At 54.8% G+C, this 57,377-nt stretch carries 54 protein-coding genes, 1 tRNA gene and 1 riboswitch (2 of these 56 cut by a window edge); of the genes, 26 read left to right on the top strand and 29 right to left on the bottom strand.

What is annotated here, in order from left to right:
• The 4 genes from K6123_RS01720 to K6123_RS01705 form a co-directional block, all read right to left on the bottom strand.
• Positions 1–1,180, bottom strand: partial view of a TonB-dependent receptor gene (locus tag K6123_RS01720; protein WP_221793491.1) — the 5' portion only. The gene continues 974 nt to the left of window position 1, outside the view; only the first 1,180 of its 2,154 coding nucleotides appear in the window; it begins with the start codon at positions 1,178–1,180; its stop codon lies off the left edge, out of view.
• Positions 1,181–1,283: 103 nt separating this feature from the next.
• Positions 1,284–1,389, bottom strand: a riboswitch (TPP riboswitch).
• 66 nt (positions 1,390–1,455) lie between these two features.
• Positions 1,456–1,791 carry a hypothetical protein gene (locus tag K6123_RS01715; RefSeq protein ID WP_221793489.1) on the bottom strand — a complete coding sequence of 112 codons (336 nt, stop codon included), beginning with the start codon at positions 1,789–1,791 and terminating at the stop codon, positions 1,456–1,458.
• Positions 1,788–2,105, bottom strand: a complete 318-nt coding sequence (locus K6123_RS01710) for a hypothetical protein (protein WP_221793487.1) — start codon at positions 2,103–2,105, stop codon at positions 1,788–1,790. The genes K6123_RS01715 and K6123_RS01710 overlap by 4 nt, the downstream gene beginning before the upstream one ends.
• A gap of 13 nt (positions 2,106–2,118) precedes the next feature.
• The gene (locus K6123_RS01705) at positions 2,119–2,559 is read right to left on the bottom strand and encodes a hypothetical protein (protein WP_221793485.1); all 441 of its coding nucleotides are present in this window, start codon (positions 2,557–2,559) and stop codon (positions 2,119–2,121) included.
• Positions 2,560–2,729: 170 nt separating this feature from the next.
• Here K6123_RS01705 and htpX point away from each other — a divergent pair, with 170 nt between their 5' ends.
• Positions 2,730–3,611 (top strand): protease HtpX, encoded by an 882-nt coding sequence (gene htpX / locus K6123_RS01700; RefSeq protein WP_221793483.1) that lies wholly within the window; start codon positions 2,730–2,732, stop codon positions 3,609–3,611.
• Positions 3,612–3,694: 83 nt separating this feature from the next.
• Here the strand turns inward: htpX and K6123_RS01695 are convergent, their stop codons facing one another.
• The 4 genes from K6123_RS01695 to K6123_RS01680 form a co-directional block, all read right to left on the bottom strand.
• Complete coding sequence (locus K6123_RS01695; protein ID WP_221793481.1) at positions 3,695–4,960, bottom strand: malic enzyme-like NAD(P)-binding protein; 1,266 nt, start codon at positions 4,958–4,960, stop codon at positions 3,695–3,697.
• A gap of 159 nt (positions 4,961–5,119) precedes the next feature.
• A complete protein-coding gene (locus K6123_RS23110) occupies positions 5,120–6,526 on the bottom strand; it encodes a HAMP domain-containing sensor histidine kinase (protein ID WP_221793479.1) in 1,407 nt (468 codons plus the stop codon).
• Between the two features lies 1 nt (position 6,527).
• Positions 6,528–7,223, bottom strand: a complete 696-nt coding sequence (locus K6123_RS01685; protein WP_221793477.1) for a response regulator — start codon at positions 7,221–7,223, stop codon at positions 6,528–6,530.
• 100 nt (positions 7,224–7,323) lie between these two features.
• The gene (locus K6123_RS01680) at positions 7,324–8,343 is read right to left on the bottom strand and encodes an AI-2E family transporter (protein WP_221793475.1); all 1,020 of its coding nucleotides are present in this window, start codon (positions 8,341–8,343) and stop codon (positions 7,324–7,326) included.
• A 187-nt stretch (positions 8,344–8,530) separates the two neighbouring features.
• On the opposite strand from K6123_RS01680, the gene K6123_RS01675 reads away from it, so the two are divergent.
• From K6123_RS01675 to K6123_RS01665, 3 genes are all read left to right on the top strand, one after another.
• A tRNA-Leu gene (locus tag K6123_RS01675) sits at positions 8,531–8,615 on the top strand.
• Positions 8,616–8,636: 21 nt separating this feature from the next.
• Entirely contained in the window at positions 8,637–8,972 is a 336-nt protein-coding gene (locus tag K6123_RS01670; RefSeq protein ID WP_221793473.1) for a CidA/LrgA family protein, read from the top strand.
• Positions 8,969–9,649 carry an LrgB family protein gene (locus tag K6123_RS01665; RefSeq protein WP_221793471.1) on the top strand — a complete coding sequence of 227 codons (681 nt, stop codon included), beginning with the start codon at positions 8,969–8,971 and terminating at the stop codon, positions 9,647–9,649. Before K6123_RS01670 ends, K6123_RS01665 begins: the two co-directional genes overlap by 4 nt.
• Positions 9,650–9,669: 20 nt before the next feature.
• On the opposite strand, the gene K6123_RS01660 is transcribed toward K6123_RS01665, so the two are convergent.
• The gene (locus K6123_RS01660) at positions 9,670–10,173 is read right to left on the bottom strand and encodes a hypothetical protein (protein ID WP_221793469.1); all 504 of its coding nucleotides are present in this window, start codon (positions 10,171–10,173) and stop codon (positions 9,670–9,672) included.
• A gap of 15 nt (positions 10,174–10,188) precedes the next feature.
• Positions 10,189–10,755 (bottom strand): ADP compounds hydrolase NudE, encoded by a 567-nt coding sequence (gene nudE / locus K6123_RS01655; RefSeq protein ID WP_221793468.1) that lies wholly within the window; start codon positions 10,753–10,755, stop codon positions 10,189–10,191.
• A gap of 45 nt (positions 10,756–10,800) precedes the next feature.
• Here nudE and yrfG point away from each other — a divergent pair, with 45 nt between their 5' ends.
• From yrfG to K6123_RS01630, 5 genes are all read left to right on the top strand, one after another.
• Positions 10,801–11,460 (top strand): GMP/IMP nucleotidase, encoded by a 660-nt coding sequence (gene yrfG / locus K6123_RS01650; protein WP_221793466.1) that lies wholly within the window; start codon positions 10,801–10,803, stop codon positions 11,458–11,460.
• 33 nt (positions 11,461–11,493) lie between these two features.
• Positions 11,494–11,895 (top strand): ribosome-associated heat shock protein Hsp15, encoded by a 402-nt coding sequence (hslR, locus tag K6123_RS01645; protein WP_221793464.1) that lies wholly within the window; start codon positions 11,494–11,496, stop codon positions 11,893–11,895.
• A 19-nt stretch (positions 11,896–11,914) separates the two neighbouring features.
• Complete coding sequence (hslO, locus tag K6123_RS01640) at positions 11,915–12,769, top strand: Hsp33 family molecular chaperone HslO (RefSeq protein ID WP_221793462.1); 855 nt, start codon at positions 11,915–11,917, stop codon at positions 12,767–12,769.
• 206 nt (positions 12,770–12,975) lie between these two features.
• Positions 12,976–14,562 (top strand): phosphoenolpyruvate carboxykinase, encoded by a 1,587-nt coding sequence (locus K6123_RS01635; protein ID WP_221793460.1) that lies wholly within the window; start codon positions 12,976–12,978, stop codon positions 14,560–14,562.
• A 169-nt stretch (positions 14,563–14,731) separates the two neighbouring features.
• Positions 14,732–16,237 (top strand): SPFH domain-containing protein, encoded by a 1,506-nt coding sequence (locus tag K6123_RS01630; protein ID WP_246624557.1) that lies wholly within the window; start codon positions 14,732–14,734, stop codon positions 16,235–16,237.
• Positions 16,238–16,288: 51 nt separating this feature from the next.
• Here K6123_RS01630 and K6123_RS01625 read toward each other — a convergent pair whose 3' ends face one another.
• Positions 16,289–18,073, bottom strand: coding sequence for an O-antigen ligase family protein (locus K6123_RS01625; protein ID WP_221793459.1), 1,785 nt, complete (start codon positions 18,071–18,073; stop codon positions 16,289–16,291).
• Between the two features lie 202 nt (positions 18,074–18,275).
• Here K6123_RS01625 and K6123_RS01620 point away from each other — a divergent pair, with 202 nt between their 5' ends.
• Entirely contained in the window at positions 18,276–20,648 is a 2,373-nt protein-coding gene (locus K6123_RS01620) for a Tex family protein (protein ID WP_221793458.1), read from the top strand.
• Positions 20,649–20,707: 59 nt separating this feature from the next.
• Here K6123_RS01620 and K6123_RS01615 read toward each other — a convergent pair whose 3' ends face one another.
• The 3 genes from K6123_RS01615 to K6123_RS01605 are packed head-to-tail and all read right to left on the bottom strand — an operon-like array spanning position 20,708 to position 23,236.
• Complete coding sequence (locus tag K6123_RS01615; protein ID WP_221793457.1) at positions 20,708–21,196, bottom strand: tetratricopeptide repeat protein; 489 nt, start codon at positions 21,194–21,196, stop codon at positions 20,708–20,710.
• Between the two features lie 2 nt (positions 21,197–21,198).
• Positions 21,199–22,020 (bottom strand): hypothetical protein, encoded by an 822-nt coding sequence (locus K6123_RS01610; protein ID WP_221793456.1) that lies wholly within the window; start codon positions 22,018–22,020, stop codon positions 21,199–21,201.
• On the bottom strand, positions 22,013–23,236 hold the full coding sequence (locus K6123_RS01605) for a LysM peptidoglycan-binding domain-containing protein (RefSeq protein ID WP_221793455.1): 1,224 nt from the start codon (positions 23,234–23,236) through the stop codon (positions 22,013–22,015). Before K6123_RS01605 ends, K6123_RS01610 begins: the two co-directional genes overlap by 8 nt.
• Before the next feature lie 228 nt (positions 23,237–23,464).
• Here K6123_RS01605 and gshA point away from each other — a divergent pair, with 228 nt between their 5' ends.
• Entirely contained in the window at positions 23,465–25,075 is a 1,611-nt protein-coding gene (gshA, locus tag K6123_RS01600; protein WP_246624556.1) for a glutamate--cysteine ligase, read from the top strand.
• 21 nt (positions 25,076–25,096) lie between these two features.
• Here the strand turns inward: gshA and K6123_RS01595 are convergent, their stop codons facing one another.
• Positions 25,097–25,510: a flagellar basal body-associated FliL family protein gene (locus K6123_RS01595; RefSeq protein ID WP_221793453.1), complete on the bottom strand. Its 414-nt coding sequence runs from the start codon at positions 25,508–25,510 to the stop codon at positions 25,097–25,099.
• A 196-nt stretch (positions 25,511–25,706) separates the two neighbouring features.
• Between K6123_RS01595 and K6123_RS01590 the strand changes: the two genes are divergently transcribed.
• From K6123_RS01590 to K6123_RS01580, 3 genes are all read left to right on the top strand, one after another.
• Positions 25,707–26,228, top strand: a complete 522-nt coding sequence (locus tag K6123_RS01590; protein ID WP_221793452.1) for a disulfide bond formation protein B — start codon at positions 25,707–25,709, stop codon at positions 26,226–26,228.
• 178 nt (positions 26,229–26,406) lie between these two features.
• Positions 26,407–26,883 (top strand): sigma D regulator, encoded by a 477-nt coding sequence (gene rsd, locus K6123_RS01585; protein ID WP_221793451.1) that lies wholly within the window; start codon positions 26,407–26,409, stop codon positions 26,881–26,883.
• 285 nt (positions 26,884–27,168) lie between these two features.
• Positions 27,169–28,137: a WD40 repeat domain-containing protein gene (locus tag K6123_RS01580; protein ID WP_221793450.1), complete on the top strand. Its 969-nt coding sequence runs from the start codon at positions 27,169–27,171 to the stop codon at positions 28,135–28,137.
• Between the two features lie 8 nt (positions 28,138–28,145).
• Here the strand turns inward: K6123_RS01580 and K6123_RS01575 are convergent, their stop codons facing one another.
• Together K6123_RS01575 and K6123_RS01570 are read right to left on the bottom strand one after the other, a co-directional pair.
• Positions 28,146–28,583, bottom strand: a complete 438-nt coding sequence (locus tag K6123_RS01575) for a DUF4124 domain-containing protein (RefSeq protein WP_221793449.1) — start codon at positions 28,581–28,583, stop codon at positions 28,146–28,148.
• 75 nt (positions 28,584–28,658) lie between these two features.
• Positions 28,659–30,776 carry a TonB-dependent siderophore receptor gene (locus tag K6123_RS01570; protein ID WP_221793448.1) on the bottom strand — a complete coding sequence of 706 codons (2,118 nt, stop codon included), beginning with the start codon at positions 30,774–30,776 and terminating at the stop codon, positions 28,659–28,661.
• 320 nt (positions 30,777–31,096) lie between these two features.
• On the opposite strand from K6123_RS01570, the gene K6123_RS01565 reads away from it, so the two are divergent.
• Positions 31,097–31,828 carry a ParA family protein gene (locus K6123_RS01565; protein ID WP_221793447.1) on the top strand — a complete coding sequence of 244 codons (732 nt, stop codon included), beginning with the start codon at positions 31,097–31,099 and terminating at the stop codon, positions 31,826–31,828.
• Here K6123_RS01565 and K6123_RS01560 read toward each other — a convergent pair.
• On the bottom strand, positions 31,825–32,394 hold the full coding sequence (locus tag K6123_RS01560) for a TIGR02444 family protein (protein ID WP_221793446.1): 570 nt from the start codon (positions 32,392–32,394) through the stop codon (positions 31,825–31,827). The genes K6123_RS01565 and K6123_RS01560 overlap by 4 nt on opposite strands.
• A 27-nt stretch (positions 32,395–32,421) precedes the next feature.
• On the opposite strand from K6123_RS01560, the gene K6123_RS01555 reads away from it, so the two are divergent.
• Together K6123_RS01555 and K6123_RS01550 are read left to right on the top strand one after the other, a co-directional pair.
• Positions 32,422–34,329 carry an ATP-binding cassette domain-containing protein gene (locus K6123_RS01555; protein ID WP_221793445.1) on the top strand — a complete coding sequence of 636 codons (1,908 nt, stop codon included), beginning with the start codon at positions 32,422–32,424 and terminating at the stop codon, positions 34,327–34,329.
• Positions 34,330–34,416: 87 nt separating this feature from the next.
• Positions 34,417–35,595: a PepSY-associated TM helix domain-containing protein gene (locus K6123_RS01550; protein ID WP_221793444.1), complete on the top strand. Its 1,179-nt coding sequence runs from the start codon at positions 34,417–34,419 to the stop codon at positions 35,593–35,595.
• 6 nt (positions 35,596–35,601) lie between these two features.
• Here the strand turns inward: K6123_RS01550 and glmU are convergent, their stop codons facing one another.
• Together glmU and K6123_RS01540 are read right to left on the bottom strand one after the other, a co-directional pair.
• On the bottom strand, positions 35,602–37,008 hold the full coding sequence (gene glmU / locus K6123_RS01545) for a bifunctional UDP-N-acetylglucosamine diphosphorylase/glucosamine-1-phosphate N-acetyltransferase GlmU (protein ID WP_221793443.1): 1,407 nt from the start codon (positions 37,006–37,008) through the stop codon (positions 35,602–35,604).
• Positions 37,009–37,122: 114 nt separating this feature from the next.
• The gene (locus tag K6123_RS01540; protein ID WP_221793442.1) at positions 37,123–38,121 is read right to left on the bottom strand and encodes a metal ABC transporter solute-binding protein, Zn/Mn family; all 999 of its coding nucleotides are present in this window, start codon (positions 38,119–38,121) and stop codon (positions 37,123–37,125) included.
• Between the two features lie 55 nt (positions 38,122–38,176).
• Between K6123_RS01540 and K6123_RS01535 the strand changes: the two genes are divergently transcribed.
• From K6123_RS01535 to K6123_RS01525, 3 genes are read left to right on the top strand one after another with little or no spacing between them, the layout of a single operon-like run.
• Entirely contained in the window at positions 38,177–38,662 is a 486-nt protein-coding gene (locus K6123_RS01535) for a Fur family transcriptional regulator (protein WP_221793441.1), read from the top strand.
• A gap of 4 nt (positions 38,663–38,666) precedes the next feature.
• Complete coding sequence (gene znuC / locus K6123_RS01530) at positions 38,667–39,464, top strand: zinc ABC transporter ATP-binding protein ZnuC (protein WP_221793440.1); 798 nt, start codon at positions 38,667–38,669, stop codon at positions 39,462–39,464.
• Between the two features lie 26 nt (positions 39,465–39,490).
• A complete protein-coding gene (locus K6123_RS01525; RefSeq protein WP_343223945.1) occupies positions 39,491–40,276 on the top strand; it encodes a metal ABC transporter permease in 786 nt (261 codons plus the stop codon).
• 38 nt (positions 40,277–40,314) lie between these two features.
• Here K6123_RS01525 and K6123_RS01520 read toward each other — a convergent pair whose 3' ends face one another.
• The 3 genes from K6123_RS01520 to K6123_RS01510 are packed head-to-tail and all read right to left on the bottom strand — an operon-like array spanning position 40,315 to position 42,752.
• Positions 40,315–41,082 (bottom strand): hypothetical protein, encoded by a 768-nt coding sequence (locus K6123_RS01520; RefSeq protein WP_221793438.1) that lies wholly within the window; start codon positions 41,080–41,082, stop codon positions 40,315–40,317.
• Positions 41,083–41,087: 5 nt separating this feature from the next.
• Positions 41,088–42,065, bottom strand: a complete 978-nt coding sequence (locus K6123_RS01515) for an LVIVD repeat-containing protein (RefSeq protein WP_221793437.1) — start codon at positions 42,063–42,065, stop codon at positions 41,088–41,090.
• Between the two features lie 33 nt (positions 42,066–42,098).
• Positions 42,099–42,752, bottom strand: coding sequence for an SCO family protein (locus K6123_RS01510; RefSeq protein WP_221793436.1), 654 nt, complete (start codon positions 42,750–42,752; stop codon positions 42,099–42,101).
• A 29-nt stretch (positions 42,753–42,781) separates the two neighbouring features.
• Between K6123_RS01510 and K6123_RS01505 the strand changes: the two genes are divergently transcribed.
• Together K6123_RS01505 and K6123_RS01500 are read left to right on the top strand one after the other, a co-directional pair.
• Entirely contained in the window at positions 42,782–44,176 is a 1,395-nt protein-coding gene (locus tag K6123_RS01505; protein ID WP_221793435.1) for an MATE family efflux transporter, read from the top strand.
• Between the two features lie 100 nt (positions 44,177–44,276).
• Positions 44,277–44,876 (top strand): hypothetical protein, encoded by a 600-nt coding sequence (locus K6123_RS01500; protein ID WP_221793434.1) that lies wholly within the window; start codon positions 44,277–44,279, stop codon positions 44,874–44,876.
• A gap of 17 nt (positions 44,877–44,893) precedes the next feature.
• Here K6123_RS01500 and K6123_RS01495 read toward each other — a convergent pair whose 3' ends face one another.
• On the bottom strand, positions 44,894–45,802 hold the full coding sequence (locus K6123_RS01495) for a LysR family transcriptional regulator (RefSeq protein ID WP_221793433.1): 909 nt from the start codon (positions 45,800–45,802) through the stop codon (positions 44,894–44,896).
• Between the two features lie 131 nt (positions 45,803–45,933).
• Between K6123_RS01495 and K6123_RS01490 the strand changes: the two genes are divergently transcribed.
• A complete protein-coding gene (locus K6123_RS01490; protein ID WP_221793432.1) occupies positions 45,934–46,479 on the top strand; it encodes a cytochrome b in 546 nt (181 codons plus the stop codon).
• Between the two features lie 66 nt (positions 46,480–46,545).
• A complete protein-coding gene (locus K6123_RS01485; protein WP_221793431.1) occupies positions 46,546–47,115 on the top strand; it encodes a YceI family protein in 570 nt (189 codons plus the stop codon).
• Positions 47,116–47,476: 361 nt separating this feature from the next.
• Here K6123_RS01485 and K6123_RS01480 read toward each other — a convergent pair whose 3' ends face one another.
• From K6123_RS01480 to prlC, 5 genes are all read right to left on the bottom strand, one after another.
• Entirely contained in the window at positions 47,477–48,541 is a 1,065-nt protein-coding gene (locus K6123_RS01480; RefSeq protein WP_221793430.1) for an LPP20 family lipoprotein, read from the bottom strand.
• A gap of 3 nt (positions 48,542–48,544) precedes the next feature.
• The gene (locus K6123_RS01475; RefSeq protein WP_343223944.1) at positions 48,545–49,171 is read right to left on the bottom strand and encodes a penicillin-binding protein activator LpoB; all 627 of its coding nucleotides are present in this window, start codon (positions 49,169–49,171) and stop codon (positions 48,545–48,547) included.
• A gap of 87 nt (positions 49,172–49,258) precedes the next feature.
• Positions 49,259–50,956 carry a COG3014 family protein gene (locus tag K6123_RS01470; protein WP_221793429.1) on the bottom strand — a complete coding sequence of 566 codons (1,698 nt, stop codon included), beginning with the start codon at positions 50,954–50,956 and terminating at the stop codon, positions 49,259–49,261.
• Positions 50,957–51,109: 153 nt separating this feature from the next.
• The gene (locus K6123_RS01465) at positions 51,110–51,397 is read right to left on the bottom strand and encodes a YheV family putative zinc ribbon protein (protein ID WP_221793427.1); all 288 of its coding nucleotides are present in this window, start codon (positions 51,395–51,397) and stop codon (positions 51,110–51,112) included.
• Positions 51,397–53,460 carry an oligopeptidase A gene (prlC, locus tag K6123_RS01460; RefSeq protein WP_221793425.1) on the bottom strand — a complete coding sequence of 688 codons (2,064 nt, stop codon included), beginning with the start codon at positions 53,458–53,460 and terminating at the stop codon, positions 51,397–51,399. Before prlC ends, K6123_RS01465 begins: the two co-directional genes overlap by 1 nt.
• A gap of 610 nt (positions 53,461–54,070) precedes the next feature.
• Between prlC and K6123_RS01455 the strand changes: the two genes are divergently transcribed.
• Both K6123_RS01455 and K6123_RS01450 read left to right on the top strand, forming a co-directional pair.
• The gene (locus K6123_RS01455) at positions 54,071–55,474 is read left to right on the top strand and encodes a solute carrier family 23 protein (RefSeq protein ID WP_221793423.1); all 1,404 of its coding nucleotides are present in this window, start codon (positions 54,071–54,073) and stop codon (positions 55,472–55,474) included.
• A gap of 374 nt (positions 55,475–55,848) precedes the next feature.
• Positions 55,849–57,377 carry the 5' portion of a monovalent cation:proton antiporter-2 (CPA2) family protein gene (locus K6123_RS01450; RefSeq protein ID WP_343223943.1) on the top strand. 535 nt of this gene lie beyond the right edge of the window, so 1,529 of the gene's 2,064 nt are visible here — the first part of the coding sequence; it begins with the start codon at positions 55,849–55,851; the stop codon falls past the right edge of the window.

Genomic DNA, 57,377 nt, shown 5'->3' with positions numbered 1-57,377 from the left:
TATCCCAGTTGAAGAAATAGCGCAGCAGATCTTCATCACGGGACATCTGGTAATAACCCACCACCCAGTCGGCGCTGTCGTTGAACAGGCGACCGGCTTCTGCCGAGGTCAGGCGGATATCCAGTTCACGGCGACGGTAGTCACGCAGGTACTGGTCGGTGGAGCTGTAACCCCAGGCGCCTTCCTGATTGGCCAGACAGGTACCCACCACCACGCAAGTGCCAGTGGTATCGTCGTATTGACCATAACCCCAGTCTTCGTCGTAACCATAATCTGTAGTGCTGTTGCTACCCGAGACATGTACACGCAGATCAAAGGCTGCCGCCGCAGTGGAAGTCCAGGTGAGTGCCGCTGCACGGGTGTTTTGCTTGTCTTCGCCCGGATTATCGGAATAGGTGGTGCGGGTGTTATCCAGCGAGAAACCGTCGTAGCCGTTATCGACGTTGATATACAGCCAGGTGAAGTCCAGCTGGTTGTTTGGCGTTAAAGCCAGCGCGCCTTTCAGACGCAGCAATTCTTCGTCGATGCTCTGGGTATCATCACGATTCAGATAGGCATTGTGCATATAGCCATCGGAAACGTTTTGCTGGGCGGCTAAACGCAGCTGCAGGCCCGGTCCAACTTCGCCGGACAAAGCCGCACCGTAGGCGTAACTGTTGTAGTTACCCATTTTGGCAGACACCATGCCTTCGAATGCTTCGGTCGGGCCGTTACTTTCAATATTGATCATGCCCGCCAGTGCATTGGCACCAAAACGGGTGCCTTGCGGACCACGCAGCACTTCGACCTGCTGCACGTCAAACAGGCCTGCGCCACCGCCGAGACCGGTCATGTCGATGCCGTCGATGCGCAAACCCACCGATGGATTCACCGGGTCAACAAACTGGCTGCGCTCACCAATGCCACGAATCTGGAAATAACGACCACGGGAAGCACCGGAACTGAAGTTCACATTAGGCGCCAGCGCCAGCAGGCTTTCCAGATGATCAGCCGAACGCTGCTCAATAGCATCGGCACCAACCACCGTCGTCGCTTCAGGAATCGCCTGAACATCGGTTTGACGGAAGTCAGCAGTGACCACCACTTCTTCAATCACATCATTGTTGCTATCGGCAGCAAAAGCCGGTGCGGTTACAGCCGTGGCGAGCGCCAGCCAAAGTGGCGAAGGGGAAACATTCACTGGGGTCGATCCTCTTAATTACTTCCAAAAGGAGACCCGGTTCAGACGGAACTGCGTAGGTGGCTGCGAACAGCCGCAAGAAATATCGATATGCCGAAGGGAAAACCCGACACTCGCCCATTCCTACGCCGGTACTAACCGGATCAGGTTCTAGGGGTTTATGCCGTTGGCAAATCTCAGGCTCACATGAGCCACCCCCTGGGACGAGCGGGATTATAACTGTCGACAGCGCAGAAATTAAGCTCTTCTGAACTTCAGTTCTGCCGCTAGTTCTATCAGGGCTGGACTGGCTCCAGGCACAAGCCTGACAGCTCCAGACGATCCTTGTAGTAAAAGAAATGCGGCTCACGCATCAGTAAGGAGCTGACGCCGGTAATGGCTCCAGCACACTGGGCCAACAAAGCCTGCCGGGCATCCGCAACCATATCGCCATCCGAAGTGACGATCGAAAACACCAGTGTACGAGAAGCCGAGGCATTGACCGGACGGGCAGCATAGCCTTCCGGTACTGCATCCACCGGACTGGTGAAATGCTGACGCAACCAGTCTGCCTGCGCCGGAAGTGCCGTTAGCAATGCCGTCAGTGTGGCGACAGTAATCAGAGCTTTCATGAGCCAGCCCCTTCAACACAGTAACCCGTAACTTTCACAGTACGACGTGCGACCAACACATAGAGAGTGGTGTCATACTCAGTCAGAACCCCTTGCAGCTCGCCATGCGGGCACTGTTGCTGCAACTCCGCAGTAGCCCGATCAACAAAGCTGTTATTAAAGGCGATTCCCAGCAACGAGTACTGATTTCCTGTCGCCGATACTGGTGTACTGCGATCTGCAGGTACCTGGGTCAAGGACACAGAGTGCAGCGATGTGCATCCAGCCGTCAGCAGTGCTGTAGAGATAGCGGCGGTAGCCAACCAATGTTTCATAACGATTTCCTTGTCAGCTGTGAGATGCCGGAGTCAATACACAATCCGCGTGCAGATCCAGCCAGGTTTGTTTGTAGAAAGGCCACTCTCTGGTTTCAACCATCGAACGGACATTGGTCAGGCGCCCGGAAGGACAGTCTTCCAGCATCATGGCAACCCAATCGAGCTCGCCAGATAACGAGGAATTAATCACGATAGGGGCATCCGGATCACCGGTAGAGGCAACAATCCCGGCGACGACCAAGGCGGCCAGACCACCTTTGTCACCGCCGACAGCCTGACCGATTTCAGCCGCTTTGAGGGCACCATAGTCAAAACGAAAAGTGACGGGTTTGAGCCGGGTCGTATCAACGGGATAACTGCGATCAGTAAAATGCACCGAAGATACACTGGTACAGGCTTGCAGAGCAGCGCCGATAGAAACAACGGCGGCCAGTTGTGCGATTCTATTCATTGGTTCATCCATGAGTGAGGGCCTGAATGCTGGCCTGAGAGTCAGACCAGCGTGAAACTGCGAAGGTTCATGCCGTACACAAAATTCATACCTTGAATTATGCAACACGCGCCACAATTTATGGTCATACTGACACTTATTTGCGATGTGACAATCTCCGGAGGAAACCCATGTTGCGCATCATTCTGTTTCTGGCCACTAACCTGGCCGTAGTGCTGGTCGCCAGTATTACGCTGTCGTTACTGGGCTTTAACGGTTACATGACCTCACAGGGGCTGAACTTCAGCGCCCTGTTGGTCTTCTGTCTGGTCTTTGGTATGGCCGGATCGTTTGTCTCGCTGCTGCTGTCGAAATGGATGGCCAAGCGCGGTATGAACGTGCAGGTCATTGAGACTCCTCACAATGCTGGTGAGCAGTGGCTGCTGAGCACAGTGCAGGAGCTGTCCCAGAAAGCGGGTATCAAGATGCCGGAAGTGGGTATTTTTGCTTCTGCAGCACCCAATGCTTTCGCAACCGGCTGGAACCGTAACGACGCTCTGGTGGCGGTTTCGACCGGCTTGTTGCAGCGCATGGACAAGGAAGAAGTCAAAGCCGTTCTGGGCCACGAAATTGGCCACGTTGCCAACGGCGACATGGTCACGCTGGCGCTGATTCAGGGCGTGGTAAACGCCTTTGTGATGTTCTTTGCCCGTATCATCGGTAACTTCGTCGACAAGGCTATTCTGAAAAACGAAGACGGCCCGGGTATTGGCTTCTACATCGCGACGTTTGTCTCTGAAATCATTCTCGGCATTCTGGCCTCGTTTATCGTTGCCTGGTTCAGCCGTCGTCGCGAATACCGCGCCGATATTGCCGGTGCCGAACTGGTTAGCCCGGTGGCCATGATAAGCGCGCTGGCACGCCTGCAGGATGCCTACGACCAGCCATCCGAACTGAATGGTGAGCTGGTTGCCTTTGGTATTCGCGGTGAAGGCAAGCTGTCAGCATTGGCCGCATCTCACCCACCACTGCCTGAGCGTATCAATGCTCTGAAGCAGCGTTACGGCGTTTAAGCGCTTTCGCGTCTGACGAGCACAAAAAAAACCGCCACTCTTGAGAGGGGCGGTTTTTTATTGGCTGTCGTTCAGCTCACTGATCAGATATCAGCGATAGACTTCAGCGGGTAGTTGGCTGGCAGCTCTTTGGCAACCGCAACACCAGTGTCGATCGCAGCCTGTGCTACGGCAGTCGAGACTGCACCCAGCAGGCGGGAATCAACGGCTTTCGGAATGATGTACTGACGGCCGAATTCCAGAGACTCCAGACCGTAGGCATCCAGAACCTCCTGAGTTACCGGTTCTTTCGCCAGACCAGCCAGCGCCTTGGCAGCGGCCAGTTTCATTTCTTCGTTGATGCGCTTGGCACGAACGTCCAGAGCACCACGGAAAATGAACGGGAAGCCCAGAACGTTGTTGACCTGGTTCGGGTAGTCGGAACGGCCAGTTGCCATGATGGCGTCTGGACGTGCTTCAGCAACCACTTCCGGCATGATTTCAGGAACCGGGTTGGCACAGGCGAAGATGATCGGGTCTGCCGCCATCGCCTTGATCTGCTCACCAGTCACCATGTTTGGACCAGACAGACCCAGGAAGATGTCTGCGCCGTTAAGGGCATCATCAACAGTACGCTTGTCAGTTTCAACCGCGAACATGGCCTTGTACTGGTTCAGGTCGTCACGACCACTGTGGATCACGCCTTTACGGTCACACATGAAGATGTTTTCTGGCTTCATACCGGCCAGGATCATCAGCTTGGAACAGGAAATCGCAGCAGCACCGGCACCCAGTACACACATTTTGGCATCTTCGATTTTCTTGCCAACCACTTCCAGTGCGTTCAGTGCACCGGCAACGGTTACAATCGCAGTACCATGCTGGTCGTCGTGGAATACCGGAATATCACACTGTTCGATCAGGGTGCGTTCGATTTCGAAGCACTCAGGCGCCTTGATGTCTTCCAGGTTGATACCACCGAAGGTGATCGCAATACGACGTACGGTGTCGATGAAGGCCTGTGGGCTTTCGCTTTCAACTTCCAGGTCGATGGAGTCAACGCCAGCGAAACGCTTGAACAGCAGTGACTTGCCTTCCATTACCGGCTTGGAAGCCAATGGACCCAGGTCGCCCAGACCCAGAATCGCGGTACCGTCAGAGATTACGGCAACCAGATTGCCCTTGGCGGTGTACTTGTAGGCATTTTCCGGATCGGCAGCAATTTCCTTCACTGGCTCCGCCACGCCCGGGCTGTAGGCCAGCGACAGGTCACGTGAGGTAGCCGCTGGCTTGGTCAGCTCAACGCTGATCTTGCCTGGCTTTGGAAATTGGTGATAGTCCAGAGCGGCTTGCTTGAAATCTTCTGACATAGTGCTCATCCAGTCGTTTTTTTGTGTTTTGAAACCCAATGTCCGACTTATTCAACCAACGTCTAATTTCACATCGGACATTTAACGGGTCGTCTTTAATATCAAAAAGACTGCTGATTTTCCACCATCGCACCAAAATGATGAATATCATTCACAGTGTTATTGATCTGGAATCATGGTTGTTGGCGCCCCTGGCAATTGCACTGGCAGCTGCAGTTCAACCCGCAAACCCGGCTGACAGTTAGTGGCGATAACCTTGCCACCATGCAGCTCGGTCACCCGGCTGACCAGTGCCAGCCCCAGCCCATAACCCGTATCGGCAGCCCCCGGGCTACGCGCCGGGTCCACCTGGGTGAAGGGGGTAAAAATGCTTTCCAGCATGTCATCAGGCACCCCGGGGCCCTGATCCTGAATCGCGATCATCAGCATGCCGTCGCGCTGCTGCACACTGGCCAGCAGCTGGCCGCCATCCGGCGAATAACGAATGGCATTACGGATCAGGTTATCGACTGCTCGCTCTACCAGGACCCAGTCCCACTCACAGGCAGGAACTACTGGCTCAAACTGCTTTACCAGCGTCAGCTTTTTCGCTTCGATTTCCAGTTCAGCATCCAGCAACCAGTGCTCCATTTCTTCCAGCAGGTCGCTTTCTTCCAGCTGTAACTGACCCGCAGTCAGTTGTGACAAGCGCGCCAGATCGAGAATCTGGCTGATCAGACCTTCAACCTGATTAACACCACGTTCGATACGATCATGCTCCGCTGCTACAACCCCCTGGCTATCTTTCTTGCGCGCCAATCCCAGCGCAATTTGCAGGCGGGTCAGCGGCGAGCGTAATTCATGAGAGACATCCCGCAGTAATTGTTGGTGGCTCTGCAGCAGCCTCCGGGTAGCATCGGCCATGGTCGCAACCTCGGCAATCAGCACTCCCAATTCATCGTGGCGACTGACATCCTGGCTCAGGGCTGTGACATCAAAGTTACCGTCAGCCATTTGCCGCACCACTTCCTGCAAACGCCGCATCGGCCGCGTCAGACTCCAGACCAGGGCGAAACACAACAGCGTCACCACCACCAGCACCACCGCAGGGACGACCCAGCGACGGTTATCATCGAGAAAGTTAGACCAGACCTGACGCGACACACCTATGTAAAGATAGCCACCACTTTGCACGGGCCCCAGCATCAGCCAGCCGTCGCTTTGACCGTACATCAGTACACCTTCATCAGCGGCATGGTCGGCAAATTTTTCGAGGTCGTGGGGCAATTCGCTGATGCGGTCGATCTGCACCGCGACCAGATTCCAGCCGGGTCGCAGCTGACTCCAGAGCATGCGCCCTTCTGCCACAATCGGCGGCTGGCGCTCGATCAACGCCATCAACAGACGGGCGTTATCACGGTTGGCGGGTTTGATAAAATCGTCGGACAACCAGCTGCTGGTAGCCACGGCAATGCCCATGGCCAGCGCAATCGCCAGCCAGAACCAGAGGAAGACCTTGAGGTAAAGGGATTGATACCAGCGCACCCGGTGCTGGGGTGACAGCCGGGAGGAGGCTGGTGCAGTCACGTCAGGATTTCACCAGTAGATAACCACGACTGCGGACGGTTTTGATCCAGTCGCCGCCATCATCACGACGCCCCAGTTTTTTGCGCAGGTTGCTGACGTGCATGTCGATCGAACGATCGTAAGCCATCAAGGCCCTGCCCAGTGCGGCCATCGACAGGTTGTCCTTGCTGACCAGCTCACCGGCATGTTCCATCAGGCATTGCAGCACGCCGAATTCAGCACCCGTCAGAATCAGCTCTTCGCCATGAATCACCACGCTGCGATCAGTCGGCGTCAACACCAGCTCGCCCACTTTCAGCACGCCGTCCGCGGGAGCACTAGATTCTTCACCAGTCAGATCGATACGGCGGAACAAGGCACGAATGCGGGCCACCAGCTCATGGTGGTGATAAGGCTTGGCAATGTAGTCGTCAGCTCCGTGCTCCAGCCCCAGTACCCGATCAACGCTTTCACCACGGGCGGTCAGCATGATGACGGGCACAGTAGACTGCGCGCGCAGCTTGCGCAGCAATTCAAAGCCATTCAGTTTCGGCAGCATGACGTCGAGCAGTACCAGGTCGTAACGGCCGCTGAGCGCTTGCTCCAGACCGCTTTCACCGTCGTGTACCGGCGTCAGTTCAAACCCTTCCATAGAAAGGTATTCCTGCAGCAACTCGCCCAGTTCGACATCATCGTCAATAAGTAAAATAGATTTCATTTCAATCCTCCTGATCACAAGTCTAGGCAGAGTCTGACGGCGCCCCAATCGGGTTTACGATATTTTGCAAGCGACCGTCATTACTTACAAATTTTTGGCGCTAATGGTCCAAAAGAACCGCCAACCATCGGGTTTGTTGACGGGTTTCCAGCGCAATTTTGACAACCATTGTCAACGGGATGGACAACAGCATACCCACCGGCCCAAGTACCCAGCCCCAGAAAACCAACGACAAAAACACCACCAGCGTCGACAGGCCGAGCGAACGCCCCATCATTTTCGGTTCAATCACGTTACCAAACAGGGTGTTAACCACCACGTAGGTGATAATAGTAGCCAACGCCTCGGCAGGCCCCAGCTGAATCAAGGCCACTAGCACCGCTGGTACGGCTGCAATGATTGACCCGATGTTGGGGATATAATTCAGCATAAAGGCAATCAAGGCCCACACCGGCGCATAATCAACACCAATAATCCACAACACCAGGCCAATACTCAGACCAGTGCCCAGGCTCATCAGGGTTTTGATCGCCAGATAACGCTGTACCAGATCGCTGAAACGCTCAAAGTGCGCCAGCGTAGTGGTATGTTCGCCAAAGGCGCGCTTGATCTTGGCTGGCATGCCAGAGGCTTCCAACAGAATAAACACCACAGTAAACAGAATCAGGAACGCGTTGGTCAGTACGCCACCCAGACCATTAAAAATTTTCGCCACCGTACTCATGGCAACGCCGGGATTCACATATTCCTTGAGAATATTATCCGGCACTTCGATGCCGAGGCCGGTCAACCAACTGACCACATGCTCCATCAGCGCCTGCAGTTTGCCTTCGTAGACCGGAATATCGCGATAGAACGCATTGATGGTACCGCCCAAAAAAGCAGTCAGTCCGGTACCAACAACCAGAAACCCCAACATTAACAACAACACTGACAATACATCAGGAATCCCGCGCCGATGCATCCAGTGCAGAATCGGTGCACTCAGCACAGCAATAAAGACCGCCAACAAAAACGGCACCAGCATATCGGCAGCACTGCGAATACCAGCAATGACAATCATGGCTGACGCCAGGGTCAGCAACAGGTTACTGGCAAAGAAGCTTGAATTGTTCGACACTCGTCTCTCCATCGATGGGCCGTACATATGGTTGGCAACTTACCTCAGCGTCGCCACGAACGCACGTGCCTCACCCGCTTTACAAACGAGCCTGACCAGGTCAGCCCCGGAATTGCGAAACAGAACGCGGCATACGGCCCCGAGCTTGGCAAAACAAAAGTTTATCTGTAGTATTCGCGGCTCTTTTGCGGAAGTGGCGAAATTGGTAGACGCACTGGATTTAGGTTCCAGCGCCGCAAGGTGTGAGAGTTCGAGTCTCTCCTTCCGCACCATCAATTAATCAGGGGATGCCAATGGCAGGCTTTCTGATTCTGCTGACGTTCCTGATGGCAGGAACCTGGCTACAAGATCTCCTTCAACTCCCTGTTCCTGCAGCCATTTGTGGCATGTTACTGCTGCTGGTGTTTCTACTGCTGCGCGGCAAAGTCCCTCATTCGCTGGATACTACCACCCGCTTTCTGTCGCCCTGGTTGCCGATGTTTCTGGTACCGGTCAGTGTTGGCGTGACCAGCCAGGCTGAACTGCTGCAGCAAAAAGGCCCGCTGCTGCTGGTCATTCTGATTGTCAGCCTGATCCCGGGAATTATCGTCTGTGGGCTGATCATGCAGGGAGGCAAAAACAAATCATGATGCTGCTGCAAACGCCACTGTTCTGGGCCTTTCTGACCATCGCCGCCTTTATTGCCGGCCAGCAACTGTACCTGAAGCTGCACAAGCCGATTTTCCTGCCACCGATCCTGACCGCAATTTTGCTATTGGTTGGCGCCTTGGCCATTACTGCAACACCGTATGTCACCTACATGCAAGGCGGACGCTTCCTGCACGAATTGCTGGGGCCGTTAATTGTGATGCTGGCAGTACCGCTGTATCAGCAGTTCCACACGCTCAGACGCCAATGGCTGCGTATTTCGCTGGCGATCAGCGCTGGTAGCCTGACCACCATTGCTGCTGCCTGGTGGCTGACAGACTGGCTGTTGAACGATGACGTGCTGGCTACCACCATGCTGGCCAAGTCGATTACCACACCAGTGGCCGTTGCTGTGACCCAGCAGTTGGGCGGCAATACCGCACTGGCCGCCAGTTTTGTTATCGTCACTGGCATTCTGGGAGCCGTCATGATTGCGCCAATGCTGAAGTTGATGAAACTGGATCAGCCGGAAACCGTTGGCCTGACACTGGGCACCTGCGGCCATGCCATCGGCACAGCCAGAGCGCTGGAACTGGGGCCGGTGCAATCGGCCTACGCCGCCACCGCCATGACCCTCACCGCCACCCTCCACGCCATCCTGCTGCCTTGGCTGTTCTGAATCCGCAGCAATGGGCAGGTTTACGCCAGCCGCTGAATACCCGACGTGCCGTGCATATCACCAAGAATCCAGATCTGCTCAAACGGATGCCGTTCGGGAATCTGGATTTTGTTGATGAACTGCTGGATCTTGCGGGCATTCCAGGCCGGATGAGCATTACGAATCAGTAACCAGACCCGCTGGCTGCGATAGCTTTTACCGGCCTTCTGGGCAAGGATACGATTGAGGGCGTTGACCAGCCGCTGGTCGGTGTTCTGCTCCAGCGCCTGCTCAATCAGTTCACGACGAGTGTCGGCATTAAGGTGTCGACCAAGAATGGCCATCGCTTCTGCTTCACTGCCATATAAATGTGCCACTTCGATGTCGAGCTTGCTGCCTTCCAGCAGACAGGAAACATCCGGTTTACGCGGCCGGTTATGCCAGAGATGACGGATTTTATGGCCCGTCTCCTTTTCATAGGCACGCATAAACAGCTTGGCGGCCTGATGCTCCAGCTGGCGTTTTTCTTCTTCGCTGTTCGACATCAACATTGGCCGCCGTCAGGTCAGCGGCTGGCCCTCAAAACGACCATTGAGATATTCCACCGCCAGCGCCAGCGCCGCCACTGCGCGGCCTTCGGAAAAGTCATCCCGACCGTAGAGTTCAGTCAACTCGGCCAGTTTCCATGGCACCAGCTCCAGTGGCTCAGGTTCGTCACCGTCCAGCTTCGACGGGTACACATCGCGCGCCAGCACCACGTCAATGCCGCCACTCATGTAGCTGGGCGACAGGCTCAGCCGCTTGAGATAGACAAATTCCCGCGCCGCGTAACCGATTTCCTCCTGCAGTTCGCGGTTGCAGGCATCGCGCATGGTTTCCCCCATATCGACCGCGCCCTTTGGCAGCGTGAGGGTGTAATCGTTAACGCCGCCGCCGTATTCACGGATCAGCGCAACGGTTTCATCGTCCAGTAAAGCCACCATCATGACCGCCCCATGACCGCCGGATACCAGCCGCTCATAGGTACGCTCAACCCCGTTACTGAACTTCAGCTCCACCGCCTCGACCTTGAACAGGCGGCTTTGCGCCACCACCGAGCGATGCAGAATCTGCGGTTTTTTATCCATAACCAGCCTGCGTACAATAGCTACAAACCACCGGAGTATAACCCGATGACAGTGATCAACTGGCAACAGATTGAGACGGTTTTGCTGGATATGGACGGCACCCTGCTTGATCTGCATTTTGATAACCACTTCTGGCTTAACCACGTCCCAGAGGTTTACGCCCGCCACCATCAGCTATCACCGGCCGAGGCACTGGCAGAACTCAACAAGAGTTTTATTGGCCTGCGCGGCACTTTGAACTGGTATTGTCTCGACCACTGGAGCGAACTCACCGGCCTGCCCATCGCCGAACTGAAAAAAGACGTTGCCCACAAGATTGGCTACCGGCCTCATACCCGTGAATTTCTGAACAAGCTGGCCGAACTCGGCAAACGACGGGTGATCGTCACCAACGCCCATCGCGACAGTGTTGATCTGAAATTGCTGCACACCGGCCTCGACCAGTACGTCGACCGCATCATCAGCTCCCACGATTACCGCGAACCAAAAGAAAGTCAGGCATTCTGGGATCATTTACAGCGGGATGAGGGCTTTAATCCGCAACACACCTTGTTAATTGATGACAGCCTGGCTGTGCTAGAATCCGCCCAACGCTGGGGAATTGGCCAGCTGCTGGCGATCCAGCATCCCGACAGCGCCAAACCACCCACGCAACAGGATCAGTTTCCCGGTGTTCATCACTTTGACGAACTCGGGTTATTTTGAACCCCTGGCAAGCTTTGGAGGCGAATCCCGACCGTGACCGAATCCACTCAAAAACTGCGTCTCGACAAGTGGCTATGGGCTGCGCGTTTTTTCAAAACCCGCTCACTGGCCAAAACCGCCATTGAAGGCGGCAAGGTCCATTACGACGGCCAGCGCTGCAAGGTCAGCAAGATGGCTGAAATGGGTGCTGTACTGAAAATCCGTCAGGGCTTTGATGAAAAGGAAGTGGTGATCACCGGCCTGTCAGAGCAACGCCGCGGCGCACCGGAAGCCCGCTTGCTTTATGAAGAAACGCCCCAAAGCATCAAGGCCCGCATGGACAATGCCGAAGACCGTCGGGTTGCCCGCGCTTCGATGCCAGTGCCAGACCACAAGCCCAACAAGAAAGAACGTCGCGATATGCGCCGTTTTGAAAAGGTCTATCAGGACCTTTGAACACCACAGGTAAAACAGAATGACAACAACCAGTGCTGATCTGCTGCAGCGCTTCTCTTTTGATGCCGCACCGATTCGTGGCGAAATCGCCCACCTGAACGAATGCTTCAGCGAAATCATCCGCCGCCACCAGTACCCGCAGCACATCAACGTCGCGCTGGGTGAACTGCTGGCCGCCACCGCACTGATGAGCGCGACCCTGAAATTCAAGGGACGCCTGACGCTGCAAATTCGCTTGCCTGGCCATATTTCACTGCTGCAGGCCGAAGCCGATGAACAGGGCCAGCTGCGTGGTATCGCCCGTTATGACGCCGACCAGCCGGATGACCAGCTGAGTTTCGAAGACGGCCAGATGGTGATTACTCTTGAACCAGAGCAAGGCCAGCGTTATCAGGGCATTACTTCGATTCATGGTGGTAACGTCGCTGCTGCGCTGGAAGACTACTTCAGCCAATCCGAGCAGCTGCCAAGCCGTTTCTGGCTCAGCTGTGATGGCCAACAGGCGGCCGGTTTCATGCTGCAGCAATTGCCATCCGAGCAGAAAGAAATCGACCAGGATGCCTGGGACCGGGTGTCGCACCTGGCGTCAACCATCAAGGACGAAGAACTACTCGGCCTCGACAACGAAGCCCTGCTGCACCGCCTTTATCATGAAGAAACCGTGCGTCTGTACCCGGCTACCGCGCTGCGTTTCTTCTGTACCTGCTCACGTCAGCGACTGGCCACTGCGCTGCATCAGGTTGGTCATCAGGCAATCGTCGAAATGCTGCAGGAAACCGGCACCATCGACGTCAACTGCGAGTTCTGCCAGCAACACTACCAATTTGGACAAGATGACTTGCCAGAACTCTTTCCCGAGAATAATTTGCATTAAATCGGTATAATACCCGGCCTGCCGTAGCAGCTGGAAGCCGCGGCAACCCGCTCCACCACAGGCCCGGGATAGAGCGCTGTTATGCGGGTTATTAATCTGACCAATGGCCAGGTACTTAGCGCAGGCATGTTTTTCTGGCATACTTGCTCGCCTTTCAGCACAAACACTGCCCGCAAGCATACGGGTAGAAGAAGAAACGACTGGTAATGGCTCAAAAGGCCACCGCAACTGCGAGGACCCTCCTGGGTATCGATATGACCACTGTATACACGGATTTATCTACGCCTTTCCTGGTAGAACAAGCTATCGCTCGTGGCGAAGGCCAACTGCAAGACAACGGCGCTCTGGTAGTAAAAACCGGCGTACGTACTGGCCGCTCACCGATGGACAAGTTCATCGTTGAAGAGCCAAGCAGCAAAGACGCCATCGACTGGAACAACATCAACCGCCCGTTCGATGCCGACAAGTTTGATGCCCTGTGGGACCGCGTAGAAGAGTATCTGTCCCAGCATGACAGCTTTGTATCCCATGTACATGTTGGCTCTGACCCGCAGCACTACCTGCCAGTCAAAATGACCACCCAGACTGCCTGGCAGAACCTGTTTGGTCGCAACCTGTTCATCCTGCCAGAAAGCTACAACCCGTCTGACAAGGAAGAATGGCAAATTCTGAACGTGGCTGGTTTCGAATGTGTGCCTGAACGCGACGGCACCAACTCTGAAGGCTGCGTTATTGTTAACTTTGCCCAGCGCAAGGTACTGATCGCTGGTATGCGTTACGCCGGTGAGATGAAGAAAGCCATGTTCGGCGTGCAGAACTTCCTGCTGCCAGAAAAAGACGTACTGCCAATGCACTGCTCCGCCAACGTTGGCGAAGACGGTGATGTATGTCTGTTCTTCGGCCTGTCCGGTACCGGTAAAACCACCCTGTCTGCTGACCCTGAACGTTACCTGATTGGTGATGACGAGCACGGCTGGGGCAAAGGCACCGTATTCAACATCGAAGGTGGCTGCTACGCCAAAACCATCGACCTGTCACAGAAGAACGAACCGATCATCTGGGACGCGATCAAGTTCGGCGCCATCGTTGAAAACGTGGTGATCGACGAAGCCACTCGCAAAGCCGATTACACCGATACCAGCCTGACCGAAAACGGTCGTTGTGCCTACCCGCTGACGCACGTTGAGAAGCGCGTTGAAGCCAACATGGCTGGCGAACCCAAAGCCGTTATCTTCCTGACCTGTGACATGACCGGCGTACTGCCACCAGTGTCCATCCTGACCCAGGAACAGGCTGCCTACCACTTCCTGTCTGGCTACACCGCACTGGTTGGCTCGACTGAAATGGGCGGCGTGAAAGGTCTGAAGTCGACCTTCTCTACCTGTTTTGGTGCGCCATTCTTCCCACGTCCAGCAGGCGAATACGCCGAACTGCTGATCAAGCGTGTGAAAGAATTCGACTCTCAGGTTTACCTGGTCAACACTGGCTGGACCGGTGGTCCAAACGGTGCAGGCGGTGAACGTTTCAGCATTCCGGTTACCCGCGCTGTGATCGCTGCGATCCAGACCGGCAAACTGCGTGGCGTTGAAACCGAAACTGTTCCGGTATTTGGTCTGCAGGTTCCAACTACCTTGGAAGGCGTTGACAGCAAACTGCTGAACCCACGTGCGGCCTGGGCAGATCAGGACAAGTACGACACCGCAGCACAACAACTGGCCTCCCAGTTCATCGAAAACTTCAAGAAGTACGATGTCTCTGACGCCATTCTGGCTGCTGGTCCACAGCTCGGCTAATTCGCCACTGCTGTTGTGACCCGAGAAAAAACCGCCGTCCGCAAGGACCGGCGGTTTTTTTGTATCTGGAACCAGCAAATCTGTTCTGAGTCACACCGCTGACTTGATCCCCTGCGTATGATCCCGCCTCCAAAATACCAATAACTAACGACCATGCAGGGAGAAAATCATGGCCTTCTGGGGAATATTTGCCGGTATCATCTGTATTGTGGCAATCATTGGACTGGGCGTTATCCGTTCGTCACAGAAAATGAAGCTGGAGCGTATACGCAGTGAGCTGGAAAGCCAGGGGAAAAACGGCGCAGAAATTAATGAACGTCTAGACAGCATCGGCTACCACATTCCCGCTCAACTAACGCCTGTATTAATTGGTGCTGCGGTACTGTCCTTTATGTTGGGCGCTTTTAATCAGATTTTTTTCTACGCTGAACCCGGCTACATCTATCACGTTCGCACCATTACCGGTGAGGAAAAGGTGGTATCCGACGTCGGTTACAACGTCTATCTATTTGGTCGCTACAACGCCTGGAAACGCTCCATGACTGTACAGGCGTTAGCTGGTCGTTCCGAAACTCTGGATGCTGAAAGTGATCGCACCGATGCCAGTGCCACACTGCCACCACTGAACATCATGTTTCTCGATCAGGTCGATGCTGATGCCGAAGCAACCGTACGTTTTTCAATCCCCGAAGACGAAGAAAACTTCCTGCGCCTGACCCACGAATACCGCTCTCCCACCAACCTGCTGCGCACTGCACTGATGCCAGCGTTCAAGGAAACCCTGCAGGCTACCGCCTCATTGATGAGCGCCGAAGAGTATTACTCTGGCAGCCGTTCCGAATTCAACACCGAGTTTGAGAACCAGATGAACAGTGGCATTTATATCGTCCGCCGGGAAGAAGTCATGAAGCCAACCGGGCGTAAGGTCAAGTCCACCGCCAACGCTGCACTGGGCGAGCATCAGGAGGACTATGGTGACGAGACCAAGGTCACCTTCGAAGTGAACAAGGTCCGTAACGACGACGGCCAACCGCTGCGCAAGGTGCAGAAATTCACCAATTTTGGCATCGCCGTGCTGGATGCCCGCGTCACCGACATGCGCCCCAACAGCAAGTTTGTTGAACGTATGCAGCTGAAACAAAAGGCCTCCGCAGACCGCGCGATTGCCCGTGAACAACGGATTCAGGAAGAGGAGCAGCGGCTGCTGGCCATCGCCAAGGGCGAACGCGAAGTCGCCGAGCGCCAGGCCCAGGCCAAGGTTGAACAAATTCAGCGCACCACCGAAGCCGAGACCGAAAAACAGCTAGCTCTGACCAATGCCCAGAAACTCAGGGAGCAGGCAGAAATCGCCAAGGAAACGGCCCAGATCGAACTGGAAAAAGCCCGCATCGAAGCCGAAACCCAGCGCACCCTGGCAGACGCTGAGGCTTACCAGAAAGAAGTGATTCTGAAAGCGGATAACGCCCTTGCCCAGAAGCTCCAGGCCGAAATCGACATCCAGAAAACCTGGGCGGATGCCTTCGCCCGCCGCGCGGTCCCCACCAACGTCTTTGGTGGTGGCAACGGCTCCGGAGCACCGACCGGTTCCGATACCGAGGTCAAGGCCTTTATGCAGTTGCTGACGCTTGATGCCGCCAAACGCCTGAGCTACAGCCGCGAAATCAACACTAAATAAGCCAGTCAGGGCCTGGAAAGGATATCCAGGTCCGTTTTACCGCTATGACAATTAATCGGCAAAATGCACTGGATGCTGGCGAAACCATCGGCCCAGAATAATTTTATCCTCTATCGCATCCAGTTCAGCACGACACCTGTCGTCATCTTCCATAATCCCAGCCTCATTACAGAGCCGTCGTGTACTGAGATGGATGTCCAATATCGGCTTGTCTTGCCATGCTTTATCCAGCCATGTCTTAAACAAAGATTCTTGCCCCTGTTCTTTCCAATACAAAGCAACTCTGACATCAGCAAGATAGCTATAGTATTCAACATAGCGGGATAACCATATCTGAGTTTCCAGATAGTCCAAGTCAACTTTTTCCAAATTTTCTGGATTTCCACTCCACCACCAAAATCCTGATAAAGAGTAATGATTATCCATTAACCATAAAACATCGCTTTTTGATATTCCCTGACCCCTTCTCATTTTTTCGTTGATATAAAGAGCATTTCCTGCTTGAAAATTCACAAACAAAACTGATGATAAAAAAACTGCCAAAATCCATCTAAAAGGCATTTTAATGACTAGATGATCATTCAATAAATGGGAATAATTTGCACATATAACAGCCATCATAACCGTTACCATCACCATATCTAATGGTTCATAGAAAGTCGTCGCAACCAGACCGTGTAGCATAAAAACGCCATAACCTACTGCCCAGAATCCTGCTGCAGTCAGATCATATTTCTGACTTTCGTTAAAAATAATAACTAATGCTTTAAATGAGATCCATAACAATAAATAAAAAGCAACCAAACCAACTGGCCACCCCCAATCCATTACAAATTGCAGAAGAGTATTATGAGGTGTTTGTCCATATAGGAATGGGTCTTGATAAACATAAGTATCAGCACCATAGCCAACCCATGGACTGTTGAGTGATCTATCCCAAACAGCCTTCCACATAACGTTTCGACCACTACTATTAACAAACTCTCCCTCTCCAGTTGTCTGACCAAAAGCCATAAACATTCTCCAAATACCAGGCCAATGAGGGGTGCCGGGCGTACGGAACTCAGGAGCCATTGCAATAACAGTCAAAACAGCCGTGGCAATAGGTACTGACAGTCGAACCGCATAACCCGGCAATTTTCTGCACATCCAGAAAAGAACTATTACCGCCATAGTGGAAGCAATGACTGATGCCCGACCGGAACTAAACAAAAGAGCGACAGTAGAAATAAAAACGCCAACAGCTCCTGATATACGCCAACGCCAGCCAGGTCTCGCTAAAAGATAGCTCCCTAACACCAATCCAACACTTGCCATATCACCGACATGTCGAACATGCAGATAATTCCGCCACCCTTGTACCCAATCATTATCGTTTGGAGCCTCCAACATTAACCACAATGACAACTCATCTAGCATGGTAATTATAAATGCCAGCAATACCAAAATAGAAAGTCCATTCAGCAATCGATCATCTGATTTCAGACAACGGGAAAGCAGCCATACATTAATTATACTTATGAATACCTCTGCCTGTCTGAATAGAGCTCGAAATGGGAAGTCCGATGTAATAACCGAAACAAGTCCGCCAACAACAACTAAAAACACTCCAATTCCAATCATATTCCGAATTTTCAACGAAATAAGTTCCGGTTGAAAAGCGGAGAGATATAATAAAGCAATAACTGCAAGTACCGATTGAATAAATATCATCACATATCGATACTCAGGAACATAATACATATCCCAAATCATTGGGCTAATAATTGCTAGCCCAGGCAAAAAAGCCAAGATAGCTAACACAATATTTCCTAGTGTTGGTAACGAATGACTCATACATCTATCCCTGCGAAGACACAGCTGCAGATTTTGACACAGATTTTCCACTGCAAGACAAAATAATCAGGCAAAAACTAACTCCTACGTACGATATCACGTCACAGGCTTTCATTAACCGTTATACTCGGACGCAGTTATCGTCAGGCCCAGCTGCCGACACCGAGTCACCCAGAAGTTACTGAAGACGGATTCCCTTTCTATGCTGCTTGAATCGATAGGCCAACGTCTGGCCGAAGAACTGAACATTCGCCCCCAACAGGTAGCCGCTGCGGTTGCGCTGCTGGATGAAGGGGCCACGGTTCCCTTTATTTCCCGCTACCGTAAGGAAGTGACCGGCTCACTCGACGATACCCAGCTGCGTACCCTGGATGAGCGGCTGCGTTATCTACGCGAAATGGAAGACCGTCGCGACACCATTCTCAAGAGCATTGATGAGCAAGGCAAACTAACCGCCGAGCTGAAGCGTGACATTCTCACTGCCGACACCAAAACCCGTCTTGAAGACCTCTATTTGCCGTACAAGAAGAAGCGTCGTACCAAGGGCCAGATCGCTATTGAAGCGGGCCTGGAGCCATTGGCCGATCGGCTGCTGGAAAATCCGGATCTGAATCCGGAAACCGAAGCCGCTGCCTTCATCAACGCAGAAAAAGAAGTCAGCGACACCAAGGCAGCGCTCGATGGCGCCAAGTACATCCTGATGGAACGTTTTGCCGAAGATGCCAACCTGCTGGCCAAGCTGCGTCAATTCCTCAAACAGGAAGCGACCCTGTCAGTCCGAGTCGTGCCCGGCAAGGAAAACGACGGCAGCAAGTTTGCCGACTATTTTGAGCACGACGAAGCGCTCAAAAACGTCCCCAGCCACCGCGCGCTGGCGATTCTGCGAGGCCGTAACGAAGGCGTACTGTCCTTCTCGCTGCTGACCCAGGCCGAGCTGGAAGACAAGCTCGCCGGCAGCCCCTGTGAAGCCACCATCGCTGAGCATTTCCAGATCAGCAATCAGGGCCGTGGCGCTGACCGCTGGCTGGCCGAAGTGGTGAAGTGGACCTGGCGCATCAAGTTGTTGACCCATCTGGAAACCGAACTGGTTGGCAGCCTGCGGGAAACCGCCGAAGAAGACGCCATCAAGGTGTTTGCCGACAACCTCAAGGATCTGCTGCTGGCGGCGCCAGCCGGAGCCAAGGTCACCATGGGTCTCGACCCCGGTCTGCGTACCGGTGTGAAAGTTGCGGTGGTCGACACCACCGGCAAGGTGGTCGACTACAACACCATTTATTGCACCCCGCCACAGAATCGTTTTGCAGAATCCGAAGCCGTGCTGATGGCCATGATTGCCAAACACGGTGTGCAGCTGATCGCCATTGGTAACGGTACCGGTTCGCGTGAAACCGACAAGTTCGTTGGCGACATGCTGAAGAAGATCAACCCGCAGCTGGATGCCAGCCAGAAAGTCCAGAAAGTGATGGTCAACGAAGCTGGCGCGTCGGTGTATTCCGCTTCCGAGCTGGCAGCGAAAGAATTCCCGGATCTCGACGTCACCATTCGTGGTGCGGTTTCCATCGCCCGCCGTCTGCAAGACCCGCTGGCCGAGCTGGTGAAAATCGAGCCCAAATCCATTGGTGTGGGCCAATACCAGCACGATGTTAACCAGAGCCAGCTGGCGCGCTCGCTGGATGCTGTGGTGGAAGACTGTGTGAACTCGGTGGGGGTCGATCTGAATACCGCCTCGGTACCACTGCTGAGCCGCATTTCCGGTCTCAACAGCACGCTGGCCAACAATATTGTTGCCTTCCGCGATGCCAACGGCCGTTTCAACAGCCGTGATGATCTCAAGCAGGTGCCGCGTCTGGGCGCCAAAACCTTCGAACAGGCGGCTGGTTTCCTGCGCATTATGGATGGCAATAACCCGCTTGATGCCTCTGCGGTGCACCCGGAATCCTACGCCGTAGTGAAAAACATTGCGGCGGAATCCGGCCGTGACATCGCCAGCCTGGTCGGTGACCGCAACCTGCTGAAAGCGGTCAACGCGGAAAAATTTGCGACCGAGACAACCGGTGTGATCACCATCCGGGACATTCTCGCCGAGCTGGAAAAACCGGGCCGCGATCCGCGTCCGGAGTTCAAGTTCGCCGAATTCCAGGAAGGTGTGGAAAAGATCTCCGACCTCAAGCCCAACATGGTGCTGGAAGGTGTGATCACCAACGTTGCCGCCTTTGGTGCCTTCGTCGACATCGGCGTGCATCAGGATGGTCTGGTGCATATCTCGGCACTGTCCGACAGCTTTGTGAAAGACCCGCGTGATGTCGTCAAGGCCGGCGATATCGTCAAGGTCAAGGTGATGGAAGTCGATGTGCCACGCCAGCGTATCGGCCTGTCGATGCGCATGAGTGACGATGCCAATGCCCTCGCAGCCGACAAGCTCGCCGGAGGTGACAAGCGCAGCCAGTCCCGTCGTGGTAATGGCGGCAACGGCAGCCAGCGTAACCAGACGTCGTTTGGTGACAAACAGCCACAGGGCCAGGGTGCCATGGCCGGCGCGCTGGCAGCGGCTTTTGCCAACGCCAAAAAGAAGTAAATAAAGAAACCGGCGTCTGAAAACAAAGACCCCTGATTAATGCATCAGAGGTCTTTGTGTTACATTGCAGCTGAAAACGTCCGAATAGTATTCATCGTTTGTTTCGCCAGCTCGCTGTCCGGAAACTCCTGTAACGCTCGTTCGAAGGCAACAATCGCCTCCTTCCCACGCCCCATCTGAACCAAACAGCTGCCGATATTCACCAGTGCCAGCTCCCGGTAGCAGGGCTTACTACAGGAAAGCAGAAACAGATATCGCCCTTTGTCGATCCAAAGATGTCGACTGAAAAAGTCGTAGCTATCCTGAAAGTGCTGCATCGCCTGCTCAAAATTCTCGGCATGAGCCGCCGCCGACATTCCCGCCCGATGATGCCTTGCTACACCCCGCCTCAACACCAGGTACAAGGCAAAATAGGCAACAAATGACCAGGTGAAGGCGTCGCTCACCTGCAACCAGCTAAACAACACCTCAAAGCCAATCATCACGCCCAGATGGATAAACAATGTGTACCACACCACCTGTTGTGTGGTTGGCTTGCTGGAAAACATGGCTAGCCTGCGTCTATCTTGTCGAAAAAGGGTTGGAATTCCTTATCAAAATCAAGGTAGACCTGTTTGAAATACAAATACTTCTTTTTGATTTCCGGGTACTGGTTTATCAGCTCAGACATATGTTCAGGCTCAGTAAAAACCAGCCTGGCATATTCGTTGAAGTCGTTTTCAACACCAGTCGTGCCATAACCAGAGACAAGACCTTGTTGGTAATAGAACTCTGCAGATTCAGATTTGACGTTGCCAGCAATAAACTCTGATGTATAAAAAAAATCTTTCGCAGATGGGTATTCAAACCCAGAGGGCTCCAGGTTTCTCCAGACTTTCACATCAAAGTGACTTGAGTGCACAACGAATGAACTCAACTCATGATGAAATGTTCCCCGGATAAAGAGATCGCTATATAATCCCCCTTCTCCGTTTTCACTACTGATTGTTATGGATTGTTCGGATTCATCATAGGTTCCCGCGGCAATAACATCACCAGATCGAAGCACTCTGGTAAATACAATTTTCTTTAGTACAGATGCAGTAGAATCTGGCAATAACTCCAGATCCTTTCCGACCACTCGACATAATCGGTACATTCGATAATCATCAATGTCACTCTCCTTTTCATTCGATGAAAAGGAGCCTTTATTAATGAACTCGATACTTTCTTTGAATCGGCTATCACAGGGGCTTTTTTCTGATGAATAGTTCACCTTTATAACATCAATAAGACCATACCCTTTGAAAATTACAAAATATCTATCAAAAGCCCCAAGACCAATCAAAAAAAGTAATCCAAACAGCATCAAAATAAATAAATTTCTAATCATTTATCAAATCAACTTGGTCATCTGACATTGCCATAGCTGGAGTCGCTATACCGACCCCCAAACCAAGCCACTTCAATGCACTCAAAATATTTTCTCTGACAGCTATGTTGATTTTTTCGGCCTGAATAAATGCTTTGTAAAGAATTCGACCTACCGGCCCTCTTCCAAGCTTGTAGGCCAAGGTCACCAGCCTTGCTGCTGTAGCAATTGCGACGATGTCATCAGCAAACCCAAGCCCAGGTATAATGATATCTGTCAGTATTGCTACACCAATAATCGCACCAGCCTGAAGAACCAGAGTTCCAGCTTTGGCGAGATCAGCAAGTTCAGACTCCAGTTGGGCTTTCTCATCATTATGGCTCTGTGAGTTTCTATTTCTGAAGTTTTCTTTTTCTATTTCAACTGATATTGTAATTGTTTCTTCAGTTGCAACATTATTAATAAATTCCTTTCGGGTTTTGAATGATGCACTGCCTTTAATTCCTACATTCCCCCACAAATCCGTGGTAGTTTCTACCTTTATCGTAGTGTTTTCATTTACAAAATGTGTAGACAATCCATTACTCAAAGTAATTCCTTTAGGCTTTCCACTGCTATCCGTATCAATTTTAAAAGATGTATCGTTCACCAGTTTTCCAACTACGGTTTCTGCTTCTCTACTTGCTGATAATTTGATACTTCCAGAGTCGCTAATTGCAGCCTGAAAGTCTGGGGTAAAGGTAGTTCTCACCAAAACCTTACCATCAATAGTCACTTTGATAACCAAGCCACCGCGTCTTATGTCAGGATATTGTATTTTCCCCAAATCGACTTCTACAGCTGGAGCTGCCAATACTGACGCCTTCTTCCTCGCCATTGGCTCGCCACCCTTTGGTGGAGCTGGTTGGGTACAGCGCATACGATCGATCTGTCTGCTTTCCTGAACGCCTTTACCAGAATGTTCTCGACGGTTGGCGATAATTGCGTCCCGTACCTTCAGCATCTTGTTGCGATCCACCGCCTTGGCCTTATTGGCCGCCGGAATCACGAGTTTTTGGCCTACCAGAATCAGGTCCGGATCAACAATCACTGTGCCTGTCTCGCACACGACCCGAGGCTGGTTGTTGTAATTGAAGATCACCGGCCACAAGGTCGGGTCTTGGTAGAAGCGTTGGGACAAATCCCAGAGGCAGTCGCCCTTTTTAACCGTGTAATGTATGTTCTTGTCAGCTTGCATGATGCGATCCCTGCACAGTGGTTGGAAATTGCCGCAAGTCTCCAGTCGCTGTGCCGACATTTCCGGTAAGTGATCACAATTCGGCCAGTCTCGACAAGACTTTATCCCCCGATGAGACCTGTGTGGCGCTTTGGAAAAGAGATTTTCCATGCCGCGGAGTCACTGCCGTACTACCAACTGCAAGTTTCTTTTATACTCCGCCAACATTTGTCCGGAATAGAGACGATCTTGGCTACTACAGAATCCACCAAAGCGTTCAGGAATGGTGCCTATCAGCAGGCGCTGGATTTGCTCGGCAATGCAGACGTCGCCGCGGCTCTGACCCATTTGCAACGGGGTATCGAAAAGGAAGGCTTGCGCTGTTCCAACGACGGTGTGATCAGTCAGAAGCCGCACCCGAAAGGTCTGGGTTCGACCCTGACGCATCCGAGCATTACCACCGACTATTCCGAAGCCCTGCTGGAATTCATCACCCCGGTATACGGCAGTGCTCATGAAGCCATTGCCAGCCTGGAGGTCGCTCACCGGTTTGCCTTCAGTCAAATGGAAGCCGAGCTGATCTGGCCCAACTCCATGCCTTGCACCCTGCAAGGTGAGCTGAGCGTACCGATTGCGGAATACGGCAGTTCCAATGTTGGTCGTCTGAAGCACGTTTATCGCCACGGTTTGTGGCACAGATACGGCCGTATCATGCAGTGCATCGCCGGTATTCATTACAACTTCTCGGTGCCAGACGAACTGTGGCAGTCGCTGAAGCAGCTTGATGATGTGCCGGGCGAATCGATGCAGAGTTTTGTATCCCGTCGTTATTTCGGTCTGATCCGTAACTTCCGTCGCTATTCCTGGCTGTTGCTATATCTGTTTGGTGCCTCACCCGCGGTCAGCCGCAGCTTTCTGGAAGGCAAACAGCACGACCTTCAAGCCCTGCATAAAGACACCCTTTTTGCGCCTTACGCGACTTCACTGCGGATGAGTGATCTGGGTTACCAGAACAATGCCCAGTCGGATCTACGAGTGTGTTACAACAGCGTTGATGACTATGTTCGGACGCTCGGTGAAGCCATCGCGGTCAAGGTGCCGGAATACGAACAAATGGGTGTACAGGACAGCGACGGCACCTATCTGCAGCTCAACACCAACCTGCTGCAGATCGAAAACGAGTTCTACAGCGATGTTCGTCCCAAGCGGGTGGCGCGCAATGGTGAGAAACCACTGCAGGCGCTGGATCAGTTTGGTGTCGAATACATTGAAGTGCGCTGTACCGACCTCAACCCTTACATGCCGGTCGGTATCGACGTTGAACAGAGCACCTTTATGGATCTGTTCCTGGTCTACTGTCTGCTGAAGTCCAGTGCGCCGATTGAAGAGGCCGAGTTCAACTGCCTGCGCAAGAACCTCAGCAAAACCGTGATGCGCGGCCGTGAACCGGGCCTGACACTCAACCGTTGTGGTGGCTGTGGTCGTGCCGACAGCACATTGCAAGCCTGGGGCCTGGAGTTACTCGACGACATGACCGATCTGGCCCGCCTGATGGATAACGCCAACCATCACAGCTTCCATATCGACTCGCTCAACCAGCAACGTCTGAAGCTGATCAGTCCGGAGCTGACACCGTCCGCCCGTATCCTCAAAACCCTGCAGGAAAGCGGCATGGAATTCAGCCAGTTCACACTGGAACAGGCTCGCCAGCACCGCAAGACGTTGTCACAACCGCTGTTGGGTGATGTAGCCAAACACTGGAAAGACAAGGCCCAGCGCTCACTGGATCAACAGGCAGCGCTGGAAGCCGGTGACACCCTGCCATTCGACCAGTATCTGGCCGAATATCTGGTGCGTTAGAAATGCCATTTGTGGTGCAGATCAGTTCTGCACCACAAAAGTGTTGAAAAACAAGTCATCGACATAGGCCATGCCTTCCAGCCGCACCATGGTCTGACGCACGGCCTCCAGCGCCTGCTTGCGGATCATCTCCCGTCCCTGCGATGTATTCACGGTTTCCGGTTCCTGCGCGCTGAGCATAAACACCAACGCGTTACGCAACGACGGCTTGTGCTGGCTGACCTTGGCAGCCGCATCGGCAGAGCCCACCAGCAAGGCAATTTCCGTCCGCAGGTAACGCATCCGTCCTTCACTGCCGAAGTTAATCACAAAGGCAGGTTCAAAATAGATGTACTGCACCCCGGAAGCCGCCGCGCCTCCCTCTTCACCCCAGCTTCTGGCTGCCCCCGCCAGGGCACTGAACATCACCAGAAAAATTGCGACCTTGCGGAACATAACCGACTCCCGATTGACTTAAGCTGACTGCCTCAACGGCTGATCTATCAAGCTTAGCAGGCGCAGGCCAGCTGTCCTGGCGGAAGAGTTTTTCTTACACAGGTACAGTCGCCGTAACATCGCAGTGAAACGGCTGTGATAGACTCGAAACCAGTAACCCATTCATATCTCACGGAACCAGAATCAGGGAAATTTCATGAGCCCAACCCCGCTTCGCTGGCTGTATCTGGCTGGATTCTTTATCTGCGCTGCCTTGCTGGGCACCGCCTACTACTTTGAAATTGTTGAGTTTATGGAACCCTGCCCACTCTGTATGGCGCAGCGTTTCTTTGTCTTGCTGGTCGGAGTCTTCTGCCTGCTGGCATTCCTGTTCGACAAATTCCGCTGGCCCTCACGGCTGTTCCTCGGTCTTGGCACCGCCTCTGCGATCGGTGGCGCCTTCGTCTCCGACCACCACGTCTGGATCCAGAGCCTGCCACCGGAAGATGTGCCTGCCTGTGGTCCCAGCTTCGAATATCTGATGGAAACCCTGCCGCTCGATGCGCTGATTCAGATCATGCTGTCCGGCGACGGCAACTGCGCCGATATTTCCTGGATGTATCTGGGTATCAGTATGCCTGGCTGGATGCGGTTGATCTTTATTCTGTTTGCGCTGGTTGGCTTTGCAGCACTGGTATATACCTGGCGTCGCAGCAACCGCAAGCTGTCTTCCTGGTAAGCATAACCCGCCGGATTTTCAAGTCGAAAAAGCCCAAAAAGCCGCTTGCCTCGGGCTTTCAAGACGTCCTATATTGAAGCTGCAGACGGCCTGGAGGCCTGATTTCCGGGCCGTTTGGAGTGCTGAATGTCACTCCGGCAGTCTGCCAATACCCGCTGTGACATAACAGGAGAACACTATGCTTGAGAAGGTAAACACCGCCAGGGAACGCTGGGGTGGCGTCCATAACATGGTCGATTCCTGGTTGTCTGACCGCCAGGGTCTGATCGTAAAATATTGTGCACTGTCAGCTGCCAAGCCACTGTCCGAAGAAGAAATCCCACTGGCGCAACTGGTGCAGGACTTCTGTCAGGTAATGATGGATTATTGCTCTGCTGGCCACTTTGAAATTTATCAACGACTGATGGATGAAGCCCGTGACTACGCTGACGGCAGCGTTGAATTTGCGGAAACCCTGGTACCACGGCTGGATGAACTGACCGGCTTGTGTGTCGATTTCAATGACAACTACGACCGCTTCTGCGATCTCGAACAACTGGCCAAACTGCCTGCTGAACTGTCACGCGTCGGCGAAGTGCTGGAAGAGCGTTTTGAACTGGAAGACCAGATGATCGAACGCCTGTACACCGCCCACCAGGAAACTGCCGCTGGCTGATTTCTATTCCTGAACTTCTGGCAGCCGACACCTCTGCTGCCAGCTGTCATTACTGGCTAACCCGCTTTCCCCTGCATCGTCTACACTGTTTTCAATCGAACGCCTGAACACCGCCCATCAGGAAACTGCCGCTGGCTGATTTCAACTCCTGAACTGGCAGCCGACACCTCTGCTGCCAGCTGTCATTACTGGCTAACCCCGCTTTCCCCTGCATCGTCTACACTGTTTTCAGAAGTGCTGAACACCACAGCCCGCCAAGAACACGCAATGCCGCAGGAGAATCGCATGCGCCTGGCTACCCTTAGCAAACTTTCGAGCCTGACCATCAGCAGCCTGCTGCTGACCGCTTGTCTGGGGTCGGCCGACCAGCCGGTAGCCAGTACCGAAGTCGCCCGTCAGGGTGTGTATTCCGCCACCTTCAGCCAGAACGGCCAATGGCTGATGGTTGGCAGCATTCACCACGGCGGCAGTTTGTGGTCACTGTGGCCTGCTGAACGCCATTTCGACTGGAGCCACAGCGCTGACGGCGATACCTCCATCATGGCCAGCGCCTTTTCCGCCGACCAGCGTTACGTCGCCACCGCCGACAACCGCACCATCGTGTTATGGCAACGCCAGACCGGTGAGGCTGCCAGCTTCTGGAATGCCCCTGGTGATATTCTCGACCTTGCCCTGACCGGTACCGGCCGTTACGCGGTACTGGCCATGCAGGACTACACGGCGACGATTTTTGATATCCAGAATGGCGGTATTTATCACCGTCTGCAGCATGATGGCAGCGTCTACGATGTGTCGATTGATGGCGCCGACAAGCTGGTCGCCAGCGGCAGTGACGACCTCACCGCTCGGGTCTGGTCACTTGAAACCGGTAAGGAATTATTACGGCTGCAACACGGCAATCAGGTTCGCACCGTGGAACTGAGCCGGGATGGCCGAACGCTGTTCAGCTCCGCCATGCGCGAGCCCGGAAAATTCTGGGACCCGCTCAGTGGCAAGCAGCTGGCCAGTATCGCCAAACCCTCTGGCCACTATTCCAGCGCCCGTTTTGATTACGATGGCAAGCTGTTGCTCACTGGCAGCAGCGATGGCTATGTGGCGCTCTGGCAAGTCAGTGATGGCAGTTTATTGCGGCAGTGGCAGCTGAATTCAGATTTCAGCTGGAACAAGATGCGGGTATTGGTCGAAGACGTCGCCTTTGCCAGCGACGGCTATTACGCCGTCGATACCAATGGCAAGTTGTATCAGCTGAAATAACGGCTGGGTTATTTCAACATCGAATCCAGCTGCTGGGTGCGCTCGTTTAGCAGTTTCTGAACTTTCTCAGCGTTTTCCAGCGCCTTGGCAGCCGCTTCCGGATTGAGGATCGCGTTGGTTGTGGGCGACACCGGTTCCGACTTGATCTCGGTTTTTTCCGGCTCCTTTTTGGCCACCTCGATGGGCCGCAACACATTGGCAGCGGTATCCACACTCACAGGCACCAGCGCGACGCCTTGCGGCGGTTCATCACCAAAGTGCCAGCTGCCATTGGCATCCTGCCATTTGTAGTAGGTCTGGCGGGTCTTTTCCGTCGACAGACCGGAGTCTTCAGCTGGCTGTATGGCAGAGATAGGCCCAGCACCACGTCCTTGCATCAAATAGGGAAATCCAAACGCCGCCACAACGATGACGACCAATAATATCCAGGTTTTGACCGATAACATCCCAAAACAGTCCTTTAGTTCCAGTGTCGCAACAGTCTATACCATAACTGACAAAAGAGGGATATTTCCGGACGGTCAAAAATCAAACTGGGCCGTCAGGGTTACCTTGGTCGGCTCACCCGGCCAGATCTTGGTATCACTACGACCGCCGGTGTAATACACCTCATTGGTCAGGTTGGCGACGTTAAGGGCGTATTTGCTGTACATACGCTCGTAATACATACCCAGCTGCATAATGGTATAGCCCGGCAGCCGGACCCGGTCTGAGCGGCTTTCATCGGTATAGCGTTGAGACTGATGCTGCAGACCAACGCTGCCACCAACAAAACCACCCCAGACCATGGCCGGATAGTTGTAACGACTCCACAACGACGCCGTATGCACAGGCGCAAAAGCTGGCGAGCTGTAGCTGGCGTCTGCATTGAGGGTCTCGGTCACCCGGGCGTTGATCCAGGCCCAGGCAGTTTGCAGCTGCCACTGGTCAGTAACCTGATACTGGCCATTAAACTCCACGCCGCGGCTGTGTACACGGCCGACCAGCTCATTCACGCCGTCGTTGTCTTCCACCACGTTATGTTTGGTGATGTCGAACCAGGCCAGCTGAACATTGAGGCGGCCATCCGGCGAGGCGTATTTGCTGCCCAGCTCATATTGCTCCGCCTGCTCCGGCTCCAGTTGATCGCCATTGGCGTCGTAGGTGCCGACGGTTTGAGGATCAAACGACTCGGCATAGCTGCTGTATAACGACCATTCATCGCTGGCCTGATACACCAGTCCACTGCTGTAATTGGTACTGCTGGTACGACTGGCCTCATGCTCGGTGTCGTCCTTGTCGAGGTAAAAGCTGCGATAGTCGCCTTGTTGCTGGTCGTAACGAGCGCCAACCACCAGCGTCCAGCGTTCTCCCAGCGACAGCTTGTCGAAGCCATAGACCCCAACATTGTAGAGCTTCCAGCGGCGCATACTGCCAGGGTTATAGGCCAGAATACGGCCTGTGTATTCAGGGTCGGCGATGTCGATTTCAGCACCCCGGCTGTCCCAGTCGAGACGGTCGTACTGGCGGTATTCATAACCGCCATTAAATCCCAGTAACAGTTGCTGGGGGATGGCACCATCCAGGTTCCAGCTCAGGTTGGCATCCAGAAAGTGATAGGCGCGCTTGTTGAGCTGATGGCGATTACGGCGCGTCAGCGTGCCCTCGTCCTGATTCACCGTGGTGTTTTCATAACGACGGTTTTCGTCTTCATGCAGAATGCTGCGCCATTTGACGTTAAAGCTGAGCGCGTCTGACAAGGTTTGTTGATAGGCCACTGCCAGACCGTAACCTTCATCCAGCTCGTAATCGCCTGGCTCCTGGTAATAGGTTTCGATCGAGGCGGCCGTGTCGATGTCATGATTGAGCACTGCCAGGCCCTGATCCGCACCACGCTTTTCATGGGTATATTCGAGCTGAACATCCAGTCGGCTGTTGGCCCACAAACGTGAAAACGACGGGTACAGATATTCGGTTTCGGTATCGACGCAATCCCGGAAGCTGTTGCTGCGTTCACCACCACCAATAATTCGGTAGAGATATTCTGCATCGTCATCCAGCGCGCCGGTGTAATCCACCGAGCCCTGATAGCCGCCTTTCTGCTGGTTAACGTAATTCTGGTACGACAGATCAACGGAGCCGTGTGAATCCGCTTCCGGCTTGCGGGTAACAATATTGACCAGCCCGCCCGGTTCCATCAGGCCATACAATACTGACGCCGGGCCTTTCAACACTTCAACCCGCTCAATATTGGCGGTTACCGGCGCGCCAAAACGGGACACCAGCCCCGGCAGGCCATCGACCTGGATATTTTGCAGATCCGCAGCCATTCCCCGAATGGTAAAGGAGTTGGCACCTTCACCGGAGCGGGATACACCGGCCAGATAGCCATAGGCAGTTTCCAGCGTGCTGGCCTTGAGATCTTCCAGCATGGCTGCGTTGATGGTGTTCTGACTGAACGGGGTTTGTAGCAGGTCCGAGTCCATTTTCATGGCGGTGGCAGCTTGCTGCTCGAACCAGGATTGCTGTTTGCCTACAACGACCAGCGTATCTTCAACATCCGCAGCCGCAGAAGTCTGCTCTCCGGCTGCTTCATCAGCCTGAACAGCCAGTGGCGCCGCCAACAATACAAGCACAGAAATATTGGCAGAAAAATGCATACAGCCCCCGAACCGGAAAAGGGCTGACATTACACATAATGATAATTACTATCAATTGCGTTTGATAAAATACTAAACAACAATGCCGTTGCAATCAGACAACAATGTCAGAAAACGGGTTGGATATGACTCATTTTTTTGCTGCTCCAGCACCTGATTCAACATCAATGTCCGGATTTATAAGGCAGATGAGAATCGCCGCCACGCATTTCGGATGGCTTGCAGCTAGACTGCATAAGGTCGGCCGACGGTTCAGACCTCGCCGAACGCATGATAAGCCGATTCGAATATGAGAATAACCGGAGAGCCTGAAGTAGATCATGTTGCATTCTGTGGAAGCTGAAGTGCGGGTCACCCGCCACGAACAGCCCTTCCGGGTATTGGTCGCCAACGCCAAGGGAGGCTGTGGAAAAACAACACTGGCAACCAATCTGGCCAGTTTTTACGCTGCCCGCGACTTCAATACTGCGCTGATCGACTATGACCCGCAGTCATCTGCCAGCGAGTGGCTGTCGGCTCGTGAAACCAGCCTGCCGTCCATTCATGGCGTTGTGGCCTGCAAGGCGACGCCGGGTCAGGTGACCCGCTCCTTTGACGTGCGGGTTCCCAGCGATACCCAACGCATTGTCATTGATACGCCAGCCGGGCTGACCGGCAACGCCCTCAGTGATCGTATTCGCCAGTGCGATGCGGTGCTGATTCCGGTATTGCCATCGGCGATTGATATTCGTGCCGCCACCGTGTTTATTCGCGACATCATGCTCAGCCACAGCTACCGCCAAACCAGTCGCTCAATTGCGGTGGTTGCCAATCGAACCCGCAGGAACACCCTGGTCTACAACAAACTGACGCTGTTTCTGCGCAGCCTGAAGATTCCGTTTATTACCTCGTTGCGGGATACCCAGGGGTATGTCAGAACCAGTGAAGTCGGTCAGGGAGTGGTGGATGATCCGGCCCGTGACGACCAGGATATGCGGCATTGGGAGCCACTGCTGCAATGGCTCGATGATGTTCATGCGACGGCAGAATTGCGCCGCAAACTGTCCCGTTAATCGTCGCTGGCAGCGTTGGTCGATGGTGTTTCTGGCTGGCGTGACTGCTCCACCACAAACGCCAGCAGGTTATCCACCAGCGCGTTGATACAGGCGGGTGACACATCAACGCCGTCCAGTACCAGTGCCTGCCGCAGGTTTTCCGTGACACTGACCCGCAGCGGCTCATCTTGCGGACACTCATCGGCAAACTCATCCAGCAAGCCGTGCAAACCGGCCATCGCCAGATGTTCGGCTTCCAGTTCGATATCCTTGACCCGCTCGCGGAATTCGCCACGAACGTCATCACGACCAGCCTTCGGCAGGGTCAGACGAATATGGCGTAACGGCACCACCACCGATTGGCGCCAGCTCAGATAGCCTTCCAGCGCGCTGTCGAACTCTTCGTCATCGGGCCAGGCGCCGTTATCGGTAGCCAGCCACAAGGCTCCCAACAACAGCAGCACGTCAGCACCCTGCTGCTGACACTCCAGCAATATGGTCTCGGCGTCTTCAAAAGGATAGAAGTCGAGAGCAAATTGCCACAGTGGGTTGTCCAGCGATTCTGTGGCACACTGCGCCGCCATTGCCGTTTCCTTTTGTAGTCGTCAAAAATGATCGAATTTAATCAGGTTTCCCTGCAAAGGGGTACGCAAACCCTACTTAAAAACGCTAGCCTTCGCATTCATGATGGCCAAAAACTGGCTTTGATCGGCCCCAATGGGGCTGGCAAATCAAGTTTGTTCGCGCTTTTGAACGGAGAACTCAGTGTAGACGGTGGTGATCTTGATATCCCGTCGAAATGGCGCAAGGCGCATATGGCGCAGGAAGTGATCGCCACTGAACGTTCAGCGCTCGACTACGCCATCGACGGCGACAAGACCTACCGCGAGATCGAAGCCGGGATTGCCAACGCCGCCAGCGATAACGAACTGGCGCAGTGGCTGGACCGCATGGATCACCACAAGGGTTACGAAGTACCGGTCAAGGCCGAACAGCTGCTGCACGGTCTGGGCTTCAGCCAGACTGACCTGCGCCGTTCGGTGAAAGACTTCTCCGGTGGCTGGCGGATTCGTCTGAATCTGGCCCAGGCGCTGATGATGCCGTCCGACCTGCTGCTGCTCGACGAACCAACCAACCACCTGGATCTCGAAGCAACCCTGTGGCTGGAAGGCTATTTGCGCAAATACCCCGGCACCCTGCTGTTTATTTCCCACGACCGCGATTTTATCGACGGCGTGGCCGACCATATCGTCCATCTGCACGAACAGCAGCTGACGCTGTATCCCGGCAACTACAGTGCCTACGAGCGTATTCGGGCGGAAAAACTGGCCCAGCAGCAAGTGCTGTTCGAAAAACAACAGACCCGTGTCGCCGAAATCGAAAAGTTTGTTACCCGCTTCAAGGCCAAGGCTTCGAAGGCCAAGCAGGCCCAGAGCCGTCTGAAAGAACTTGAGCGGATGGAGCTGATTGCCCCGGCTCACGTCGATTCACCGTTCCGGTTTGAATTTCCCTGCTACGAAAAGATGTCGAGCCCGCTGCTGACTCTGGATCAGGCCAATCTGGGCTACCAGCTTGCCGACGGCGACAGGATTCTGCTGCCGGGCGTGAACCTGTCGATTGTACCGGGCCACCGGATTGGCCTGCTGGGCCCCAACGGCGCCGGTAAATCGACCCTGCTGAAAACCCTGTGCGAAGAAATTCCGCTGTTGAGTGGCAAACGCACCCACGGCGAACACATTCGTCTCGGCTATTTTGCCCAGCACCAGCTTGAATCACTGGATACCTCAGCGTCCGGCATGCTGATTCTGCAGCGCCTCAAACCCAAGGCCAGCGATCAGGAAATCCGTAACTTTCTCGGTGGTTTTGGTTTCCACGGTGATCGCGCACTGGAAGTGATCGAGCCCTTCTCAGGTGGCGAAAAAGCCCGTCTGGCGCTGGCCTGCGTGGCCTGGATGAAGCCCAACCTGCTGATTCTCGACGAACCTACCAACCACCTCGACATCGAGATGCGTGAAGCCCTGACGCTGGCGCTGCAAAACTTCCCCGGCGCTATTCTGATCGTCAGCCACGACCGACACCTGCTGAAAGCCAGTGTCGACGAATACTGGCTGGTCGACCACGGCCAGGTAGCGCCGTTTGATGGCGACCTCGACGACTACCACCAGTATCTGAACAGCCGTGAGCAACAGGCTCAGACGGCTGACGGCTCTGGCTCAGAAACACCAGCAGCCAGCAACAGCGCCGCTGACCGCAAGGAACAGAAACGGCTGGAAGCCGAGCGCCGTCAACGGCTGGCACCGCTGCGCAAAAAGCAGCAAGCGGCTGAAAAACAAATGGAAACCCTGCAAGGCAAACTCGACAAGGTCGAGCAACAGCTTGGCGATGCCAGCATCTATGACGACAGCCGCAAGGACGATCTGAAAAAGCTGTTGGCCGAGCAAGGCACGCTGAAGAGCCAGCTGGAAGAAATCGAAATGGAATGGATGGATCTGACCGAGCAGCTGGAAGCGGCGGAATAAGCACCGGGCATCAGACCTTTCAGGCACGGTGACTGCGACAATTGGCCCGCTCGCAGCCACCGTCAGCTTCTTTATACTGACGCGTTTTTGGCTGATTACTGCCGTTTCATGCTGCCTCGTTTCTCCCGTTCACAACAACGTTCACTCTGGCTCAGGCTCCACCGCTGGCTCGGGCTGAGCGTCGCCCTGGTGTTTGTGCTGCTGGGTATCACCGGCAGTGTGCTGGTGTTCTATCTGGAAATTGACCAGCGGCTGAATCCACAACTGGCCGTCGATGCAGAATGTCAGCCACACAGTCTCGACGAGCAATTTGCCAGCCTGCAGCAAGCCCAGCCCGACCGTGTTGGCAGCTGGCGTCTCGAATTACCACTGTGGCCCCAACAGCCGCTCACCGCCCGCTATATGACCCCACATGAAACCCGTGGAGAAGCCTTTGCGCCATTAATGGTCGCGGTTAATCCCTGCACACTGGCAACTACCTCACGCTTGTGGGGGCACACCCTGATGACCTGGGTTTATCAGCTGCATCTGGAGTTATTGCTGGATCTACAGGGACGGCTAATCCTCGCCGTGGTGGCGCTGCTGCTACTGATCAGTCTGATTTCGGGAATCTGGTTATGGTGGCCACAACGCTGGAACAAGTGGCCGCAGGCATTGCGCTGGCGTCGCTCCAGCCACCCGCTGCGCAACAACTTGCAGCTGCACAATCTGGCAGCGCTCTACACACTGCCGGTCACGCTGGGGCTGCTGCTCACCGGCCTGATACTGGAACAGCCCGGCTGGTTTGATCCGCTGCTGAAAACCATCAGTCCGGCCAGCCCGCAGCCTGCCATGATCCAGACAGCCGCCGCTGATTCAGCAGTCAGCCGCCAACGGGCGTCACTGCAACAGGTAATGGCAACCGCCAGAGCAGCGCTGCCGGATGGTGAAATCCGCTGGATCTATACCCCCGCCGATGCCAACGCGGCCTATATGCTGCGCATCTATCGGCCAGGCGATATCAGCCATCGTTTTGCCAATCACAAAGTCTGGGTTGATCAGTATTCGGGGCAATTGCTGGCAGTGAAAACCATCGTAGCCCACAGTCATTCAGAGCGGTTTATGCAGTGGTTGCACCCGCTGCATAATGGTGAAGCTTTTGGTCTGCCCGGACGAATCGCCGTTGCGGTCTGCGGCCTGCTGCCGCTGCTGTTATTTATCACCGGCCTGCAACGCTGGCGGCAGAAACAACGCAGCCAGCGCGACCGCAAGGCGGCTGTCGGCTAGACCAGCTCAGGACTTTTTCTGTGGCCGTTGCCAGCCGTCGATATTGCGTTGTTTGCCACGGGCAACTGCCAGCTGATTGTCATCAACATCGTTGGTGATCACCGAACCAGCTCCCACTGTCACACCCTTGCCAACCGTGACCGGCGCCACCAGCGCAGTGTTGGAACCAATAAAGGCATTGTCGCCAATGCGAGTCAGCGACTTGTTCACACCGTCGTAATTACAGGTGATGGTACCGGCACCAATATTTACCTGTTCTCCAACTTCAGCGTCACCGATGTAGCTCAGGTGATTCACCTTGCTGCCAGCACCAATGCGGGCTTTCTTGATTTCACAGAAGTTGCCAACCCGCGCACCAGTGGCCAGATCGGCACCGGGACGCAAGCGGGCGTAAGGGCCAATGGCGCAGTTGCGGTCAACACTGGCGTCGTCGATATGGCTGTAGGCTTCGACACTGCTGCCAGCGGCAATTTCGCTGTTGCGGATCACACAGTAAGGGCCGACGCTGACGCCATTGCCAAGAATCACCTCACCTTCAAACACACAGCCAACATCAATCGACACATCAGAGCCGACGATCAACGAACCTCGCACGTCGATGCGGGCCGGGTCGGCCAGGGCAACCCCCAGGGTCATCAGTTCATCGGCCTGCTGACGCTGGTAAATACGCTCCAGCGCCGCCATTTGCAGACGATCATTGACGCCCTGCACTTCGTACTCCTGCTGCGGCTGGATTGCCTGTACGGTTTTGCCTTCCGCCACCGCCAGTGCAACGATATCGGTCAGGTAGTATTCACCCTGGGCGTTATCGGCCGACAGCAGCGGCAGCCAGCGATTCAGCGCAGCGGCTGAAACCGCCAGAATGCCGGTGTTCACTTCACGAATCTGGCGTTGCTGTTCGTTGGCATCCTTGTGCTCAACGATGGCTTGCACCTGACCGTCGGCGTTGCGAACAATCCGGCCGTAACCCGTTGGGTTGTCCAGCTCCACGGTCAGCAACGCCAGTGCATCGGCGGCGCCGGAATCGGTAAAGGTATGCGCCAGCAAACGATGCAGGGTATCGACTGTAATCAGCGGTACATCGCCGTACAGCACCAGTACCACTGCTTGCGGATCAACGTCTGGCAGCGCCTGCGCCACCGCATGACCCGTGCCTTTCTGCTCCTGCTGCAAGGCCCAGATCACATTGCCCCTGATCGCCTCGCGTACCTGTTCGGCACCGTGACCAATCACCACGTGCTGGCTGGCATCACCCAGCTGCACCGCGGTATCCAGCACATGCTGAAGCATCGGCTTGCCCGCCAGCTTGTGCAGTACTTTCGGCAGATCGGATTTCATGCGGGAACCCTTGCCAGCAGCGAGGGTAACAACGGCCAGATGTTCAGGTGTGTGGTGTTCGCGGGAGTGGGCCATGGCAGAGGGCAGTTCCATTACTGAATGTGGTGGTCACATTCTAACGACCTGACTATGAAGTTCCAGCGACTAAGTTCCAGCGACGCTTGCCAGACAAGCGCGCTGGTGTTCATCTCAGTGTTCGGCGTGATGATCTTCGTCGTGGTCTTCATCATGCTCTTTGTCATGGTCATCGTGGTGATCAGCATCCTCGCCCTCGTCTGCTGCGGCACCATGATGGTGATGATGCGGGTCTTCACCAGACTCGTACACCGTGCCGTCGAGCGCCGTTGCCGGTTTGTCGGCCACTGCCGTCAGACAGGTTTCAGCCCGTTGGGCCATGTCTTCCAGCATGCGTGGATAACCATCAGCAGCCAGCGCAATCTGCAACGCCATCGGATCCAACTCGGCACGGCCAACCTGAATGCCGTCAACCAGTCGATCAACCATCGCCGGAGAGAATTCCGGCTCGCTGAATACGCATACTACGTCGCCACGCTCCAGCTGCTGTCGCATGGTTTGCAGGGTACGCAAACCCGGCTTCTGTTCCGGGCTGAGGGTGAACGCCCCAACCTGGTTCAGCTGCATGGCTTCAACCCAGTGGTCATAGGCGCGGTGAAACACAAAAAAACCGCGCTGCTGTACCGGTGCCAGCAAATTTCGGGAATAATCCAGCGCTTGCTGCAAACGGGCATCAAAGGGCTGACTGTCCTTGCCCAGCAGGCTGGCCAGACGGTGTTGGGCCTGTTGCACTGCGGCCGGGTCAAACCACCAGTGTGGGTCGGTGTGGCGAACATCCTGGCCCGCCGAGACGTTAATCCAGTGTTTTTCTGGCCAGCGTTTGGAGAATCCCTGCAGATAAGGCTCACTTTCGGCGCCGGTCCAGATGATGACGTCGGCTTTCTGTATCATGTCGATATCAGACGGTCGCAAACTGAAGTCATGTGGTGTCATACCAGGCGGTACCAGCATCTTGAGTTGTGCCGTCGGCACCACAGAAGCAGCCATCAGTGCCAGCGGATGCAGTGACGCCACCACGACGGGATTCGTTTTGGCAGCCTGTTCAGCACTTGCGACAGTAGAGCCGAAGCCCAACAGTGCCAGCAAGAGCGTAAAAATAATCGATTTTTGCATTGTATCTCGAGCCGTCAGACATAGAATTGCAACAATATAACACAAGGCGTAAAACATGAGTCAGAATGTTTATGAACCGCACAACCATTCCCACTGTGTCGATCACGCCATCGATCGCGCCCGCAGTCTGTGCGAGCAACGTGGCGCCCGCTTGACCAAAGTGCGGTTGCGGGTTCTGGAACTGATCTGGCAAAGCCACAAGCCGATGGGCGCCTATGAGCTGCTGGCAATTCTGGCGCAGGAAGGCTTTAACCCGGCACCACCAACCGTTTATCGGGCGCTCGATTTCCTGCTCGATCTTGGGCTGGTGCATCGGCTCCATTCGCTCAACGCCTTTGTTGGCTGTAACCACCCGGAAGACCAGCATCCGGCCTGCTTTTTTGTTTGCGAACAATGCGGCAAGGCGCAGGAACTGGCAGCCGACAAGCTGCAGGCGCTGTCACGTCAGGTCGAAGAATTATTGGGTGTGACGGTTAATCACCAACTCACCGAGTTGTCCGGTATTTGTCCGGGCTGCAAACAAAAAGCGCTGGAGCAATAACACCATGGCTGAGGCCCTGATCCGTGCCGAAAACGTCAATCTGCAACGCCGCCATAAACAGGTGCTGCAGAATATTTCGCTGAGCCTGCAGGCTGGCCAGATCGTTACCCTGATCGGCCCCAATGGCTGTGGCAAATCGACGCTGATCCGGGTGCTGCTGGGGCTGGAAAAACCCGACACCGGCGCCATCATTCGTCGCAAGGGGCTGAAGATTGGTTATATGCCCCAGCAACTGCGGCTGGAACCACGGCTGCCGATCACGGTAACCGGCTTTCTCAGCCTGGCTCGCGGCGGCAGTCGCCGTCATATCGACAGCTGGCTCGAACGACTGGGCATCAGCGCGCTGCGCAATCAGGATATTCAGGATCTCTCCGGTGGTGAATGGCAACGGGTGTTACTGGCCCGCGCCTTGTTGCAGGAGCCGGATCTGCTGGTACTCGACGAGCCAGTGCAGGGCGTCGACGTACAGGGGCAGAGCGAGCTGTATCAGCTGATTCCACAGCTGCGCAATGAGCTTGGCTGCGGCGTCTTGATGGTGTCTCACGATCTCCATCTGGTGATGGCTGCCACCGACGAAGTGATCTGCATGAACGGCCACATCTGCTGTTCCGGCCACCCCGATCACGTTTCCGGCTCGGAAGCCTATCTGGAACTGTTCGGCCAGCGGCCAGTACCCATTGCGCCCTACACTCACCACCACGATCACCACCACGGTATCGACGGCCATATCGAGGCCGGTGCCGAATGCCAGTGTGATGGCCATGACCACGCCGCTCCCTCTACCCATCAGAGCCACAGCTGAGATAACCGCCCGACATGAATGACTGGATGATGACTTACTGGTGGCTGATGCCATTGCTCAGCGGCGTCTTGCTGGCCTGTGTAACCGGCCCGCTGGGTAGCTTTGTGGTGTGGCGACGGATGGCGTTTTTTGGCGACACCCTCGCCCACGGTGCCTTGCTGGGGATAACTCTGGGCGTTATTTCCGACATTCAGCCGACCCTGGCGCTGCTGCTCAGCTCAATCGTGCTGGCGCTGGTGCTGTTCCCGCTGCAACGCATTGAGACCCTCAGCTCCGACACCCTGCTGAGCATTATTTCCCACAGCATGCTGGCGATTGGCCTGGTGGTACTGAGTCTGGCACAAGGCGTGCGAGTCGACCTGATGGGTTATCTGTTTGGAGACCTGCTGGCAGTCACCGGCCAGGACGCCTTGCTGATCGGCATCGCTGCGGCGGTTTGTATTGGCCTGATTCGCTGGCAGTGGCGCGGCCTGCTGTCGACCACCATCAGTCAGGAACTGGCCAGTATCGACGGTTTCCCGGTGGCGCGGCTGAATCTGATGCTGGTGTTGATGCTGGCGATTATCGTCGCCCTGTCGATGAAGATTGTGGGTATTTTGCTGGTCAGCGCGCTGCTGATTATCCCAGCAGCGACCGCTCGGAGCCTGTCACGCACACCGGCACAAATGGTGCTGCTGGCCAGTCTGGCCGGCATTATTGCAGTGCTGGCCGGTATCAGTGCCTCGTTCTTCTGGGACACGCCGGCCGGGCCAAGCATTGTGGTGGCCGCCACATTGATGTTTGTTGCCAGTATGGCGGTCAAGCGCAGCTGAGCTGACGACCCAGCTGCTCTTGCCCTGGCTGGACCGGATCAGGATCCCTCCGCAATCACCGCCAGCACCACTGGAGTGCTGTCCTGCAGATCCACCAGCTGCACGCCGTCGTCATTGGTGAGGTATGAGGCCGTGCCATCAATGATGATGTCGTTGCAGCTGAGATCACTAAAGGCGCCGGTTTCCGTCACTGACCAGTTACCTTCGCGGCTGAAGCGCTTCAGACCACCAGCGTAACAGACCCATAAATTGTCGCCGTCAATCGCCAGACCGGTGGGCTGATCCAATGCCACCGTGCCACGTAATACCGGCTGTTCAATATCCGTGATGTCATACACCAGCAGGTGGTTATCGTATTCACTGCCGCCGCAGCTGCCAGCCGTGCCAGAGTTGCTCAGCGTCACATACATGGTGTTGCCATCGGCCACCACCGGGTCACAGCTGCGGGCATGATCCACAAAGCTTTCCAGTGCCAGTTCACCACTGCTGCTGACGTTCATGATCAGGGTGCCGGTGGTGGTGCCAACCAACACCTGTTGGGTGCCATAGGCATGGGCGGTTTGCAGCTCCCGGTTAAATCCGATCTGATCCAGCGGGTAGAGCGCGCCGGTTTCACTATCAATACGGAAACTCTGAATATACGGGCTATCGACCACCACCAGATAACCCTGCTGGATGGTAAAGCGCGAGGTTGAGCCTGACTGGCCGTCCTGACCGTTGGCAACGTCACTGGAATCTGCACCACAACCGGCCAGTATGAACGTCACCAGCACAGCTATCAGATACTGAAATTTCAATCTGTTCATGTCTGTCACTCCACCGCTTCGCCATACAGCCAGGTGTCACCCTGACGATTTGTGTAGCCAATCAAGACGCCATTACTGGTGCTGTAACGGTAGGCACGATCCTCTTGCGAGAGGTTGGCTTGTTGGTAAAAGTCCGCTGGTACAGCGAAAGAAAAGACATCCAGATTACGAATCTCACTGCCCGCCACATAGGTTCCGGCTTCCAGCGTGGCCAGATCAATGGCGACCAGATCGGTGAAGGCATTGACGTACATAACATCGTCCTTGACGCTGAGGTCGGTCACTCCGGGAATCGGCAGATAGACCTGACGCTGTGGATTCTGCGGGTCCGCAACGCTGAAGATATGCACACCGCGATAGTTATCCACCACTGCCAGCCAGTCATCCAGTTCGTACAACTTGCCACTGATTTGCAGGGTCGCGGTATTACCGTACTCAGGCTCGATATCAGCACGGATTTCTTCCCAGCTCAATATCACCGCCTGATCACAGTGATCGCCGCTATCACAGGAACAGGTGTCATAGGTACACTTCTCGAAGTTGATACAGGCAAGTTGGGCCAATAACAGCGGGGCCAATAACAATCGCCGAGGTATTGAGGCTTGTTGCCGCTGCACAACCAGACCCGCACGCTGAAACAGCAGCAAGCCGCCAAATCCCAGCAACAGGGCCAGCACATCCCAGCCATCGGCATAAGCATTATTGCCAAGCAGCGGCGAAACCCCTTCGATCAGCACACTGACCGCCAGCAGCAGCCACCAGCCAGACAACAAATGGCGAGCAGCTATCAACCAGGGTAAACAGAGACCGGCAGCCAGCATCCAGATCAACGACGGCAACGAGCCAGCAAATGGCGAAGCCGCACCAAGCAGGCCAGAGTGGCGACTGAATTCCACCAGCAAGGCCGCCAGCACAGCAACCAAAGGCAGCAGAGCGATTAATAAAGGCCGCGCGGAACCGCGCCCCCGGAGAATAACGGGCATCGCATCATCCCTGATGAAAAAGACCCAGCGATACTATGGCTGTTTAATGACAGCTTCGAGAATACTCTGCATACGATCACGACTGAACGGTGGCTCGATGTAGCCGCGATATTGCCAGTGCTGATCGATCAGCATCAGGTTGGCGGAGTGGTCCATCAGATATGGGCCGGTCTCGCGATCAACACGGGCGTAAAAGCCATTGATCTCCAGCGCCAGTGTCTTCAACGCCGCCTTGTTGCCGGTCAGACCGATAAACTCCGGGTTAAAATAATTCAGATAAGGCTGCAGCGAAGCGACGGTATCGCGTTCCGGGTCAATTGAGACAAACACCAGCTGCAGCTGCTCGCGCTCGGCTGGCGTGAGTTTTTTCCACACCCGATTCATATCGGCCAGGGTGGTCGGGCAAATATCCGGGCAGAAGGTGTAACCAAAAAATACCAGCTTCCAGCGCTTGTTGAGGCTGGCCTGGTTGCGCTTATTGCCGAACTGGTCAATAAACTGAAAATCACTTACTGGCTGGCCAGTGCGGTATAACATCACCCCGGTTTGCTGCGACAACCAGTTCACGGGCGAGCTGTTAATACCCATCCAAAGCCCCAGTGACAGGGATACCAGCAGACCCAGAGCCAGTAAAATCAGCCCGCTGCGGGCTGTTGGCGATAACTTGTCAGCAGCCTGACCACTCATATTAATCTCCTTTTTTGCCGAGTATACCAGTGACCCGTCTTTCATCCCCCTGGCCAGCCACCCACTGGCGCGCGACACAAGGTCGCATTCTGGCCATCGCCTGGCCCGTGATGCTGAGCAACATCACAGTGCCCTTGTTGGGGCTGGTCGACAGCGCCATTCTTGGCCATCTGCCCGACGCCGTGTATCTGGGGGCGGTGGCTATTGGCGCCCAGCTGTTCACCCTGCTGTGCTGGAGTTTTGGTTTCCTGCGGATGGGCACCACCGCCCTCACCGCGCGCAGCCATAATGACGCAGGCCAACAGCAGGTGTTGTTCAACGCTATCTGGCTGAGCCTGCCACTGGCCTTGCTGGTGATGCTGGCCGGAGCGGTGCTTTTTCCGCTGGTGATTCCCTGGATGGGCGCCAGCGCTGAAGTCAGCAGCGGCGCGCGTGAGTACCTGGCGATTCGTATGTATTCGATTCCGGCGGTGTTACTGCAATACGGTTTGCTGGGCTGGTTTATCGGCCGTGGCCAGACCCGCGTGCCGCTGTTGATCATGACCATCACCAACCTGGTGAATGGCGGTCTGGATGCGCTGTTTGTGTTTGGCCTGGGTATGACCGTGGATGGCGTTGCGCTCGGCAGTGTGATGGCGGATTACAGCGGCACCCTGCTGGGGCTGGCATTTGCCCTCAAGGCTTGTAACGTCCGTCTGGGCCAGCTGCTGCCACAGCATTGGCTGGTGATCTGGCAGCGCCGTCCGGCCTTTGAACAACTCAAACCTGTGATCAAGGTTAACCACCAGCTGTTTGTCCGCACGCTCACGTTGTTACTGGTGTTTGCATTTTTTAACGCCCAGGGCGCCCAGCAAAGTGAACTGATTCTGGCCACCAACAGTCTCATCATCACCTTGCTGATGTTGATCTCCAATGCCCTCGACGGCATTGCCCATGCGGCGGAAAGCCTGACTGGCCAGTCACTGGCCAGTCGCAGCCGCGAACCGGACAATCACCACCACCTGTTGCAGGTGCGGTCTACTTTGCTGCTTACTGGTGTCAATTCTCTGACGCTGGCGCTGCTATTGACGTTGGTGTTCGCACTCGGTGCAGATCAAATCTGGCCTTTATTGACCAACAATGTGCAGCTGCTACCCGTGCTGGCCGACTATCAACACTGGCTCATTTGGCTGCCATTGATCGGTTGCTGGAGTTATTGGCTCGACGGTTTGTGTATTGGCGCAGGCGCTACCGCCACCATGCGAAATGCCATGCTGGCCGCGACTTTACTGGTGTTCCTGCCTTTGTGGTGGTTCACCCGGGAGCTGCAAAATACCGGCTTGTGGCTCAGTTTTTACGCCTTCTTATTGGCCAGAGGTGTTTTTGTGATCCCTTTCACAATAAGGCTTTACAAGCAACCTGACATTTTTGCACCGGCTGTCTGACCTGCTGGCAAGACCGTCAAGCTTAACTATAATTTTGCTAGTCAAACCAAAGATCAAAAGTAAGGTATTGTTTTTATTAAATTTTTAGCTAGAGGTTGTCATGACTGATCCGGCAGTAGCGTTACTCAACAGGCAGGACGCCAAAATCAGCTCGCAAGAAGACCTCGGAGCCCGGGTAACTGTCCGTCTCAATCAGCTCTCACGCATCGTCCAGACAGCTGAGTCCGACGCGGTAGGCAAGTTGTGTCGCTATTTGATGGACTACTGTGCCTACTACCAGCAACTGCAAAACCGGCTACGTGAACAGGCACCACGGCTGCTCAAGCGTATCCAGTCGGCTGCCGCAGTACTGGAACTGTGTGCTCCGGCCAACAGTAGCGGCAGCATTATGATGCTGCGCCAGGCCTGGTTTGGCCTGCGTATCGCCGAAGAAATGAACGATGTGTATCTGGCCCAGACCGGCAACCCGATAACCGATTTTGACCCGTCGACCGCCAATGTGGTGGTCCAGACCATACTCGACCATCAGGATGCCGATACCCTGGAATCCCTGATTGTCACTTGTTGTCGCCACCCGGAACGACTGTTCTACGGTGCGCCGCAAGCCAGCCACAATGGCAGCCAGGCTATTATTGCCCGTATTTTCCAGCCGTGGCCGTGTCTGTCTGACCATCTGGGACTGCCCAGCAAGCTGGTTTGATCTCTTTGCTACCCGGCTTATCGCGTTAAACCGGCCAGCTTGCCGGGTAGATGTTCGATCATAAAATTCTGCAGCGCCCGAATCCGGCTGCTGCCACGCATGTCCTTGTGATAAACAAACCACATAAACGCCTGTGGCGTTGGCAGCCCTAGGTCGATTTGCACCAGATCCTGGTTAATTGAGCTGGCCCGCTGTAAAAATCCCACCGGACCAACTCCCATTCCCTCCGAAACTGCCGAGAAGATATCCGTGAAGCTGTTGCTCTCAAACACAATCCGGCTGGGATCGATACGGTCCACCAGCTCGCGGATTCCCGGAATCTGGCGTTTACGCCCCGATGGCAGCACCCAGAAATGGCGATTCACATCGGCCATGTTGCGCAGCAAGCCATAACGTTCGACATAAGACTGGGCTGCGAACAAGTCCATCGGTGAGGGCATCAGCTTGCGAGCAATCAGATCCGGCTCGGTCGGTTGTTCACCCATACGAATCGCCGCATGCACATCACCGCTGGCCAGCGAAGTCCGTTCGTCAGTCGCCACCACATGTACCCGAATCTGTGGATAAGCCTCCCGGAAGGCATGTAACAAAGGCGCAAAAAACAACGAAAAGTCAGATACGGTAGAAATCCGCAGGGTTCCGGACGGCGTTGACTCGTAAGTCGACAGGCCGTTGAACAGCCGCACCATTTCATCTGCCACCGGCTGCATCCGTTCCAGCATCAACTGGCCAGCATCGGTCAGTTGATAGCCCCGTTGATGGCGGATAAACAGCCGTGTCCCAAGCTGCTGTTCCAGCCGACTGATCCGTCGTAGCAGGGTCGAATGATTCAGCCCCAGCCGCTCGGCAGCAGCACTGAGGGTGCCAGCTTCCGCCACCCGATAGGCAATATGCAGGTCATCCCAGCTGAATTCATCCATTGCCATAAGCGTTTTCCACCCCGAAGGTCACAGAGTTCTGTGCATTTTTGCACAATGATTGTCGAGTTATCGCTATTTTTATCACAACCCAGCTTGCGTAAGGTTAGCCGTTATTGAATAGCCCCATTGGAGTCCACATGCTGAGCAACACCCGCCATGGTTATGGCCTGATCGCAATTGCCCTGCACTGGCTGATGGTGATCGGCATATTCGGCATGTTCGGCCTCGGTCTCTACATGGTTGAACTGACCTACTACGACAGCTGGTATCACGGATCTCTGGAAACCCACAAAGCCATCGGCGTGCTGGTGTTCCTGCTGTTGCTGGGCCGCTTTGTCTGGCGCCAGTTCAATGCGGTGCCGGCTGGGCTGTCGAGCCGTAAGGTAGAAAACCTTGCTGCTCACTGGGCTCATATCGCGCTTTATGTGGTGATGGCAGCACTGTTTATCAGTGGTTATCTGATTTCTACTGCCGACGGCCGCAGCGTTAACGTGTTTGATCTGTTCTCGGTGCCGGCGACGCTGGCACAACGCGGTAGTCAGGAAGAGATCGCTGGCACAGTTCACACCGTACTGGCCTGGTTACTGATCGGTATGGCTGGCCTGCACGCGCTGGCAGCCCTGAAACACCATTTTATTAATCGGGATAACACTCTCAAACGCATGCTCAAGCCCGCCCGCTAACGTCTGCGCCTGATCCCGATCTTTTTTGCAAAAACTGATTAAGACTTTCCTTCAAGGAGTTTGACCATGAAAAAACTGCTGCTCGCCATGACAGTTTCCGCCGCCGCTATGACTGCCACTGTAGCCAACGCTGCTGACTACGTGATCGACACCCAGGGTGCTCACGCCTCCATTAACTTCAAGGTCAAGCACCTGGGCTTCAGCTGGCTGACCGGCCGTTTCAACACTTTCTCCGGCAAGTTTGAGTGGGACAAGGCCAAGCCAGAAGCTTCCAGCATCGAAGTGAAGATCGACCCGTCTTCTGTTGACTCCAACCAGGCCGAGCGCGACAAGCACCTGCGCAGCAAGGACTTCCTGTTTGTTGACGAATACCCAAGCGCTTCCTTCAAGAGCACTGGCTACAAGTCAACTGGCGAAGGCAAAGGCGAGCTGACTGGCCAGTTCACCCTGCGTGGCGTGACCAAAACCATTACTTTCCCGGTTAGCCAACTGGGTGAAGGCAAAGACCCATGGGGCGGCTACCGCGCCGGTTTCACTGGTCACTACACCATCATGCTGGGTGACTACGGCATGGACGGCTACCTGGGCAACATCCCGGTTGAAATGGAGCTGAACGTCGAAGGTGTCCGTCAGTAAGCCGGACGCTTGCTGCTTCAGCCAAGCCAATAAAAACGCCCTGTCAGCCATGCTGACAGGGCGTTTTTATTGGCGTCAGGAACGCGCTGATTACTCCACAATATTCGTCATTCCGGGCTTGCTCCGGAATCCATACAGCGGTGAATATTTCGAAGCCGTATGGATCCTGAATCGCTACGCGCTCAGGAAGACAGAACATTCGTCATTCCGGGCTTACCCCGGAGTCCATGCAGCAGTGAATATTTCAAAGCCGTATGGATCCTGAATCGCTGCGCATTCAGGAAGACACTTCACCCGTCATTCCGGGCTTGCCCCAGAATCCATGCGGCGGTGAATATTGAAAACAGATCAGCAAGACAGCCTACATCAAGCGTTCCGCCAGTGTTGCCGCCAGCTCTTGCTGCAATTTGTCGGCAACCGCTGCCGAGGCTTTTTGCCAGGCGAGATTTTCCATTCCCGATACCCCACGAGCGTTGTCGCTGAACGAGGACAAAATCCGGCCATCGGCATCGATGATCTGGATTCGGGCATTCACAAAGGCGTAGAAGCGTTCGTCCTGGGTGCGTGAACTACGTTCAGCGCTCAGACGGAATTCCAGGTCACTGCTGCCCTGCTGCTGGATTTTCAAACCTTGCGAGGTCAGTGCTTCGATCAGGTCGCCCGACATATCGCGGGCTTCGCGGTTATCGAAACTGACTCGTACCGTCAGCTGGTTGAGCAAGTCATAAATACGTTGCTGCAACGCCTTGTGGCTGCTGGTTAATGTCGGCACCTGATGATCCAGTGCCACCAGACCAATCTTGTCCGCAAAGGCCTGACGCTCTTCAATCAGACCCAACGCAGGCAACAACAGGCGTAATTGGCTTAACACCGGCTGGTTGTCGGTGATGACTGCGTACTGGTCGAGCTGCTGCTCGATCTCGGTCATTTGCTGCTGCAGTCGTGCAACTGCGGCTTCGCGATCCAGCTCAGCCAGCGCATAGGCAACACCAGCGGTGACAGCGGCGTCACGAATGGTCATTTCATCCAGTGTCACTGCCGGCACCTGACTGCGGACTTTCTGCTGCACTTCACTTTGCACTTTGGTGAGCTGGCCGGTGCCCTTGCTTTCCGACACTGTGCTGGTGAAGTCGCCACTGACGGTCACCCGTAGCTGGCTCAGCAAGTCGACTCGCGCCAGTTCACTGGCCCGCTTGATGGCATCGGCCGGATCGCCATACACCTCCATGCTGCCCACCCCATAAGCCATGGCGTGACGCTGCGGTGGATTCACCACCCAGGACGGCAGGCTGGAATCAATGCTGTCGTTCTCTGCCTGTGGTTTGGTAGCGACCGAGCCACAGGCCGCCAGCGTCAGCGCGGTCGCGGCGATCAGCAAGCCACGGGCGAGCTTCTTTGGGGCTGGCAAAACGTGGGAGTGTTTCATGCGTTAAAGCCCGAAGCTGGATTTTTCCTGAAGTTTCTGGATCTTCTTCTGGCCGTTCCAGACTTCAATATTGGATTCCATGTCGATCAGCTTGAGGTCAACCTGATAGAAGGTCACACGGTCGTTACCCGCCTGATCAACAATTGAGTTGATGCTGCCAGAGAGAGCGTAATCGGCGGCTTTTTCCTGCCCCTGCTCCTTGGCGTCTTTGGAGTTCAGCTCCTGATCAGAACGCTCTTCACGTACCGCATCACGTTCTTCGCCGCTGGCAACAAAGTCGGCCTTGCCGGAGCGCATGATCGAACGCTTGATGTCGTTGATAAAGGTGTCCACTGCAATGTGCTCGTGGGACTTGTTGCTGATGCGCTGGATAATCACGGTTGGACGACGACCGTTGTCCATCATGAAGTCGTTGGCCCATGGGAAGGACACCATGTCACCAATCATTTCTTCCGCCACCAGGCGGGAATCGGTGGCGTTCCAGCGATCTGACAGGGCAATTTCCTTGGCCGGATCGACACGCTGCACCTTGGTGGACGAGCAACCGGCCAAAGCGACCAGCGCCATCGAACCCAGTACGGTGCATTTCAGAACGCAGCCCAGCGGGCTTTTGCCAATCATCATCGTCATGTGTTTGTTCTCCCTTACGGTCTTTTAACAGATCGTCTGTTGTTCTGCGGGCTGCCGGCCGGTGACCAGCAGCGATAAAGTCTTTGATCAATAATCCGTGGTCGGGGTCTTGCCCATCGACCGCACCTGCCACAAGGCAATTTCACCGGCCTGCAGGTTCACCGTGGTTTGATGGTGTTCGGTGATGCCGGGTTCCAGCTCGGAAGTTAATGACAGCTTGTGCTCACCGGCCGGCAGGGTCAGCCGGCGGATACGAATGTCGCTTGGCAACAGCTGCCAGCTGCGGGTTTCCGACGCCTCACTGAGCTGGCTTAGCAGGCCACCCGCCAACGATAGCAAACCGGTCGAATCACTGCCGGTGACGGCTTTCACCGACAGCGACTTCAGCGCCGCCCGCGCCATCGCAATCTGGATGTCCGATGACGAATTGACCAGCCGCTGCTGAATGCCCATCTGGGCCGGACTGGCGGCTGGGTAGAGGGTCATGTCCGCCGGGCCCTCACCGGAATCAATCTCCAGCGTGCTGGCTCCCAAACGCGTCGGCGGCTTGTAATAGGGTACGGCGACACGCAGGAAGGAGCCAATCGCAGTATCCAGATTAAGGCTTTCCACTTCGCTCCAGAGCGGCCCCAGATAGATGGTTTTCTGGAACGGCGTAAAGGGGAAATTACCGCTGCGACCATCCAGATAAGCCATCAGCACGTTGTAGGCGCCCTTGTCGGCATACAACAGATAGAACCACGCCCAGGCGTCACGATTGTTACCGGCCAGCGGTTGTAACTTCAGTGTTCGGGTTTTCGGGTCGGCCCACAGCTGCACATTGAGTTCTTCCAGCGGCGGCGCAAAGCCCTTGTGTTCAATCACCAGCAGCTGGGCATCCTTGCGGCTGACCTGATCCAGCTGCTGACGCTGATCGGCGGTGAGTTTGTCGGCTTTCAGCTTGCTCAGTTCACTGTCGTAGCCACCGGCCAGTTTCATCATCCGGGCGGTATCAAACCAGGCCTGGGCAGTAATGTCCTGCCCCAGCCGGAATTGTTCGGCATAGCCCTGCTGATAGCTTTCAGCGGATTTCTGGTAACTGATGCGGGCGTCGTCGTATTCGCCATTCATTTCAAAGCTCAGGCCAGTCAGATAATGGGCCATGGCGTCGTCACGATAGGTCAGCTTGTTTTCATCAATCACATCGCCACTGAGGGCGTTAAACAGCTGCAGAATACGATTGTAGGTGGAGTCGGCATCGTCATTGCGCTGTTGATAAGTGCCGATACGATCATTGAGATCGTTGAGTTTCATGATCAGACGGCGGGCTTCAACCCGCGAACCTTCCAGCGCATCGAGCCGCGCATTGTTGTCAGTCGCCTGCTCGGCAATGCCCAGATAGTTGAGCGCCTTGTAATAGTTGATCAGCAGTTTTTCATGCGACTGACCGGCGTAATTGGCCTGACGAGCGTTGGAAAACATCGACAACGTGGCGTTGATCAGACTGGTGGTTTCGAGCTGTTCAGCAAGCCGTTCGGCTTCTTCAAAAGCGCGGTTACTGGCGATGTAATTGCCATCCAAATGACGAATAACACCGAGTTCGAGGTAATACAGCAAGCCGTCGGCACCGTCGGGCGACAGGGCTTTTTTGAGCTGATCTTCAGAGTCCTGGAAATTGCCTTTTTTGAGATCGGCAAATACCGGTTCCAGCCCGGCGCTGTAGGTAGCACAGCCAGGCAAGACAATAACCAGCAGTAGAATGGTAATGACGTGGGTCCAGCGTGACAGCACCCGTTTTCTCTCCATGAAAAAATCGTTGTCCAGTCTAGCGGAACAGGTGAGAGGGCGTCACCCTCAATCTGGGGTTGGGTTGCTGTATGCAACCCCGGATCAGCTCCCGGATGGCAGCCGCTGCGCGGCTTTATCCGGGCTACTGTGATACTCGTTGTGAACCGGGCCTTACTCCGACTTTGGCTCCAGGCCGATGATTTTCAGCGGCTTTTCTTCCTCGTCGAAAATCATCTTGCCGTCCACCGGCGTCACCCGGGTGGCCAGTTCTTCAGCGCGGGCGTCTTCTTCAATCTGCTGGCTGAGGGTCTGGACAAAACCGCAGGCCACGCACTCGCGGATCTCTTCACCGCTGTCGTCCGTGTACATCACGGTTTTATCCATTTCGGCACACTTGGGGCACACCACGCCAGCAATAAAGCGGCGTGGGCGTTTGGCCGGCTGGTACTCTTCTGCCATCAGGCAATCTCCTCGTCAGCCACTTCGATACCGCAGTGGCGCAGCAGTGGCTCTACTGACGGTTCGCGACCACGGAAATTACGGAACAACTCGGCAGCGTCTTTCGAGCCACCCTGGCTGAGAATTTCATTGAGGAAACTCTGGCCGGTTTGCTGGTTGAAGATACCCTCTTCCTCGAAGCGCGAGAAGGCGTCGGCACTGAGTACTTCAGCCCATTTGTAGCTGTAATAACCTGCCGCGTAACCACCGGCAAAAATATGCGTAAAGCTGTGCTGGAAGCGGCCGAATTCAACCGTTGGCACCACAGTCACCTGTTCACGCACCTGGTTCAGCAGGGATTCTACATCAGCGCCCTGCTCGCGGAATTCGTGGTGCAGGCGGAAATCAAACAAGGCAAATTCCAGCTGACGCATGGTGCCCATGGCGGACTGGAAGTTCTTCGCCGCCAGCAGTTTATCCAACAGCTGCTGTGGCAGCGGCTCGCTGGTCTGGTAGTGACCACTGATAAACGCCAGTGCTTCCGGCTCGTAGCACCAGTTTTCAAGGAACTGGCTGGGCAGCTCGACGGCATCCCATTCGACACCGGAAATACCACTCACGGCAGCGACGTCCATGCGGGTCATCATATGATGCAGACCATGGCCGAACTCGTGGAACAGCGTGGTCAGCTCGTCATGAGTCATCAGCGCTGGCTGATCACCGACTGGCGGCGTGAAGTTACAAACCATGTAGGCGACCGGCAGCTGCAGGCCGGAGGCAGTGTTACGACGGCTGCGACAAACGTCCATCCAGGCACCACCCCGCTTTTTCGGACGGGCGTACAAGTCAAAGTAGAACGACGCCAGCTGTTCGCCGTCTTTCATCACCTGATAGAACAGCACGTCCGGGTGATAGCTGTCGACGTCGGTTTGCTGCACAAACTCAACCCCGAACAGGCGTTTGACGGTTTCAAACAGACCGGCAATGACCTTATCCACCGGCAGGTACGGGCGGATGTCTTCCTGCGAAATGGCGTAACGCTGCTGACGCAGTTTTTCGGCGTAATAGCCCACGTCCCAGGGCTTCAGGTCATCGGCCTGATAATTGTCTTTGGCAAAGGCCTTGAGGTCAGCGATTTCACGCTCGGCCTGCGGCTTGGCCTTGCTGGCCAGATCGTTGAGGAAATCCAGCACCTGTTGTGGGCTGTCGGCCATTTTGGTCGCCAGTGACAGATCAGCGTAGCTGTCGAAACCCAGCAGTTGCGCCTTTTCATAACGCAGTTCGAGGATTTCCTTCATCAATTCGGTGTTATCAAACTTGCCAGCGTTGGGGCCTACTTCGGAAGCGCGGGTAACGTAGGCGGTGTAAACCTCTTCGCGCAGCGCACGATTATCGGCGTAGGTCAGAATCGGGTAATAGGACGGGAAGTCCAGCGTCACCACATAACCGCTGAGCTCTTTCTGCTGCGCCTGTTGCGCCAGCAGCGATTTGGCGCTGTCCGGCAGACCCGCCAGCTCGGCTTCGTCAGTAATCTGCTTGTGCCAGGCATGGGTGGCGTCGAGCACGTTTTCGCTGAACTTGCTGGTGATTTCTGACAGCCGTTTGCTGATTTCGCCGTAACGCTTTTTCTTGTCGGCGGGCAGATCAACACCGGCCAGATGGAAGGAGCGCAATTCGTTATCGATGGTTTTCTGCTGGGCCGTGCTGAGGCTGGCGAATTCCGGTGCCGCCTTGAGCGCCTTGTAGGCTTCACACAGTTCGGTGTTCTGGCCGATTTCGGTCCAGTATTCGCTCAGCAGTGGCAGACAGGCGTTGTAGGCATCACGCAGCTCATCACTGTTGAGCACGCTGTTGAGATGACCCACTGGCGACCAGGCGTTGCTCAGTTCGTCGTCCCACTGTTCGATCGGCGCCGCCAGATTTTCCCAGCTCGGGGTTGCCCCCGACGCCTGCAGGTCTGCCAGCAGTTTGGTCAGCCGCTCACGGTTACGGTTCAGCAGGGTTTCAACAGCAGGTTTGACGTGTTCAGGTTTGATCGCCGAGAAAGCGGGCAACACCTGAGCTTCGAGCAAGGGATTAGGCATACGTCATCATCCAGGTTTGACTGAGATTAAACTGAGTATTTGGGCTGACTCGCCACAATTCAAGCGTCAGACCGTGGAATTATGGGCAAACACCGCAGAATTTATCGCTACCGATTGACGCAGGCTATTACCACTCAAAACGAAGCGCAATCTTGTAGGGTCGGGACATGTCCCGACAACTGCTGAGATGTCATTAAAGGTGGTTGTCCAGGCATGCCTGGACCCTACGAAAGCATTATCAACCAATGCTCGGATGATATTTAACCGAAGTATTGGTAATAGCATTATTAATATCCAACGATATAAATCGGCATATATTTAATATCGATGATTCGGAATTTAATCCGTTTTCGAAAGTCATTTTCAAGGCCCGCCAAACACTGCTCTGGCACTTCCATTCGTGTCTGAAACCCAGCCAAATCTTGCTGAAAAACAGCCAATCTTTGCTGAATTCTAACCAGATTCTATCCAATTGTTACAGCGGCTATTTTGGCGTTATTCCTTGGTATGAAATTCAATTCCGACGCTGGTTTTCAGTGGCTTTCGCGGTTATCTCTTGGACAGCTGATTACTGCTCGAACAATAAACCTAATAAATGAGATCGATCATTATGGCACTCCAACAACGCAAGGATGGCGAAGAACATCCATATTGGCCTGCAGGCCCGTTTAAAATCCGCTTGCCATTTGTTCATTATCGCTGGGAATTCCCGGAGATGGTGCAAGGCCTGGTTATGTTTGTCGTCGGTCTGGCGATGATTCCGCTGCTGGAAAAATATCTTGGTATTCCTTACGAAGCCGCACTGGCGTTCTGCTTTATCGCCGGTATTGGTTATATGTTGCCTGCGCTGTTGGGGGTGCCGCTGGTACCCGGCTGGATTACCCCGGCCATTCCGGTGGTGATTCTGTTCCTCGGTGGTTATGAGCCCGGCCCGGAAGCCATCAAGGCGCTGTTTGCCTTGCAGCTGGAAGTCATGGCGATTTTCCTGATCCTGGGCCTCACCGGCTGGGGTTCCAAACTGGTGAGTGTGATTCCCAACTCGCTGAAGTCGGGCATTATTATCGGTGCCGGTATTGCCGCCATGATGGGTGAGCTGAAAACCGGTGGCCGTATCGACAGCACACCGATTTCGCTGATTGCCGGTTCCATTGTGGCCGCTTATATCCTCTTCTCACTGTCGTTCAAGAACGTTGTTGAACAGTCGGCTTTTGCCCGCAAGATCGCCAACTTCGGCATGGTTCCCGGCATGCTGGTTGCCATGATTGTTGGTTGGGCCGTCGCGGAATACCCGCTGCCGGATATCCAGTGGGGGATTACCCAGCCTGACTTCTCTCTGATGACGCATTATCTGGTCACCAGCGTTGGTTTCCCGGATCTGGATATGTTCCTGCTGGCGATTCCAACTGCGCTGATCGCTTACGTCATTGCCTTTGGTGACATTCTGGTCGGCACCACGCTGGTTGAACGCTCCGACCGTCAGCGCCCGGATGAACAGATTGAACTGAACGTTGACCGCATCCACGTGGTAACGGCTATCCGTAACGGCTTGCACGCATTCCTGGCGCCGTGGCCAGGTCTGTCTGGCCCGCTGTTCACCGCCGCCCACGCGACTGTTGCCGAACGTTACGCCATGGGTCGCAAGGCAATGGACTCCATTTACAGCGGTGGCGGTACCTTCTGGGTAACCGGCTTCCTGGCGCTGTTCTGTCTGCCACTGGTGTCGATGTTCAAACCGGTACTGCCAATTGCGCTGTCACTGACGCTGGTGCTGACCGCCTACATCTGCATCATGGTGGGTATGGAGCAACTGAAGAACTCCGCTGAGCGCGGAGTCGCCGGTATTGTTGCCGTGACGCTGGCGATGCCGGACCCTAAATCCACTGTTTACGCGGTGATCATTGGTCTGGTGCTGTACTTCCTGATTGAACGCCCACGGCTGATGGGCAAACACAAGGAAGAAGACGAGTTCCTGTTTGCTGATCAGGCCACGCCAGTGGCGGAAGAGTCGAAGTAAGTCTGACGCCCCATCAAGACAAGGCACTTCAGAATCCATGCGGAGGTCCTCCTGATACCGCCGTATGGATTCCGGGGCAAGCCTGGAATGACGGATTGCGTCTTCCTGAACGCGCAGCGATTCAGGATCCATACAGCGTTGAACGATTCACCGCCGCATGGATCCCGGGGCAAGCCCGGAATGACGAACATTACGTCTTCCTGAACGCGCAGCGATTCAGGATCCATACAAGGTCGAATGGCTCACCGGCGCATGGATTCCGGGGCAAGCCTGGAACCACACCATTTCCCCCACGCATTCCCGGCGGCCGGTCTTTTCAAAAATGTTCACCATTCAGTAAATTTGTTGTACCAATTTACGCTCACGGGTTTAGAGTGATTTTTATTGCCGCACGATTCTCGCCCGGCATTCAGTATTGGATTAGCGGCCGTTTGCTGCTGATCCACAGCGCTATCAAACATCCGTTCAAACACCCGTTCGAGTCACTCATGACCAGCTATTTTATTCAGGCTTTTATCTATCTTGCTGCCGCCGTGTTACTGGTGCCACTGGCCAAACGGCTGGGACTTGGCTCGGTACTGGGTTATCTGATCGCCGGGGTGTTGATCGGCCCGGTGCTGGGACTGGTTGGCAGTGAGACCACCACCATTCAGCACTTTGCCGAGTTTGGTGTGGTGATGATGTTGTTTCTGGTTGGGCTGGAGCTGCAACCAAAAGCCTTGTGGGGCATTCGCCACCGGTTGTTTGGCCTTGGTGGCTTACAGGTGGTAGCCACCAGCGCGGTGCTGGGTTATGGCGCCTGGTGGCTCGGCCAGCCATGGCAGTCGGCGCTGGCGATTGGTCTGATTCTGTCGTTGTCGTCCACCGCTATCGTGTTGCAAACCCTCAACGAAAAGAACCTCAATAAAAGTGAGGCGGGTACCAGCGCCTTTTCGGTGTTGCTGTTTCAGGACATCGCTGTGATCCCGATGCTGGCGCTGATTCCATTGCTGGCCTTGCCGGAGTTACAACAGCTCGGTGGCGACAGTGCAGCCCACAGCGATGATCTCAGTCTGGTGGCGCAACTTCCAATCTGGGGCAAGGCGCTGATGGTGGTGGCGTCGGTCGCCGTGGTGGTATTCGGTGGCCATTTTCTCAGTCGGCCATTGTTCAGTTATGTGGCCGCTTCGCACACCCGTGAGATTTTCACCGCCACTGCGCTGATGCTGGTTGTCGGTATTGCCGCGCTGATGCATCTGGTTGGTCTGTCGCCTGCACTGGGCGCCTTCCTCGCGGGTGTGGTGCTGGCCAGCAGTGAATTCCGCCACGAACTCGAAAGCGATATCGAGCCGTTTAAAGGCATGCTGTTGGGGCTGTTTTTTATCACAGTGGGCGCTGGCGTCGACTTCAGCCTGCTGTGGCACAAGCTGCTGTTGATCGTTGCTCTGACGCTGGTGCTGATGTTGCTGAAAGGCCTGTTGCTGGGCGCGCTGGCGCTGCTGTTCAAACTCAAACCAAGTGACCGCTGGCAGTTTGCCCTCAGTCTGGCGCAGGCCGGTGAATTCGGTTTTGTGCTGCTGACCTACGCCTACAGTGCCCATGTGCTGTCGAGCGAGTTGGCACAGCTGTTGTCGCTGGTCGTCGCGCTGTCGATGTTCCTTACGCCAGCGCTGTTTATCGCGCTGGAGAAGCTGATTTTTCCCCAACTGGCAAAACATGGCGAACAACGCCAGGCCGATACCATCGATAAACGCGGCCCGGTAATTGTTGCCGGGGTCGGCCGTTTTGGTCAGGTGGTGAACCGTCTGCTGACGTCCAACGGCTTTGATACGGTTTTACTGGATCACAAGGTCAGCCAGATTGAATTGATGCGGCGGATTAACGTGAAAGGCTACTACGGTGACGCCAGCCGCCCCGACCTGCT

This window comes from Oceanobacter mangrovi, from assembly GCF_019740315.1.
In the GTDB taxonomy this organism is placed as follows: Bacteria; Pseudomonadota; Gammaproteobacteria; order Pseudomonadales; family Oceanobacteraceae; genus Oceanobacter; species Oceanobacter mangrovi.
This window is presented reverse-complemented; position numbering and strand designations above follow the sequence as displayed.

Bases quoted from the DNA above. Each gene is read 5' to 3' on its own strand.
- K6123_RS01715 (WP_221793489.1), bottom strand. From the start codon at position 1,791: ATGAAAGCTCTGATTACTGTCGCCACACTGACGGCATTGCTAACGGCA.
- K6123_RS01710 (WP_221793487.1), bottom strand. From the start codon at position 2,105: ATGAAACATTGGTTGGCTACCGCCGCTATCTCTACAGCACTGCTGACG.
- K6123_RS01705 (WP_221793485.1), bottom strand. From the start codon at position 2,559: ATGAATAGAATCGCACAACTGGCCGCCGTTGTTTCTATCGGCGCTGCT.
- htpX (WP_221793483.1), top strand. From the start codon at position 2,730: ATGTTGCGCATCATTCTGTTTCTGGCCACTAACCTGGCCGTAGTGCTG.
- K6123_RS01695 (WP_221793481.1), bottom strand. From the start codon at position 4,960: ATGTCAGAAGATTTCAAGCAAGCCGCTCTGGACTATCACCAATTTCCA.
- K6123_RS01685 (WP_221793477.1), bottom strand. From the start codon at position 7,223: ATGAAATCTATTTTACTTATTGACGATGATGTCGAACTGGGCGAGTTG.
- K6123_RS01670 (WP_221793473.1), top strand. From the start codon at position 8,637: ATGGCAGGCTTTCTGATTCTGCTGACGTTCCTGATGGCAGGAACCTGG.
- K6123_RS01665 (WP_221793471.1), top strand. From the start codon at position 8,969: ATGATGCTGCTGCAAACGCCACTGTTCTGGGCCTTTCTGACCATCGCC.
- K6123_RS01660 (WP_221793469.1), bottom strand. From the start codon at position 10,173: ATGTCGAACAGCGAAGAAGAAAAACGCCAGCTGGAGCATCAGGCCGCC.
- nudE (WP_221793468.1), bottom strand. From the start codon at position 10,755: ATGGATAAAAAACCGCAGATTCTGCATCGCTCGGTGGTGGCGCAAAGC.
- yrfG (WP_221793466.1), top strand. From the start codon at position 10,801: ATGACAGTGATCAACTGGCAACAGATTGAGACGGTTTTGCTGGATATG.
- hslO (WP_221793462.1), top strand. From the start codon at position 11,915: ATGACAACAACCAGTGCTGATCTGCTGCAGCGCTTCTCTTTTGATGCC.
- K6123_RS01635 (WP_221793460.1), top strand. From the start codon at position 12,976: ATGGCTCAAAAGGCCACCGCAACTGCGAGGACCCTCCTGGGTATCGAT.
- K6123_RS01630 (WP_246624557.1), top strand. From the start codon at position 14,732: ATGGCCTTCTGGGGAATATTTGCCGGTATCATCTGTATTGTGGCAATC.
- K6123_RS01625 (WP_221793459.1), bottom strand. From the start codon at position 18,073: ATGAGTCATTCGTTACCAACACTAGGAAATATTGTGTTAGCTATCTTG.
- K6123_RS01620 (WP_221793458.1), top strand. From the start codon at position 18,276: ATGCTGCTTGAATCGATAGGCCAACGTCTGGCCGAAGAACTGAACATT.
- K6123_RS01615 (WP_221793457.1), bottom strand. From the start codon at position 21,196: ATGTTTTCCAGCAAGCCAACCACACAACAGGTGGTGTGGTACACATTG.
- K6123_RS01610 (WP_221793456.1), bottom strand. From the start codon at position 22,020: ATGATTAGAAATTTATTTATTTTGATGCTGTTTGGATTACTTTTTTTG.
- K6123_RS01605 (WP_221793455.1), bottom strand. From the start codon at position 23,236: ATGCAAGCTGACAAGAACATACATTACACGGTTAAAAAGGGCGACTGC.
- K6123_RS01595 (WP_221793453.1), bottom strand. From the start codon at position 25,510: ATGTTCCGCAAGGTCGCAATTTTTCTGGTGATGTTCAGTGCCCTGGCG.
- K6123_RS01590 (WP_221793452.1), top strand. From the start codon at position 25,707: ATGAGCCCAACCCCGCTTCGCTGGCTGTATCTGGCTGGATTCTTTATC.
- rsd (WP_221793451.1), top strand. From the start codon at position 26,407: ATGCTTGAGAAGGTAAACACCGCCAGGGAACGCTGGGGTGGCGTCCAT.
- K6123_RS01580 (WP_221793450.1), top strand. From the start codon at position 27,169: ATGCGCCTGGCTACCCTTAGCAAACTTTCGAGCCTGACCATCAGCAGC.
- K6123_RS01575 (WP_221793449.1), bottom strand. From the start codon at position 28,583: ATGTTATCGGTCAAAACCTGGATATTATTGGTCGTCATCGTTGTGGCG.
- K6123_RS01570 (WP_221793448.1), bottom strand. From the start codon at position 30,776: ATGCATTTTTCTGCCAATATTTCTGTGCTTGTATTGTTGGCGGCGCCA.
- K6123_RS01565 (WP_221793447.1), top strand. From the start codon at position 31,097: ATGTTGCATTCTGTGGAAGCTGAAGTGCGGGTCACCCGCCACGAACAG.
- K6123_RS01560 (WP_221793446.1), bottom strand. From the start codon at position 32,394: ATGGCGGCGCAGTGTGCCACAGAATCGCTGGACAACCCACTGTGGCAA.
- K6123_RS01555 (WP_221793445.1), top strand. From the start codon at position 32,422: ATGATCGAATTTAATCAGGTTTCCCTGCAAAGGGGTACGCAAACCCTA.
- glmU (WP_221793443.1), bottom strand. From the start codon at position 37,008: ATGGCCCACTCCCGCGAACACCACACACCTGAACATCTGGCCGTTGTT.
- K6123_RS01540 (WP_221793442.1), bottom strand. From the start codon at position 38,121: ATGCAAAAATCGATTATTTTTACGCTCTTGCTGGCACTGTTGGGCTTC.
- K6123_RS01535 (WP_221793441.1), top strand. From the start codon at position 38,177: ATGAGTCAGAATGTTTATGAACCGCACAACCATTCCCACTGTGTCGAT.
- znuC (WP_221793440.1), top strand. From the start codon at position 38,667: ATGGCTGAGGCCCTGATCCGTGCCGAAAACGTCAATCTGCAACGCCGC.
- K6123_RS01525 (WP_343223945.1), top strand. From the start codon at position 39,491: ATGATGACTTACTGGTGGCTGATGCCATTGCTCAGCGGCGTCTTGCTG.
- K6123_RS01520 (WP_221793438.1), bottom strand. From the start codon at position 41,082: ATGAACAGATTGAAATTTCAGTATCTGATAGCTGTGCTGGTGACGTTC.
- K6123_RS01515 (WP_221793437.1), bottom strand. From the start codon at position 42,065: ATGCCCGTTATTCTCCGGGGGCGCGGTTCCGCGCGGCCTTTATTAATC.
- K6123_RS01510 (WP_221793436.1), bottom strand. From the start codon at position 42,752: ATGAGTGGTCAGGCTGCTGACAAGTTATCGCCAACAGCCCGCAGCGGG.
- K6123_RS01500 (WP_221793434.1), top strand. From the start codon at position 44,277: ATGACTGATCCGGCAGTAGCGTTACTCAACAGGCAGGACGCCAAAATC.
- K6123_RS01495 (WP_221793433.1), bottom strand. From the start codon at position 45,802: ATGGCAATGGATGAATTCAGCTGGGATGACCTGCATATTGCCTATCGG.
- K6123_RS01490 (WP_221793432.1), top strand. From the start codon at position 45,934: ATGCTGAGCAACACCCGCCATGGTTATGGCCTGATCGCAATTGCCCTG.
- K6123_RS01485 (WP_221793431.1), top strand. From the start codon at position 46,546: ATGAAAAAACTGCTGCTCGCCATGACAGTTTCCGCCGCCGCTATGACT.
- K6123_RS01480 (WP_221793430.1), bottom strand. From the start codon at position 48,541: ATGAAACACTCCCACGTTTTGCCAGCCCCAAAGAAGCTCGCCCGTGGC.
- K6123_RS01475 (WP_343223944.1), bottom strand. From the start codon at position 49,171: ATGACGATGATGATTGGCAAAAGCCCGCTGGGCTGCGTTCTGAAATGC.
- K6123_RS01470 (WP_221793429.1), bottom strand. From the start codon at position 50,956: ATGGAGAGAAAACGGGTGCTGTCACGCTGGACCCACGTCATTACCATT.
- K6123_RS01465 (WP_221793427.1), bottom strand. From the start codon at position 51,397: ATGGCAGAAGAGTACCAGCCGGCCAAACGCCCACGCCGCTTTATTGCT.
- prlC (WP_221793425.1), bottom strand. From the start codon at position 53,460: ATGCCTAATCCCTTGCTCGAAGCTCAGGTGTTGCCCGCTTTCTCGGCG.
- K6123_RS01455 (WP_221793423.1), top strand. From the start codon at position 54,071: ATGGCACTCCAACAACGCAAGGATGGCGAAGAACATCCATATTGGCCT.